General features: G+C 65.9%; 52 protein-coding genes (2 of these 52 cut by a window edge). 41 read left to right on the plus strand and 11 right to left on the minus strand.

Annotation, left to right across the window (positions count from 1 at the left end; all coding sequences use genetic code 11):
* From gspD to ACQR03_RS23725, 12 genes are all read left to right on the plus strand, one after another.
* On the plus strand, positions 1–1,670 hold the 3' portion of the coding sequence (gene gspD, locus ACQR03_RS23670) for a type II secretion system secretin GspD (protein ID WP_434841941.1). The gene continues 688 nt to the left of window position 1, outside the view; 1,670 of the gene's 2,358 nt are visible here — the last part of the coding sequence; its start codon lies beyond the left edge, outside the window; its stop codon occupies positions 1,668–1,670.
* On the plus strand, positions 1,667–2,194 hold the full coding sequence (locus tag ACQR03_RS23675; protein WP_316202517.1) for a tetratricopeptide repeat protein: 528 nt from the start codon (positions 1,667–1,669) through the stop codon (positions 2,192–2,194). The genes gspD and ACQR03_RS23675 overlap by 4 nt, the downstream gene beginning before the upstream one ends.
* A gap of 113 nt (positions 2,195–2,307) precedes the next feature.
* Complete coding sequence (locus ACQR03_RS23680; protein WP_316202518.1) at positions 2,308–3,984, plus strand: GspE/PulE family protein; 1,677 nt, start codon at positions 2,308–2,310, stop codon at positions 3,982–3,984.
* A gap of 4 nt (positions 3,985–3,988) precedes the next feature.
* Positions 3,989–5,203 carry a type II secretion system F family protein gene (locus ACQR03_RS23685; protein ID WP_315752021.1) on the plus strand — a complete coding sequence of 405 codons (1,215 nt, stop codon included), beginning with the start codon at positions 3,989–3,991 and terminating at the stop codon, positions 5,201–5,203.
* An 18-nt stretch (positions 5,204–5,221) separates the two neighbouring features.
* A complete protein-coding gene (gene gspG / locus ACQR03_RS23690) occupies positions 5,222–5,701 on the plus strand; it encodes a type II secretion system major pseudopilin GspG (RefSeq protein ID WP_315715586.1) in 480 nt (159 codons plus the stop codon).
* 2 nt (positions 5,702–5,703) lie between these two features.
* Positions 5,704–6,177 (plus strand): prepilin-type N-terminal cleavage/methylation domain-containing protein, encoded by a 474-nt coding sequence (locus tag ACQR03_RS23695; protein ID WP_316186015.1) that lies wholly within the window; start codon positions 5,704–5,706, stop codon positions 6,175–6,177.
* Positions 6,146–6,559, plus strand: a complete 414-nt coding sequence (locus ACQR03_RS23700; RefSeq protein ID WP_315752020.1) for a type IV pilus modification PilV family protein — start codon at positions 6,146–6,148, stop codon at positions 6,557–6,559. Before ACQR03_RS23695 ends, ACQR03_RS23700 begins: the two co-directional genes overlap by 32 nt.
* Positions 6,559–7,260: a PulJ/GspJ family protein gene (locus ACQR03_RS23705; RefSeq protein WP_316202519.1), complete on the plus strand. Its 702-nt coding sequence runs from the start codon at positions 6,559–6,561 to the stop codon at positions 7,258–7,260. Before ACQR03_RS23700 ends, ACQR03_RS23705 begins: the two co-directional genes overlap by 1 nt.
* Before the next feature lie 2 nt (positions 7,261–7,262).
* Entirely contained in the window at positions 7,263–8,204 is a 942-nt protein-coding gene (locus ACQR03_RS23710; protein WP_316172183.1) for a general secretion pathway protein GspK, read from the plus strand.
* The gene (locus ACQR03_RS23715) at positions 8,201–9,304 is read left to right on the plus strand and encodes a PilN domain-containing protein (RefSeq protein ID WP_316202520.1); all 1,104 of its coding nucleotides are present in this window, start codon (positions 8,201–8,203) and stop codon (positions 9,302–9,304) included. The genes ACQR03_RS23710 and ACQR03_RS23715 overlap by 4 nt, the downstream gene beginning before the upstream one ends.
* Positions 9,301–9,858, plus strand: coding sequence for a type II secretion system protein GspM (gspM, locus tag ACQR03_RS23720; RefSeq protein ID WP_315715591.1), 558 nt, complete (start codon positions 9,301–9,303; stop codon positions 9,856–9,858). Before ACQR03_RS23715 ends, gspM begins: the two co-directional genes overlap by 4 nt.
* Positions 9,859–9,905: 47 nt before the next feature.
* Positions 9,906–10,541 (plus strand): hypothetical protein, encoded by a 636-nt coding sequence (locus ACQR03_RS23725; protein ID WP_315715592.1) that lies wholly within the window; start codon positions 9,906–9,908, stop codon positions 10,539–10,541.
* An 86-nt stretch (positions 10,542–10,627) separates the two neighbouring features.
* Here ACQR03_RS23725 and ACQR03_RS23730 read toward each other — a convergent pair whose 3' ends face one another.
* On the minus strand, positions 10,628–10,930 hold the full coding sequence (locus ACQR03_RS23730; RefSeq protein ID WP_315715593.1) for a hypothetical protein: 303 nt from the start codon (positions 10,928–10,930) through the stop codon (positions 10,628–10,630).
* Between the two features lie 574 nt (positions 10,931–11,504).
* On the opposite strand from ACQR03_RS23730, the gene ACQR03_RS23735 reads away from it, so the two are divergent.
* The 10 genes from ACQR03_RS23735 (at position 11,505) to ACQR03_RS23780 (ending at position 23,937) form a co-directional block, all read left to right on the plus strand.
* A complete protein-coding gene (locus ACQR03_RS23735; protein WP_315715804.1) occupies positions 11,505–13,499 on the plus strand; it encodes a multicopper oxidase domain-containing protein in 1,995 nt (664 codons plus the stop codon).
* Between the two features lie 628 nt (positions 13,500–14,127).
* Positions 14,128–14,586, plus strand: coding sequence for an FMN-binding protein (locus tag ACQR03_RS23740; protein WP_315752014.1), 459 nt, complete (start codon positions 14,128–14,130; stop codon positions 14,584–14,586).
* On the plus strand, positions 14,567–15,457 hold the full coding sequence (locus ACQR03_RS23745; protein WP_316186020.1) for an FAD:protein FMN transferase: 891 nt from the start codon (positions 14,567–14,569) through the stop codon (positions 15,455–15,457). Before ACQR03_RS23740 ends, ACQR03_RS23745 begins: the two co-directional genes overlap by 20 nt.
* Complete coding sequence (locus ACQR03_RS23750; protein WP_315828123.1) at positions 15,447–15,977, plus strand: hypothetical protein; 531 nt, start codon at positions 15,447–15,449, stop codon at positions 15,975–15,977. Before ACQR03_RS23745 ends, ACQR03_RS23750 begins: the two co-directional genes overlap by 11 nt.
* A 128-nt stretch (positions 15,978–16,105) precedes the next feature.
* Positions 16,106–16,324 carry a helix-turn-helix domain-containing protein gene (locus tag ACQR03_RS23755; protein ID WP_316174716.1) on the plus strand — a complete coding sequence of 73 codons (219 nt, stop codon included), beginning with the start codon at positions 16,106–16,108 and terminating at the stop codon, positions 16,322–16,324.
* An 896-nt stretch (positions 16,325–17,220) separates the two neighbouring features.
* Complete coding sequence (locus tag ACQR03_RS23760; RefSeq protein ID WP_315715597.1) at positions 17,221–18,543, plus strand: dicarboxylate/amino acid:cation symporter; 1,323 nt, start codon at positions 17,221–17,223, stop codon at positions 18,541–18,543.
* 300 nt (positions 18,544–18,843) lie between these two features.
* On the plus strand, positions 18,844–20,166 hold the full coding sequence (locus tag ACQR03_RS23765; RefSeq protein WP_315715806.1) for an NAD(P)/FAD-dependent oxidoreductase: 1,323 nt from the start codon (positions 18,844–18,846) through the stop codon (positions 20,164–20,166).
* A gap of 155 nt (positions 20,167–20,321) precedes the next feature.
* Positions 20,322–22,124 (plus strand): sensor histidine kinase, encoded by a 1,803-nt coding sequence (locus ACQR03_RS23770; RefSeq protein ID WP_434841942.1) that lies wholly within the window; start codon positions 20,322–20,324, stop codon positions 22,122–22,124.
* 12 nt (positions 22,125–22,136) lie between these two features.
* Positions 22,137–23,513, plus strand: coding sequence for a sigma-54-dependent transcriptional regulator (locus ACQR03_RS23775; RefSeq protein WP_316202521.1), 1,377 nt, complete (start codon positions 22,137–22,139; stop codon positions 23,511–23,513).
* 187 nt (positions 23,514–23,700) lie between these two features.
* A complete protein-coding gene (locus ACQR03_RS23780; protein WP_316170665.1) occupies positions 23,701–23,937 on the plus strand; it encodes a hypothetical protein in 237 nt (78 codons plus the stop codon).
* 18 nt (positions 23,938–23,955) lie between these two features.
* Here ACQR03_RS23780 and ACQR03_RS23785 read toward each other — a convergent pair whose 3' ends face one another.
* Entirely contained in the window at positions 23,956–24,306 is a 351-nt protein-coding gene (locus tag ACQR03_RS23785; protein WP_315715601.1) for a RidA family protein, read from the minus strand.
* 287 nt (positions 24,307–24,593) lie between these two features.
* On the opposite strand from ACQR03_RS23785, the gene ACQR03_RS23790 reads away from it, so the two are divergent.
* The 6 genes from ACQR03_RS23790 (at position 24,594) to ACQR03_RS23815 (ending at position 30,861) form a co-directional block, all read left to right on the plus strand.
* A complete protein-coding gene (locus ACQR03_RS23790; protein WP_316170664.1) occupies positions 24,594–25,571 on the plus strand; it encodes an ABC transporter substrate-binding protein in 978 nt (325 codons plus the stop codon).
* Between the two features lie 23 nt (positions 25,572–25,594).
* The gene (ilvD, locus tag ACQR03_RS23795) at positions 25,595–27,301 is read left to right on the plus strand and encodes a dihydroxy-acid dehydratase (protein ID WP_316164296.1); all 1,707 of its coding nucleotides are present in this window, start codon (positions 25,595–25,597) and stop codon (positions 27,299–27,301) included.
* Between the two features lie 105 nt (positions 27,302–27,406).
* Positions 27,407–28,252, plus strand: a complete 846-nt coding sequence (locus ACQR03_RS23800) for an ABC transporter ATP-binding protein (RefSeq protein ID WP_315715604.1) — start codon at positions 27,407–27,409, stop codon at positions 28,250–28,252.
* Positions 28,249–29,025 (plus strand): ABC transporter permease, encoded by a 777-nt coding sequence (locus tag ACQR03_RS23805; RefSeq protein WP_315715605.1) that lies wholly within the window; start codon positions 28,249–28,251, stop codon positions 29,023–29,025. Before ACQR03_RS23800 ends, ACQR03_RS23805 begins: the two co-directional genes overlap by 4 nt.
* Complete coding sequence (locus tag ACQR03_RS23810) at positions 29,022–29,783, plus strand: ABC transporter permease (protein WP_315752008.1); 762 nt, start codon at positions 29,022–29,024, stop codon at positions 29,781–29,783. Before ACQR03_RS23805 ends, ACQR03_RS23810 begins: the two co-directional genes overlap by 4 nt.
* 31 nt (positions 29,784–29,814) lie before the next feature.
* Positions 29,815–30,861, plus strand: a complete 1,047-nt coding sequence (locus ACQR03_RS23815; protein WP_434841943.1) for a peptidase M29 — start codon at positions 29,815–29,817, stop codon at positions 30,859–30,861.
* 1,105 nt (positions 30,862–31,966) lie between these two features.
* Here the strand turns inward: ACQR03_RS23815 and ACQR03_RS23820 are convergent.
* Genes ACQR03_RS23820 through ACQR03_RS23840 form a run of 5 tightly spaced genes read right to left on the minus strand, consistent with a single transcriptional unit; the run spans position 31,967 to position 37,694 of the window.
* Positions 31,967–32,953 (minus strand): 3-hydroxybutyryl-CoA dehydrogenase, encoded by a 987-nt coding sequence (locus ACQR03_RS23820; protein WP_316186873.1) that lies wholly within the window; start codon positions 32,951–32,953, stop codon positions 31,967–31,969.
* Positions 32,950–34,044: an NAD/NADP-dependent octopine/nopaline dehydrogenase family protein gene (locus ACQR03_RS23825; RefSeq protein WP_316164298.1), complete on the minus strand. Its 1,095-nt coding sequence runs from the start codon at positions 34,042–34,044 to the stop codon at positions 32,950–32,952. Before ACQR03_RS23825 ends, ACQR03_RS23820 begins: the two co-directional genes overlap by 4 nt.
* A 19-nt stretch (positions 34,045–34,063) precedes the next feature.
* The gene (locus tag ACQR03_RS23830; protein ID WP_434841944.1) at positions 34,064–35,578 is read right to left on the minus strand and encodes a class I adenylate-forming enzyme family protein; all 1,515 of its coding nucleotides are present in this window, start codon (positions 35,576–35,578) and stop codon (positions 34,064–34,066) included.
* A gap of 2 nt (positions 35,579–35,580) precedes the next feature.
* On the minus strand, positions 35,581–36,867 hold the full coding sequence (locus ACQR03_RS23835; protein ID WP_316193351.1) for an acyl-CoA dehydrogenase family protein: 1,287 nt from the start codon (positions 36,865–36,867) through the stop codon (positions 35,581–35,583).
* Positions 36,867–37,694, minus strand: coding sequence for an alpha/beta fold hydrolase (locus ACQR03_RS23840; RefSeq protein ID WP_316174704.1), 828 nt, complete (start codon positions 37,692–37,694; stop codon positions 36,867–36,869). Before ACQR03_RS23840 ends, ACQR03_RS23835 begins: the two co-directional genes overlap by 1 nt.
* A 170-nt stretch (positions 37,695–37,864) precedes the next feature.
* Here ACQR03_RS23840 and ACQR03_RS23845 point away from each other — a divergent pair, with 170 nt between their 5' ends.
* The 4 genes from ACQR03_RS23845 to ACQR03_RS23860 all read left to right on the plus strand — a co-directional run bounded on the left by ACQR03_RS23845 (position 37,865) and on the right by ACQR03_RS23860 (position 43,248).
* Complete coding sequence (locus ACQR03_RS23845; protein WP_315715613.1) at positions 37,865–38,626, plus strand: SDR family NAD(P)-dependent oxidoreductase; 762 nt, start codon at positions 37,865–37,867, stop codon at positions 38,624–38,626.
* A gap of 48 nt (positions 38,627–38,674) precedes the next feature.
* Complete coding sequence (locus ACQR03_RS23850; protein ID WP_315715614.1) at positions 38,675–39,511, plus strand: enoyl-CoA hydratase family protein; 837 nt, start codon at positions 38,675–38,677, stop codon at positions 39,509–39,511.
* Between the two features lie 87 nt (positions 39,512–39,598).
* Complete coding sequence (locus tag ACQR03_RS23855; RefSeq protein ID WP_434841945.1) at positions 39,599–41,947, plus strand: bifunctional salicylyl-CoA 5-hydroxylase/oxidoreductase; 2,349 nt, start codon at positions 39,599–39,601, stop codon at positions 41,945–41,947.
* A 53-nt stretch (positions 41,948–42,000) separates the two neighbouring features.
* The gene (locus ACQR03_RS23860; RefSeq protein WP_434841946.1) at positions 42,001–43,248 is read left to right on the plus strand and encodes a flavin-dependent oxidoreductase; all 1,248 of its coding nucleotides are present in this window, start codon (positions 42,001–42,003) and stop codon (positions 43,246–43,248) included.
* A 118-nt stretch (positions 43,249–43,366) separates the two neighbouring features.
* On the opposite strand, the gene ACQR03_RS23865 is transcribed toward ACQR03_RS23860, so the two are convergent.
* Positions 43,367–43,825, minus strand: coding sequence for a cupin domain-containing protein (locus ACQR03_RS23865; protein ID WP_315751999.1), 459 nt, complete (start codon positions 43,823–43,825; stop codon positions 43,367–43,369).
* A 20-nt stretch (positions 43,826–43,845) separates the two neighbouring features.
* Complete coding sequence (locus ACQR03_RS23870) at positions 43,846–45,030, minus strand: ABC transporter substrate-binding protein (protein WP_434841947.1); 1,185 nt, start codon at positions 45,028–45,030, stop codon at positions 43,846–43,848.
* Positions 45,031–45,336: 306 nt separating this feature from the next.
* Between ACQR03_RS23870 and ACQR03_RS23875 the strand changes: the two genes are divergently transcribed.
* From ACQR03_RS23875 to ACQR03_RS23890, 4 genes are all read left to right on the plus strand, one after another.
* Positions 45,337–45,831 (plus strand): MarR family winged helix-turn-helix transcriptional regulator, encoded by a 495-nt coding sequence (locus ACQR03_RS23875; RefSeq protein WP_315751998.1) that lies wholly within the window; start codon positions 45,337–45,339, stop codon positions 45,829–45,831.
* A 165-nt stretch (positions 45,832–45,996) separates the two neighbouring features.
* A complete protein-coding gene (locus ACQR03_RS23880) occupies positions 45,997–47,688 on the plus strand; it encodes a benzoate-CoA ligase family protein (RefSeq protein WP_316193347.1) in 1,692 nt (563 codons plus the stop codon).
* Between the two features lie 21 nt (positions 47,689–47,709).
* Positions 47,710–48,156, plus strand: a complete 447-nt coding sequence (locus ACQR03_RS23885; protein WP_315715621.1) for a RidA family protein — start codon at positions 47,710–47,712, stop codon at positions 48,154–48,156.
* Positions 48,157–48,857: 701 nt separating this feature from the next.
* Complete coding sequence (locus ACQR03_RS23890) at positions 48,858–49,133, plus strand: hypothetical protein (protein WP_315715622.1); 276 nt, start codon at positions 48,858–48,860, stop codon at positions 49,131–49,133.
* 302 nt (positions 49,134–49,435) lie between these two features.
* Here ACQR03_RS23890 and ACQR03_RS23895 read toward each other — a convergent pair whose 3' ends face one another.
* Together ACQR03_RS23895 and ACQR03_RS23900 are read right to left on the minus strand one after the other, a co-directional pair.
* On the minus strand, positions 49,436–50,809 hold the full coding sequence (locus ACQR03_RS23895) for a vWA domain-containing protein (RefSeq protein WP_434841948.1): 1,374 nt from the start codon (positions 50,807–50,809) through the stop codon (positions 49,436–49,438).
* A gap of 7 nt (positions 50,810–50,816) precedes the next feature.
* Entirely contained in the window at positions 50,817–51,776 is a 960-nt protein-coding gene (locus tag ACQR03_RS23900; RefSeq protein WP_315715624.1) for an AAA family ATPase, read from the minus strand.
* 276 nt (positions 51,777–52,052) lie between these two features.
* On the opposite strand from ACQR03_RS23900, the gene ACQR03_RS23905 reads away from it, so the two are divergent.
* The 5 genes from ACQR03_RS23905 to ligK all read left to right on the plus strand — a co-directional run.
* A complete protein-coding gene (locus ACQR03_RS23905; protein WP_315752142.1) occupies positions 52,053–52,466 on the plus strand; it encodes a TspO/MBR family protein in 414 nt (137 codons plus the stop codon).
* 246 nt (positions 52,467–52,712) lie between these two features.
* Positions 52,713–53,612 carry a LysR family transcriptional regulator gene (locus tag ACQR03_RS23910; RefSeq protein WP_315751993.1) on the plus strand — a complete coding sequence of 300 codons (900 nt, stop codon included), beginning with the start codon at positions 52,713–52,715 and terminating at the stop codon, positions 53,610–53,612.
* Between the two features lie 444 nt (positions 53,613–54,056).
* Positions 54,057–55,433 (plus strand): MFS transporter, encoded by a 1,377-nt coding sequence (locus tag ACQR03_RS23915; protein ID WP_316193343.1) that lies wholly within the window; start codon positions 54,057–54,059, stop codon positions 55,431–55,433.
* Between the two features lie 48 nt (positions 55,434–55,481).
* On the plus strand, positions 55,482–56,507 hold the full coding sequence (locus tag ACQR03_RS23920) for an amidohydrolase family protein (protein ID WP_316193342.1): 1,026 nt from the start codon (positions 55,482–55,484) through the stop codon (positions 56,505–56,507).
* Between the two features lie 17 nt (positions 56,508–56,524).
* Positions 56,525–57,088: the 5' portion of a 4-carboxy-4-hydroxy-2-oxoadipate aldolase/oxaloacetate decarboxylase gene (ligK, locus tag ACQR03_RS23925; RefSeq protein ID WP_011925385.1), read on the plus strand. 132 nt of this gene lie beyond the right edge of the window; the window shows 564 of its 696 coding nt (coding positions 1–564); its start codon is at positions 56,525–56,527; its stop codon lies beyond the right edge, outside the window.

The raw sequence follows: 57,088 nt of genomic DNA on the forward strand, positions 1-57,088 counted from the left end.
TGAAGCTGCTCGACAGCTTTGCGCTCAAGCCCGGCACGGTGCGCGCCGATCCCGGCCGCAACCTGCTGCTGATCCAGGGGACGGGCGCCGAGCGCCGCACCGCGATCGATGCCGCGCTGAGCTTCGATGCGGACTGGATGCGCGGACAGTCGGTCGGGATCTTTCCCATCGTCAATGGCAATCCCGAGCCGATCGTCGCCGAGCTCGAGAAGATCATGGACACCGGCGACAGCGGGCTCGGCCAGAACATGGTCAAGTTCCAGACTGTCAGCCGGATGAACGCGGTCATGGTCATCAGCCGCAAGCCGGCGCTGCTGCATACGGCGGAGACCTGGATCAAGCGGCTCGATGCCGGCAACACGCTGCGCAACAGCGTCCATGTCTACCGTGTCAAGTATGGCGAGGCGCGCCAGATGGCGCGGGTGCTGAACGACATGTTCACCGGAAACGCGGGCAGCGCGGCCGAGGGATCGTCGACTGACCTCGCTCCCGGGTCCGGAGCATCGTCGAGCTCGAGCAGCGAACGGCTCTCGGCCGCCGGCGCGACGGCTCAGTCGGGCGGCTTCGCGAGCCAGCAGCAGGGCAACGCCGGCCTGGTCGCCAACCGCGGCTTCGGCGGGGCGCCGCCGCCGACCCAGGCGGGACTCGATGCGGGATCGGAATCGCGCGCATCGGGTTCGGGCGGCAAGCCGCTCATGGAGGGCGTGCGGATCACCCCCGACGTCGTCAACAACACGCTTCTCATCTATGCCGACAGGGAAAACTACCGGCTGATCGAAGCTACCCTGCGTCAGTGCGATCGTCCGCAGCTGCAGGTCGCGATCGACGCGACGATCGCCGAAGTCACGCTCAACGATTCGCTGAACTACGGCGTGCAGGCCTATCTCACCAGCAAGAACCTCGGCCTGAGGCCGGACCAGGGCTCAGTGCTCAACACCACCTCGACATCGGCGCCGGCAACGGTCGCCTCGGCCGCGGGAACGATCACCAACGCCTTTCTCAGCCGCGCTTTTCCCGGGTTCAATTTCCTGGTCGGGTCGGAATCCCAGCCGAGCGCGATCCTCAGCGCGCTGCATACGGTCACCGACGTCAAGGTGCTGTCCAACCCATCGCTGGTGGTGATCGACAACCAGGCGGCGACATTGCAGGTCGGCGACCAGGTGCCGGTCTCGACCGGCAGCGCCACGGTGCTGACGACCAACAACACGGTCGTCAACACGATCGACTACCGCAACACCGGAATCATCCTGCGCGTCGCACCGCGGGTCAACGAGAACGGCAACGTCCGGCTGGAGATCGAGCAGGAGATCAGCAACGTCTCGCCGCAGACCGTCAACAGCCTCACGCCGACTGTCGCCCAGCGCAAGGTGAAGAGCTCGGTGGCAGTTGCCAGCGGCCAGACCGTGCTGCTGGCCGGTCTCATCAGCGAAACCCATCAGGGCACCCGCAGCGGCGTGCCGGGGATCGACCAGATCCCGGGCCTCGGCGACCTCTTCAGCAACAACGACCGCAGCCGCGGGCGGACCGAGCTGATCATCTTCATTCGCCCCCAGATCATCCGCGACGGGACCGACGCCCATTACGTCGCCGAGGAGCTGCGCTCCAAGCTGCGCGGCACGATCAGGCCTGTCTCGACAAGTGCGCTTCAGACTCCGCGGGTCAATCGATGATGCGGCATGCGACAACGGCCTTCGCTGTTCTGGCGCTCGCCTTCGGCATCGTCGCGGCCGACGCGCGGCCGCGCGGCGACGCATGGGCCGCGCTGGCGCGCGGCGAGTATGTCAGGGCGGCCGCAGCGTTGGCGCCGATGGCGCAGAGTGGACATCCGCCCGCCATGACCGCGCTCGGCTACATGTATGAAAACGGGTTCGGCGTCCCGCAGTCCTACGAGGCGGCGGTCGAGCTCTATATCGGAGCCGCCGAGCGCGGCGACCCGACGGCGCAGCACCTCTTGGGTCTGAGCTACGACAAGGGGCATGGCGTCTGCCAGGACCTCGTGCTGGCCTACAAATGGCTCAACCTTGCAGCGGCCGCAGCGCCCAATCGTCTGCGCGAACCTTATTTGCGAATCCGGGACGCCATCGCGTTCAAGATGTCGCCCGATCAGATCGCCGACGGCCAACGGCTCGCGCTCGAATGGCGGCCGACGCAGCCCGGCGGAGTTCGCGCGACCGCATCGAGTTCGGGTTTGTAGTTGTTCTAATCAGCTGACCGCAGAAGGGTCATCTTTGGTATCGAGAACGAACTGTTCGACAATCCAGACCTCGACAATGAGGTGATCGACAACGATCCGTCACGGGACGCGCCATGAGCTCGACTCCTCCTCTACGATTGGCCGACGATCTGCAGGATCGCCGGGGGGCGGTCCGGCTCGCCGCTGGACGGGTCGGCGCTGCGGCGCAGGACAGCGCGGGGATGGGATCATCGACGGCGACCAATCCCGCAGGTCCCGAGTCCGCCGACGACATCGCGCGGCAGCTCGGATTGACTCGGATCGCGCTGTCCGATTTGCTGGCGTCCAGACCGCTCACAGAACATTTTTCACGGCGCTTCCTGCGGGAGACGATGGTCTTCCCGTTCCAATCCGCCGGGCACGGACCATGCCTTGCGGTGGCGGATCCCCGCGACACCGCAGCGCTACGCGCCGCGGAGCTGGTGTTCGGCAGGGCGGTCGAGCTGGTGGTCGCCTCCGCCGAGGATGTTGCCACCGCGCTGAACCGGCTCGCGGGCGAGGACGAGCTACCGGCGCGCAACGAAACGGCTGAGCCGCAGCTGCGCGACGACGACATCGAGGGCTTGCGCGACCTCGCCACCGGAGCGCCTGTGGTACGCGCGGTCAACGATCTGTTCGAGCGGGCGGTGGAGTTGCGCGCCAGCGACATCCATGTCGAGGCGATGCGGAGCGGGCTGTCGGTCCGGATGCGTGTCGACGGCCTGCTGAAGCCGCTCCCTGAGCCGTTCGGCGTGCTGCCCCAAGCCGTCATCTCGCGCATCAAGATCGTCGCCGGGTTGAACATCGCGGAACGGCGCCTGCCTCAGGATGGCGCTGCGCGGCTTCGCATCGGCCGCATCGAGTTGGACGTGCGCGTCGCCGTGATGCCGACGCAATATGGCGAGTCGGCGGTGATCCGGCTGCTGCCCAAGGACCGTGGTCTGCTCGCGATCGAGAAGCTCGGCTTTTCTCCCCACGACGATCGATCGCTGCGCCGCCTGCTGGCGCTGCCGCACGGCATGATCGTGATCTGCGGGCCGACCGGCAGCGGCAAGACCACCACGCTCGCGACCGCGCTGTCGATCCTCAACGAGCCCACGCGCAAGATCCTCACCATCGAGGACCCGGTCGAATATGAGATCCCGGGCATCAACCAGTCGCAGGTCAAGCCGTCGATCGGGCTGACCTTCGCCTCTGCCCTGCGGTCCTTCGTGCGGCAGGATCCGGATGTCATCATGGTCGGCGAGGTGCGCGACGGCGAAACCGCCCATGTCGCTGTTCATGCGGCGCTGACCGGCCATCTCGTGCTGACCACGCTGCATACCGAGAACGCGGCGGCCGCCGTGCCGCGTTTGCTCGATCTCGGGGTCGAGGACTTTCTGTTGCGCTCGACGCTGCGCGCGGTGATCGCGCAGCGGCTGGTGCGCCGGCTGTGCGAGCGCTGCAGGTCGAAGCGGATGCTGAGCGCCGACGATCTCTGCGCGGACCCGCGCTACGCCGCGGTGGGCTTCGACGTCGGCGAGACGGTCTACGAGCCGGCTGGCTGCGAGCGCTGCGGCGGCACCGGCTATCGCGGCCGGCTCGGCATCTTCGAGGTTCTGGAGCTGAATCCGGAGATCCGGTCACTGATCCAGGGCACGACCGATGCGGCCGTGATCGACCGCAGCGCCATTCTGAACGGCATGACCACGATGCTCGACGATGGTGTCGCGAAGTGCCGGGCCGGCGCCACGTCGGTCGCGGAAATCCTGCGCGTCACAACGTTACGGTGAGCCGGTGAGCAGATTCCGCTATCGTGCACTGACCGAGAACGGCGACGTCGTGCACGGCACGATCTCGGCTGCCACGGCCAAGGAGGTGATCGACCGGATCGAGTATCTGCGGCTGCTGCCGATCGAGACCGTCGAGGAAAAGGCCACGAGCGTCCTCGCCCGCGACACTCTCGCGCTGTTCGGCGGTCCGACCCCTGGCGATGTCACGACCTTCACGCGTGATCTGGCGCTGTTGTTGAAGGCCGGAGCCCGGCTCGAGGATTCGCTCGAGCTTCTCGCTGGCGATGCCGATATCGGTCGGCTGCGTCCGATCGTCAGCCGGTTGCGATCCAGCGTCCTGGCTGGAGAAAGTTTCGCCGAAGCGCTGACGCATCATGCCTTGCAGTTTCCCGCGATGTACGTCGCGCTGGTGCGGGTCGGGGAGGTCTCGGGCACCCTCGATCATGTGCTCGATGTGCTCGGCGCCGAGCGGGCGCGCGCGGAGGCGATGCGTCGCAAGCTCAGCGACGCGATGCAGTACCCGCTGTTCGTCCTGATCGCCGCGCTTCTGGTGATGCTGTTCTTCTTCATCGTCGTGCTGCCGCAGTTCTCGGCGGTGCTGCGCGATTTCGGCGCCAGGTCCGACGCCGCCATCAACACGTTTCTCGACATCTCCGATTTCGTGCGCGGCAATGGCGCGGCGATCGCGCTGTCGGCGAGCGCGCTGATTGCTGCGGCTCTCCTCCTCCTTGGCCGCGCAAGCGTGCGCGCTGCCGTGATCGCGCGGGTCTGCCGGCTTCCGGGCCTCGCAACCGTGTTCAGGTCGTATCGCACGAGCGTATTCTGCCGCAATCTCGCGATCCTGCTCGGCAGCGGGCTGACCTTGACGGCGACGCTGCGCATCCTGGTCGACATCATGGCGGCCACCGGCAGCGCCGCGGCGTGGAACGCCGCGGCCGACCGCGTTCGTCACGGCGGCAAGCTGTCGGAAGCGCTGGCAGCGACGAACATTCTGCCGGCCATGGCCACGCGGATGATCCGGATCGGCGAGGAGACCGGGCAGCTTTCGGTCCTCGCCGGCCGCATCGCCGAGTTCTACGAGGCGAAGCTGCAGCGCGGCCTCGATCGCATCGTGGGCATCGTCGGTCCGGCCGCGATCATTCTCATCAGCACCGTCGTGGGCGGTCTCATCGTCTCGGTGATGACCGCGCTGCTGTCGGTGACGCAACTCGTCGGGTAGAACAAGATGGATCATCGCATGAAACAGTCAGGGATCAGCTGTACCGCGCGGCGGACCAACATTGCGCGCGACGACCCTCAGAGCGGCTTCACGCTCGTCGAGATGCTGGTCGTCATCGCCATCATCGGAATGATCATGGGTCTGATCGGACCGCGTGTGCTGTCATCCCTGAACGAATCCCGGGTCAAGACGGCCCGGATTCAAATTCAGAGTTTTTCGAGCGCGCTCGATCTGTTCTATCTCGACACCGGGCGCTATCCGACCTCGTCGGAAGGTCTGACCGCGCTGGTCCGGCCTGCCTCGACCATCGCAGGCTGGGCGGGTCCGTATCTCAAGGGAGGAAATGTCCCGAGCGATCCCTGGAATCACGCCTACGTCTACCGGTCGCCCGGACAGCATGTGCCCTATGAAATCGTGTCGTACGGATCGGACGGGCAGGAGGGCGGCGTGGATCTCGCCGCCGACATATCTTCGTCGATCACGATGGGTGCCAAATAACGATGGTTGGCCGTGACGGCTGCGAGGCCGGCTTCACTCTGATCGAGATGGTCTGTGTGCTCGCGATCGTCGCGCTGCTGGCGTCCGTCGCGGTCCCCGCCGTCTCGCGGCAGACCTCGCGGCCGCAACTCGAGGCCTATGCGATCGAGGCTGCTGCGCTGCTGAAGGCCGATCGCAACGCCGCGATCAGGCGAGGCTTGGAGGTCGTGACTCGCATCGACGCGCAGGCGCGCTCGCTCAGCTCGGGCGCGAATGGGCAGGTCGTTCGCTTGCCGACGGACGTGCGGGTCGAGACGGTGCTGCCGCGTCGTTGCGACGATCGGCCCGCAATCCAGACCATCAGCTTCTTCGGATCGGGCATGTCGTGCGGCGGCGTCATCACGCTCACCCATCTCGATGCGGGCTACCAAATTCGCGTCAACTGGCTGACAGGAGGGATCGAGATTGTCCCGAGCACTGGTCTGTCGAACCGCTAGGCCGACGGCAGGATTTGCCCTGATCGAGACATTGGTCGCGCTCGCGATCATGGCGGTGTCGCTCGTCGCCATCGGCGCGCTCATGGGGTCCTCGGCGCGCGGCAGCAGGAAGCTGGAGCAGCACGTCGCTCTGGTACAGGCGGCCTATAACGCGCTGTGGCTGGCCTTTCCGTCCCGCCTGCGGCCGGCATCGCCGACCCAGTCAGGGGAGTCGACGGCACATCTCTGGCGCGCGCAGGCGGAGCCATTCGCCATCGATGGCGGCGCACCGGACAGCGCGTCGGCGTGGATCCCAATGAAGATCGTGCTCCAGGTGCGATCGCCATCGGGCGCGACCATGGAGCTGGAAACCATCCGGCTGTTTCGAAGGCGGGCCGAGTGATGGCGACGCGGAGCAACGATACTCAAGCTGGCTTCACCCTCGTGGAAGTCCTCGTCGCCATGGTCTTGATGGGGCTGCTGATCTCCGCGCTGCTCGCGATCACATCGCAATGGCTGCCGAACTGGGATCGCGGCCTGTATAGCATCCAGCGCAGCGAATCCATCAGCATGGCGCTCGATCGCATCGGCGCCGATATCGCGGCCTCCGAATTCATCAAGCCGGATGGGCAGGCCAAGTCGGTTCTGTTCGACGGATCGGAGACGTCGATCACGCTCGTCCGAACGGCGCTCGGACCGCATCGGGGCCGGGGACTGGACGTGGTCCGCATCACCGAAGGCGGCGGCGATGGCGCGGCGTTGACCCGCACCCGCGCGGCATTCGCGCCCGGCAGTCCGTCCGCCCGGGATTTCGGTGATCCGGTGGTGCTGCTGAAGGCGCCGTACCGGGTGTCGTTTGCCTATGCGGGGACAGACCGGATCTGGAGTCCATCGTGGCAGAATGCAGAAAGGCTGCCTGCGGCCGTGCGGGTGACGGTGCACGACGGAAGCCGCGCAAGCGCACCGTCGCTGTCACGGATCGCCGTCATTCGTGTTTCGGCGCCGCCCGACAGCGTCTGCCGGCCCGCGGACCCCACCTGCGACAGACACGCTCTCTCGGCCGATGCAACGGTCGGGCGCGCCTCCACAGCATCGAAGCAATGATGATGTGGCGACAGAAGCACCCGCGAGATCCGGATCCCGATGATCGGGAAGGCGGCTTCGTACTCATTGCGGTGCTGTGGCTCCTGGTCTCGCTGGCTGGACTGGCAGGAGCCTTGTCCGTCTATCTCGTCAGCACCTCTCAACGCCTGTCGCTCGATGATGCTCGCCTGCGATCGGCGGCGCTGGCCTCGGCAGGCCTCGAGCTTGCGGCCTACAGATTGTCCGCGTCGCCGAAGCCGCAGCGCCCCGCCGCCGGCGCGTTTTCATTCCGGCTCGATCATGCGCAGGTTTCGGTCACGTTCCGGTCGGAAGCCGCCCGAATCGATCTCAACCAGGCATCCAGGCAGATGCTGGCCAACCTGTTCGAGGTTCTCGGCGCGCGCGCGGACAAGGCCGGCGAGTATGCCGAGCGGATCGTCGGCTGGCGAACGCCGCCGGCTGACAACGTTGCGGACGCGGAGCGCGATCTCTACCGCACGGCCGGCGCGGACTACATGCCTCGTTCCGCGCCGTTCGCAAACGTCGAGGAGCTTCGGCTGGTGCTCAACCTGCCGCCGCCGCTGGTCGACAGAGCCATGTCCTTCGTCACCGTCTTCAGCGGCCGGCGCGAGATCGACGCGCTGGAGGCCGCCCCCGAGGTGGTGGCCGCGCTTCCCGGGATGACCCAGGAGCAGTTGAAGAGCTTCCTCGATCAGCGGGCCGGCCTGCGCCGCGACGTCAGGTCGCTCAACGCGGCGCTGGGGCCGGCGCGCGCCGGAGCGACCTTGGAGGTCGCCGATGCCGTCCGCGTGTGGGTCACGATCGGCTTTGACGGCGGTCGCAGGGCCGCAACGGAAGCGGTCATCCTGCTGGGCGATGGTGAGGATCCTTACCGCGTCCTGGCGTGGCGCGATGATGTCAACACTCCGGGGATGCTTCGGCCAACAGGAAAGGCGCCGAGATGACGATGTCGACGCGCGTGCGCCGCGAACTGGCGGCCTGGATCGGCTCCGTCGCCGAAGCCGTGGTGGCCGCGATAGGCCGGCTCACCATCAAGCCGTCTGTCCGGCTGATCGAGATTGAACGGAACGTCTTCATCATGCGGATGCTCGCGCGACCCGGGCGATCCGTCCCGCCCGATTGTCGCATTCTCCTGCCGGACGGCGACGCGAGCCTGCCCGCGCCTCCGGAGAGCTGGAAGGCGGCCGTTCACGGCAGCCGGATCGAAGTCGTGCTGAGGCCGGACCGTTTTCTCTGGCGGCCGCTGGATCTGCCCAAGCGCGCCGTCGAGTTTCTCGATGCCATGGTCCGCTCGCAGCTCGACCGGTTGACGCCGTGGTCGGCGCATGAGGCCGTGTTCGGCAGGACTGCGCCGGTCGAGATATCGAGTGAGCGCATCCAAACAACCGTGATCGCCGCGCCAAGGCCGAAGCTGGAATCTCTCATTCGCCTCGCCGAGTCCTGGCGGGCTGGATCGATCATCCTGTTTGCTGCGCCTGAGACGGCGCCGATGCCGGTCGACGACCGGCTCACCGCAACCAATGCAACGAGGTTGACCGAGCAGCGCCTGGGGGGATCGCTCGACGTCGGCCGTGTCAGTCGGGTCCTGGCCGCTCTGTTGATCGTCGCCGCAATCTCAGCGGCGCTGTCTTTCGCGGCGGGGAGCCTGCTGGGCGAGAGGCTGGACGAGCAGCAAGGCCAGCTCACGCGGAGGATATCCGAGCGGCGCGCAGCGCTGCGCCTCGATCTGCAGGGCACCGACAACGCCGCGCTGCGAGGCCTGATGCGACGCAAGCAGGAAAGCCCCGCGGCGGTCGTGCTGATGGAGGCGCTGTCCCGGATACTGCCCGACAACACGTATGTGACCGAGCTGCGGATCGAGAAAGACAGACTGCAAATCGTCGGAATGACCCAGGATGCGCCGGCACTGGTCAAATTGATCGAGCAGTCGGCGCACTTCACGCGCGCGACCTTCTTCGCGCCGACCACGCGTTCGGCTGACGATCCCGGACAACGGTTCCATATCGAAGCGGGCATCAAGCCCCATTTTGGACTTGGCACATGAGCGTCGCAAAGCTCGTCACGGACAATTCCGCATCGCCCTCGATCGCCGCCGCCGCCTATGCGGGACTGCTGATCGTGCTGATCTCGGTCACGGTGCTGTCGATCAAGAGCATGATCGATCAGCGCAGCGAAGTGATCTCGCTCGCCGATACACTCCACCTGTTCGACGCCCACAGCATGGCGGCCGCGCGTCAGGACGGCAACGGCGATGCCGGCATGACGGGATCGGCCTTTCTCGAAGGACCGACGGTGACCGTGGCAGGAGCAGCGCTGCTGCAGCGCCTCGGCGACGTGGTGACGCGTCACGGCGGCAGCGTGTCGTCGTCGCAGCTCGATGTGCAGGGCCCCCGCGCCAAGGACGGTCATATCAGCGGGAGCGCGAGCTTCGAGGCCGGTCAGTCCGATCTGCAGCCGATCCTCTACGATCTGGAGGCCGGCATGCCCTGTCTGTTCGTCGACGAACTGGTCGTCGAGGGGAACGCGCCCGCGGCGGCATCCGGCGGAAAACTACGCGTGCTGATGACGGTCTCCGGACAATGGCAGGGCCCGCAATGAGCAGTCGCGCCAAGCTTTGCATGATCAGCTGTTGCAGCGTTCTGGCGGTGGCGTCGGCGTTCGGCATCGCCCATTCGACCGGTCTGGACGTCTCGGGAGCGGTCTCCGCCGAACAGCCGAGCGGACCGGCGCAAGCCTCGTCCATCGCGCAGCGAACGCCATCGCGAACCGGCAACCCATTATGGGGCATTCCGCTCGAGCAATTGTCGGCGACGCGCGAGCGCCCGCTATTTTCGCCGTCTCGCCGCCCTCCGCCGACGGAGGCTCCGCTGCCGGCCGTCGTGGAGGCTCCGGTGGTGCAGGAGCCGCCCGCACCGGAACGGCCGCAACTCGCGCTCGTCGGCACCGTCGTGAACGGGGACCGCGGCCTTGCGGTGTTCGTCGATACGAGCAGCAAGACGCCGTTGCGGATCAGAACCGGCGCGGACTATCAGGGGTGGACGCTGCGTCTCGTCGAGGCGAGATCGGTCACGCTGCAACGGGGCGAGGACGTCACCGTTCTCACGCTGCTGCCGGCGCAGGCGCCGGCCCAGCCGACGAATTCAGCTAGCGAAAGCTTTGCCCAGATGCCGTCAACCCCCACGGCGCCTCCGCTGGCTCAAGCAGGGCCGCCCTTTCTGTCGCCCGAGTCGAGGCTGCTCCGGATGCATCAACGCCAACGCTCGGGACGCCGTCAATTGTAAGGATGGATCCGATCTGGATCGAAGCGTGACGATAGGCGCCGGCAGGCCGCACCGACAAAAGCGATGCGGCTCTCGGTCGATGGCGCTCAGCGCTTGCACAATCCGCTCGTCAGCACCCATCCCTTGTCCGTGAGAGCCGCGGAGACGATGTCGAAATACAGGCGCTTGTCGGGGTCGTCCTCCGATACGAAAGAGACCTGGCACAGGAAACGCCCGCCCACGTCGCCCTTGTCGCAGGTCGCCTCGACGATCTTGAGGCCCTTGTCGTGGCGGACGCCGGATGACGGCGCCTCCTGCTCATAGGCCTTCTGGATGATCTCGGTGGTCGGTGCTCCACAGGCCATGCCGGTTACGTTGCAGGCCCATGCGAGAACAACAGCAAGCAGCATCGTTCGGTCTCCTCGGAGCGGGGCACTCACAAACATGTCCAGCAGCGTTCGCGTCCGACACGATCTCATGAGCTTCATGGCGAGCTACGAGAGCTGGTTGTCGTTTTTGTGTCGCTGCTGTCCGCCACGCGCACAACGCAGGCGTCTGGACGTGTAGTTAGATCGATTCTTAAACGCCGGTCGGCAATTCTCACAAAGCGAAAGAAAACGTCACAAAGGAGCCACCCGACATGGCGACGAAGGCCGAGGGGACGATGCGGCAGATCGGCTGATGAGTTCGGACTGCTCATTCGAATTCCGCATCCCGGGGACGGCGATCGTTCCTACCGGTGTATCTCGAGCCAGATGGGGATCAGGCATGTTAGTTGGGCGTGTGCGCAAGCCAACTCTGCGATTACTGACGTCGGCGGCCGCGATGTTGGCCGGTTTGACCGTTGCGGGTCCTGCGGCGCAGGCCCACGATCTGGCCGAGCCGACGGTGTTCAGGAGTTGGCATGGCGTGCTCGATCTGCTGATGATCGCGCGCCCCAAGCCGATCTCGACGATCACCTATGAGCCCCCTGGGGGCTCGCCGATGAACCCGACCGGCTGGGTCTACGAGATCTGTCGGCGGCCGGCCTCAGGCGACAAATGTCCTGCCGGCGCCGCGGTGGCGGATTATGGTGGCGTGCGACTGGCGCTGCAGAAGGGGGATACGCTGAAGATCAGGCTGGTGAACCAGCTGCCGCAGCTCGACCCGGCCAAGGTGAATCACAACTCCGATCCCGGCCAGGCCAATTTGTTTCGCAATCCGACCAACCTGCATACCCATGGGCTGATCGTCGAGCCGCGCGCGCCGACGCTGACCGACCAGACGTTCGGGGACTACGTCTTCGTTCAGATCTTCAACTCGGCCAACGGCATGCCGGTGCCGCAGACCACCCATCAGCACGGCTCCAACAAGATGGACTCCGCGGATTACCGCATCGAGATTCCGCGCAACCACCCGTCGGGCCAGTTCTGGTTTCACCCGCACATTCATGGCATTTCGCTCAACCAGGTCTCGCAAGGCCTGGCGGGCATCATCTCGGTCGGCGAGGTCTCGGACTATGCGCATGGCGATGCCAGGCATTCGCCGTTTCCGGACGCGAGCGTGCGCCATCTGATCCTGAAGGATCTTCAGGTCGCGCCCGGCGGCCCGGTGCAGTTCGACAGCGGTCCGGTGGACGTCCAGCCCGGCGAGGTGATCAACCAGCAGGATCCGGGCTTCTGCGCCCAGTTTCCGGCAGACAGCTCCGAAGTGCGTGAGGGGGCGTGCCCGGGCGTCGATCTGTCGGCCGATGGCGGCTCCAACTTCTCCGGCGGCAAATGGTTCTTCACGGTCAACGGCCAGACGTTCCCGAAGATCAAGGTCACCGATCCCGATGGCGAGGTCTGGCGGCTCACCAATGCGTCCGGCAGCCTGTCCTACAATCTTCAGCTGACCGATGACGAGACGCAGAAGCCGATGGTCATGCAGCTGATCTCGGTCGACGGCGTGAGCGTGAACCTGCCGCAGGATACGACGATGGACACCATGGTTCGTCTCGGCGGCGCCCGCTTCAGGGTCGTTCCCTGTCCGCCGTCGCCAACGTCGGGCTTTCATTCGAAGCCGGTCTGCGTCACCCAGATGGTCATGATGCCGAGCTCGCGCACCGAGGTGTTCGTCACCTATCGCGATCCCGCGACAGGTGCCATCGCCAGCCTTGGGCGGTCCGCCTCCGCGACCTTCAAGATGGCCGGATTGACGATGGGTAGCGGCGATCAGTGGCCGGCGGTCGATCTCGCCAAGGTGCACTTCCACCAGCGCGGTTGGCGCAATCACATCGCCTACGCCATGGACATCAGGGGAGACGCCTTGGCGACCATGCAGCCGTCGGGCATCCTCGATGCCAAGGTGCCGTACGCGAACGCCGCGCCGCTGCGTGCCGGCTGCCGTCCGCTGCCGGCGGGGCATCGCCGCCGGATCTTCTTCGGCATCGCCGACCTGACCGACGACGGCACCTTCGGTCTCGGCTATGAGGAGGTCGATCAGAACGGCAACCCGGTGCCCGGCACCCAGCTCCCGGTGAGCCAGTTCGACCCGTCGCAGAACATCGTCTGTCTGCCGCTCGCGCCGGGACAGCGCCCCGTCCACGAGACCTGGGAGCTGGTGCAGCTGTCGACGGAAAATCACAACTTCCACATTCACCAGACGCGCTTCCGGACCGTCAACAGCAAGGCGGGAGAGAACACGCCGCTGTCGGTATCGCTGAACAGGAGCATCGGCGGGGGTATGCTGCAGGACAACGTCCCGCTCGGCGTCGCGACTCCGAACGTCCCGGAAGTAATGGAATCCCAGAGCGGGGTCTGCAGCATCGAGCAGTGGCGGAACGGGCAGTGCACGTCGAAGCCCGTGGTGGTTGATATCCCGTTCTCACAGGTCGGCGAGTTCGTCTATCACTGCCATATTCTCGAACATGAGGACGGAGGCATGATGGCGAAGATCAAGGTCGTGCCCTCGCCCTATGGCGGCAATCCATGGGAGGCAATGAACCAGATGCCGTGGTAGTTGCGGCAGCGGTCTTCTGCCATGTCGTTCACGAGGTCGGCGCCACATCTGCGGCGCCGACCTTCGTTTGTGCGCAGCGATGCTCTTGCGCGGCCGCCTTACCGCCGCGAAGGACGATCGCCTGCCAAACGCGACGCGCTTTCCAGCTCCTGTTCGAAGATGGGATTACGCATTTTGAATCGATCTAAACGGCTGCAAACGTCTTTGCATGACTTTGAAATGTCAGGCTCGCGTGCCGCAAGCTGCGCGAGCGCGGTCCCCGCGATGTGGCGATCTGCAGCAACATTGTTATTCCCCAGCCGCTCCGGCAAATCGCCAACATCGACGCGGCAATTCGCCGCAATCGAAACACTACTCTCTCGACTGACATTCGGAGCCATTTGCAGCGCGCGTGGTTGCGAACGTCGCAAGGACGGAGGCAGACCCGCGAACGGGTAGGGCTGTTTCCGAGGCAAAGTGTGATCGATCGCTCGGGTTCATCGTCGCACTGAACTGGATGGTTCGGAGCGTCGCTGCTGCGGCTTAGACGGCTTCGCAGGAGAGGTTGACAGCGATCGATGCCCTGAGAAGACGAAAATGCGTTCGGCGAGGGAGGGCGTACCATGGAAACAAAGTTGAGGTGGACGAGATGAGCGATTGGTTGAAATGGACGGCGCCCGCCGTGGCCGTCATGTCGATCGCCGCACCGGCCCATGCCATTCAGTACATGAGCGTCGAAGAGGCGCAGAAGGCCGCTTTTCCGGGAGCCAGCTTTTCCGAAGTCCAGCCGGGCCGGGTCTGGAAGTCGAGCAATGGCGGCTACTTCTATTACGATCACGTCGTTGGCAAGCACCTCCTGATCGACTACACGGTTGCCGTCGGACCCGACGGGCGGGTGCGTCGCGTCGACATTCTGAACTATCGCGAATCCTATGGCGGCGAGGTGCACGATGCCAGCTGGCTCGGTCAGTTCGTCGGCAAGAGCAGTCAGAACGAGCTTCGCATCAACTCCGACATTCGCAACATCTCGGGCGCTACGCTGTCCTCGACCCATTTGACCGAGGGCGTTAAGAAGGTGCTGTCGTATCATGCCAGCCACTTCCGCTAGCCTTCGACGAGCACGGGCTCTGCTCGGGACATTCGTCGAGATCGACGTCACGGATGCACGCCGCTGCGATGCGGAGAATGCCGTTGAAGCGGCGTTTTCCGCGGTGACCGACGTGCATCGGCTGATGAGTTTCCACGATCCCGACAGCGACGTGTCGCGGCTGAACCGCGCGGCATCGAGCGGCGTCGTGAAGGTGCATTCCTGGACCTACGCCGTGCTGAAGATGGCGCTCGATGTGACCCATCACTCCGACGGCGCCTTCGACGTTGCCGTCGCCGGCGCGGGAAGGCCGTCTGTGGGCTCGACGGCGCAAGCGGATGTCCCGCAGTCGACTGCGATCGAGTTGCTCGCCGACGACCGCGTCCGTTTCCGCGATTCCGCCGTCAAGATCGATCTCGGCGGCATCGCCAAGGGGTTCGCCGTGGACCGCGCGATCGCGGCGTTGCAGAGCCGCGGCGTGCGCTCCGCAATGGTCAATGCAGGTGGGGACCTCGCCGCCTTCGGGCCCGATGCCCGCATCGTCCACATTCGCGACCCGCGTTTCCCGGACAGGCTTTTGTGCCAGGTCGAAGTCAGCAATGGGGCGCTCGCGTCGTCGGCGCGCCGCTTCGACCCGTTTCGATCGACGGAAACAATGGATACAGCGGTCGTCACGCCTTCGACCCGGCTGCCCACAGGGGCGGCCCACGGCGCCACCGTGAGCGCGCCAACCTGCATGGTTGCCGACGCGCTGACCAAGGTCGTCATGGTCGCCGGCGAGCAGTCCGCGGCGTCATTGGCGCGCTTCCAGGCGAGCGCCATGTTGATTGCGGCGAACGGCGACATTCATACGACACCGGACTGGCAAGGAGTTCACCAGCATGCGGCTTAAAGGCTTGTTTCGGTTCGCCCTCTACGGAATTCTCGGGCTCTTGTTCGCCAGCGGCGCGCTGTGGATCTATGCCGACCAGATGAAGACCCGCACGGAGCTGGACAGCGAGATGTGGCAGCAGGCCGCCGCATACCTGCTGAGCATGCATGGCGGAACTGCAATGGTGACGCTGATGCTGCTTGGGGCGCTCGGTCCCATGCACGTCCAGCGCGCGTGGCGTGCCGGGAAGAATCGAGCGACCGGTATCGTCAGCCTCGCGATGTATGGTCTGCTCATCGCGACGGCGTTCGGGCTCTACTACGTCGGATCCGAAGCGCTTCGGCCCTGGATCAGCACGGTCCACATTGCGTTCGGGCTCGGCGTTCCGGCTGTCATCACCGCCCACATCATCGTCGGCCGCTCGAGCGTTGTCGCCACGGCTCAGTCCGTGCGGCCACAACGTGCGACCTCTCCGACCCTGGTTCCTGCCGATGCGCCTGCCGATGCCGATCTGGTCAACGTCATGAGCAAGGTAGGTTGACCGCATCCGGCGTTCGGCTGGCCGAGCAGGTCTCCATCCCGGCAACGATTTCCTTGCTCGCAGTTGGCCAACCGCCGCATGGAGGAATTTTCCGAGCCGGCGATCGTTGCCCATGAAATGGCTGTTTGATGACTCCCGATCAATCTCGGGCAGCTCGTGGTCTGCTCGACTGGTCTCAGGCTGAATTGGCTGCTCGATCCAATTTGAGTGAGAGTACCATTCGCGATTGCGAAAAAGGCCGCCGGATCCCGTCAATCAACAATTTGGCGGCCGTCAGGCGCGCCCTGGAGGCGGGAGGCGTGCAATTCATCGACGGCGACCAGCCCGGTGTTCGATTGGCGCGCTGATAGTTAACTCCGATCGCTCAGATTCCAAAGTCGCCCTGGGCTCGCTAGCCGCCCATGGAATTGGCCATCATCTACTCTGCAGCCGCGGCAACTTCTGGCGAAGCCAATAGCCGAGTTCAACACTCGGATGGGACCGGCGCCGCGGACGCCTCTTGTTTGCGATCAAGGCGCGAGAATAGCCAATGATGGCTCATTGGTCATTCGCCCTGTTCTTGACGCTTGCCCTGACGCGCCCGCAACCCGGGAAGTGGTTCGAGACCGATTTGGCAGTCCGTAGGCCGGCTCGCGTTCCGAATAGCGATGTAACCTATTGGAATTCCCAGGGTCGGTTTCTCTCTGTGTTTCAGAATGCGCGTTGATTTGTATAGCGGACCGCGCAACTTTTGATTCCGCCATTCGGAGGTTCGATCCCTCCCGCCCCAGCCAGGTCGAGCGCGACAGGCAGGGCTGGATATTGCCGGTGGGAACCATGTCGCCGGCGCGTCCGATGTTTCGGGCGCCTGCGACGGCAAATTTCCGGAAGTCCAGACATGTCGAGGGCTGTGGCTTGGTCGCGCGCCGCGTGATGGTTCACAAATCGTAGCAAACTGAAGGACATGCAGGCGCCTCATGCGGCGCCGCTCCGCTGGCACGATTGCTGCTTACTGAGCCGCCAAACGAGCGCCAGCTCCAGAACAACAGATGCGAGGGGACGTCCGGATGCCAGCCCACAGCTCATTCCTGACCTGAGACCCGGCGACAGGCGATCCCGCCTGTGCGAGCTTCTCGGGTCCGCCCCCGGCGCGGCCCGCGTCCAGACGCATGACGTTGCCCCGGCACGCAATGGAGCCGGCGCGGAAGCGGGTCATAGGCAGACCAGAGAGATAGACCGAGTGAGATCAGGGAGAGAAGATTCGATGTCTGCAACCACCACAGCGGCCGCGGCGCCGCAGAAACCGTTCTACCGGGTCCTCTATGTGCAGGTCCTGTTCGCGATCGTGCTCGGTGTCATCGTCGGCTGGCTCTGGCCCGAGCTCGGCAGGAACGAATGGATCAAGGCGCTGGGCGACGGCTTCGTCAAGCTGATCAAGATGGTGATCGCGCCGGTCATCTTCTGCACCGTCGTGTCGGGCATCGCGCATGTCTCCGAGGTGAAGAAGGTCGGCCGCGTCGCCGTCAAGGCGCTGATCTATTTCGAGATCGTCTCGACCTTCGCGCTCGCGCTCGGGCTCATCGTCGGCAATTTCATTCAGCCCGGGGCAGGCTTCCAGGGCCAGAGCAGCAACGCCGCCGCCGTCGCCAACTACGCCAAGCAGGCGAGCGAGATGAAGTCGGTCGACTTCGTGCTCCACATCATCCCGGACACGGTGGTGGGAGCGTTCGCGCAGGGCGAGATCCTGCAGGTGCTGCTGTTCTCGATTTTGTTCGGCATTTCGCTGATGACGCTCGGTGAGCGCGGCCATACGATGCGCGCGTTCATCGACGACGCCGCGCACGCGATCTTCGGCGTCATCGCCCTCGTGGTGAAGGCCGCTCCGATCGGCGCCTTCGGCGCCATGGCCTTCACCATCGGCCGCTACGGGCCGCAGGCGCTCGGCAACCTCGCCGGCCTGATCGCGACCTTCTATCTCACCGCGCTCACTTTCGTCGTGGTCGTGCTCGGCATCATCGCCCGCATTGCCGGGTTCTCGATCTTCAAGTTCCTCAAATACATCAAGGACGAGCTGCTGATCGTGCTCGGCACCTCGTCGTCCGAGAGCGCGCTGCCGCAGATGATGGAGAAGCTTGAACGCCTCGGCTGCTCCAAGCCGGTCGTCGGCCTGGTGGTTCCGACCGGCTACTCGTTCAATCTCGACGGCACCAACATCTACATGACGCTGGCGACGCTGTTCATTGCGCAGGCGATGAACGTTCACCTGTCCTTCGGTGAGCAGATCACGATCCTGCTGGTCGCGATGCTGACCTCGAAGGGCGCCTCGGGCATCACCGGCGCCGGCTTCATCACCCTGGCCGGAACGCTGGCGGCCGTGCGGCCGGAGCTCGTTCCCGGCATGGCGATCGTGCTCGGCATCGACAAGTTCATGAGCGAGTGCCGCGCACTGACCAATCTGTGCGGCAACGGCGTCGCCTGCGTGATCGTGGCGTGGTGGGAAGGCGAGCTCGATCGCGACAAGCTGCGCATCGCGCTCGATCGCGATATCGACCCGGCCGACGTCGAAGTCGCGGTCACGACGGGATAGGCCTGCGGTCGTGGGGGCGCTGCCGTCGCATTCCAGCGCCGGTGGCGCCGGCCGCGGCCATGCCCAATCGCGATGCCGCCAACATCTCGGATAATCTGCTAAGGTAGCGGCGGGCAGGGGCTCGCCGTGGAGGCATCCCGCCTGGTGCCGCAAGGTCGGCATGGTCTGACCATTGCGACGATACGGCGTATCGTGAACATGGTCGCGCTGGCTGGGGCGGCGGTGCCGGAGGGACGACGTCACCGGCGTGACATCGGAGTCATGCCGTCGCGCCGCGGTCACCCTTGGAGAGGTTCGATGATGGCCGTTGCGCAGCCTGGTGTCCCTCGCATCGTGATCGTCGGCGGCGGCGCCGGCGGCTTGGAGCTCGCGACCCGGCTCGGAGACAGATACGGCCGCAGGGGCAAGCTCGACGTCACCCTGGTCGAGCGCAACCGCACCCATGTCTGGAAGCCGAAGCTGCACGAGATCGCCGCGGGCAGCATGGACCTCTCGGCCCATGAGGTCGACTATCTCGCCCAGGCCTATTGGCACGGCTTCCACTACCGCATCGGCGACATGATCGGCCTCGACCGCGACAAGCGCGAGGTGCTGGTGGCGCCCTATCTCGATGCGGAGGGGCGCGAGGTCACGCCGCGGCGGACCATCCCCTATGACGTGCTCGTCATCGCCATCGGCAGCCAGAACAATGATTTCGGCACGCCCGGCGTGGTCGACCATGCGATCAAGCTGGAATCGCAGCACGACGCCCGGCGCTTCCACGAGCGCATGGTCAACGCCTGCATCCGCGTCCATTCGCAGTCCTCGCCGATCGCGCCGCACCAGCTCAAGGTCGCGATCATCGGCGCCGGCGCGACCGGCGTCGAATTGGCCGCCGAGCTGCATCGCACGACGCGCGAGGTGGTGGCCTATGGTCTCGACCAGGTCGACGCCGAGAAGGACATCAGGATCACGCTGATCGAAGCCGCGGGCCGGGTGCTGCCGGCTTTGCCTGAGCGGGTCTCGCGCGAGACCGAGAAGCTGCTCGCAAAGCTCGGCGTCGAGGTGCTCGTCGGCGCCAAGGTCGCCGAGGTCGGGCCCGACAAGGTGAGCCTCGCCGACGGCCGCGTCATCCCGGCCGAGCTGATCGTCTGGGCCGCGGGCGTCAAGGCGCCCGACTTCCTGAAGGACATCGCGGGGCTGGAAACCAACCGCATCAACCAGCTCGTGGTCAGGCAGACCCTGCAGACCACGCGCGACGAGCGCGTCTTCGCCATTGGCGACTGCTCGGCCTGCTCCTGGGGCGAGCGCGGCAACGTGCCGCCGCGGGCGCAGGCCGCGCATCAGCAGGCCTCGCACCTCTACAAGCAGATTCCGCGCTTCGTCAGGGGCGAGCCGCTGGCGGACTACCGCTATCACGATTTCGGCTCCCTGGTGTCGCTTGGCGAGTTCAGCACGGTCGGCTCGATGATGGGCGCGCTGGTCGGCGGCAATCTGGTGTTCGAAGGCCTGTTCGCGCGGATGATGTATCTGTCGCTCTACAAGATGCACGAATACGCGCTGCACGGGCTCGCCAAGGTCACGCTGGACACGCTGGCGCGCCTGATCACCCGCCGCACCGAGCCGCACGTCAAGCTGCACTGACGGGCGCGCCGAGGGCGCCGGCACGGCCGATTTTGTTGTCGCCTATTGCCCGGCAAGACCTTAGACTTGCAGCACAATTACGGATACGGCAGGCCCGGCCCGGTACATGGGTCCGGGGCGTGATGGGCCTGGACATGATGGGCCTGGAAAAGGGAATGACGGACCTTCCATTCCGGATCGGCCTCGAGGGACATCCCGACGTCACCGCGGTGGTCCGCAGGCGCGCGGGCTTGGTCGTTCGCGGAGTGATGGCGGCTGCGCTGGTCGGCGTCGCGGCATGGCTCGGCTATGCCATTGCCTTTTCCCGCGGGCTCGATCAGCGGCACGCCGCGGCCCAGCAGCGGCTGGCGGTCGAGGCCGCGCAGCTCGACGGCTACCTCTCGCGCTTCGAATATCTGCCCTCGCTGCTGGAGACCTCGCCCGATGTCTTCCGGCTGCTCGGCACGCCGGACGATCGCGCGCTGCAGCAGAGCGTCAGCCTGCATCTGAAGTCGATCAATCTGCTGGCCGGCGCCGACAACCTCTATGTCCTCACCGTCGCCGGTGATGCGATCGCCGCCGCCGACTTCGATCAGCCGGGAACGCCGGTCGGCAGCAACCTGTCCTACCGGCCCTATATGCGCCAGGCGCTGGCGACCGGCCGCGGCGCGTTCTTCGGCATCGGCATCACCAGCGCGCGCGCCGGCTATTACCTGTCCTATGCCGTCAAGCAACAGGGACGGACGATCGGCGTCGCCGTCGTCAAGGTCAATCTCGATGCCTTCGAGCGCGAATGGCGCAACCGCGGCGCCGACATGCTTCTGGTCGACGCCCGCGGCGTCACCATTCTCGCCTCGCGCGAGGAATGGCGATTCCGCCCGTTGACGCCGCTCTCGGTGGATGCGCTCGAGGAAATCGCGACGTCGAAGCCCTATGGCAGCTCCAGCCTCGCGCCGCTCGGCTGGACCTTCATGGAGAGGACCGATCGCGGCGGCCAGGTCGCGACCGAGCGCGGCGCGGTCTACAGCGTCGACGAGCGTCCGCTCAACGGGCGGCAATGGCAGCTGCTGCTGCTCGACGACGAGACGCCGATCCGGCGGACGGCCTTGATCATCGGCACGCTCTCGGGTCTCGCCAGCATCGTGGCGCTGCTGGCGCTCGGCCTGCTGGCGCAGCGACGCCGCGAGATCCGGCAGCGGCTGGCGAGCCAGGCCGCGCTGCAGGCCGCCAATGATCGGCTCGAAATGCGGGTGCAGGAGCGCACCGCCGAATTGCGCGCCGCGCAGGACGAGCTCGTCCATGCCGGCAAGCTTGCCGTGCTCGGCCAGATGTCGGCCGGCATGGTGCACGAGATCAACCAGCCCTTGGCGGCGCTGCAGACTGCTTCCGACAATGCCGTGCAATTCGTCGATCGCGGCATGATTGGGGAGGCCCGCGGCAATCTCATCCGCATCGGCGAGATGGTCCGCCGTCTCGCGCGCCTGACCGGTCAGTTGCGCGTTTTCGCCTACAAATCGAACGCGCCGCTCGATGCCGTCGCGGTCGAGCAGGCCCTGTCCGAGACGTTCAAGATCCTCGGCGCGCGGGTGAAGGACGGCCATGTCGACGTCACCATCGATCTCGCGCCCGAGCTTCGTGTCAGGGCCGATCAGATCCGGCTCGAGCAACTGCTCTGCAACATCATCGCCAACGCGCTCGATGCCGTCGAGGGCGCCGCGCGGAAGTCCATCCACATCCGCGCCGTGCGTGAGGAGGGGCAGTGCCGCATCGCCATCGCCAACAGCGGCCCGGCGATCGCCGCCGATGTCCTGCCGCGCCTGTTCGAGCCCTTCGTCACGACCAAGCCGGCTGGCAAGGGTCTCGGACTTGGGCTCGTCATCGCCAATCACATCGCGCGGTCGTTCGGCGGCGAGCTGCGGGCGCGCAATCTTGAGCCGTCCGGCGCCGAGTTCATCGTGCTGTTGCCGCTTGCCGATTGAAGAGGTTCCCACATGACTCCTGAGCAACCGGTCGGCGTGATCTATGTCGAGGACGACGAGGATGTCCGCATCGGCGCCGTCCAGGCGCTGCAGCTCGCCGGGCTCCCGGTCACGCCGTTCGCCTCCGCCGAAGCCGCGGGCGCGATCGTTCGCGCCGACATGCCGTTCGTGGTGGTCTCCGACGTGCGGCTGCGCGGCAAGAGCGGCACCGAGTGGCTGTCCGAGCTGCACCGGCTCGATCCGGACCTGCCGGTCATCCTGGTCACCGGTCATGGCGACATCTCGATGGCCGTGGAAGCGATGCGCAACGGCGCCTATGACTTCATCGAGAAGCCGTGCTCGTCGGAGCAGCTCGTCTCCGTCGTACGCCGCGCCCTCGACAAGCGTCGCCTGACGCTCGAAGTCCGCACCTTGCGCTCGGCGCTCGCCGACCGCCAGGGCATCGAGGCGAGCCTGCTCGGGCGCTCGCCGCAGATCCAGGAGGTGCGCCGCCTCGTCGCCAATCTGGCCTCGACCAATGTCGACGTGACGATCTATGGCGAGACCGGCACCGGCAAGGACGTCGTCGCCCGTTGCCTGCACGCTCACAGCGCCCGGCGCGGCGGCAACTATGTCGCGGTGAATTGCGGCGGCCTGCCGGAATCACTGGTTGAGAGCGAATTGTTCGGCCACGAGGCCGGCGCCTTCACCGGCGCGACCAAGCAGCGGATCGGCAAGATCGAATATGCCCATGGCGGCACGCTGTTCCTCGACGAAATCGAGAGCATGCCGCTCAGCGTGCAGGTGAAGCTGCTGCGGGCGTTGCAGGACCGCTCGGTCGAGCGCGTCGGCTCCAACAAGCCCGTGGCGGTGGACTGCCGCGTGGTGGCGGCCAGCAAGGCCAATCTGCTCGAGCTCAGCGAGCAGAAGCTGTTCCGTGCCGATCTGTATTATCGTCTCGGCGTCGCCTTCATCGAGCTGCCTCCGTTGCGCGAACGCCGCGAGGATATCCCGATCCTGTTCGAGCACTTCACCCTCGAGGCCGCCAAGCGGTTCGAGCGCGACGCGCCGATCGTGAACGAGCAGACCATGTCGCTGCTGCTCGGCTACTCATGGCCGGGCAACGTGCGCGAGTTGCGCAACGTCGCCGACCGCTTCGTGCTCGGTGTGCTCGACCGCAAGGTCCTCGACCGCTCGGGCGCCGCAGCCTCGGAGCTGTCGCTGCCACGGCAGTTGGAGAACATCGAGCGCTCGATCATCGAGGATGCGTTGCGCCGCAAGCTCGGCGACGTGCCGGCGACCGCGGCGCTGCTGAGCATTCCGAAGCAGACGCTTTACGACAAGATCAAGCGGCTCGCCGTGAAGGTCGATGGCATCCGCGAGGGCGCGCCGCTGCGGCCGCAGTCCTGACCGTGGCTGCATCGCCAGCGCTCGTCCGCATCATCATCGCGTCGACGCCGACCACCACTGCGCTCATCTGATGTTGCGACGCGCGACTTATGCTCCTCGCGGACAGGGGCGTCCTGTGGCGGCAGGAAGGCATCTGTTCCATGCCGGCGATCAGGAACGAATGCTGGAGAAGGCTTGTTGAAGGATCATGACAGGCCGAGACACCCGCGACCTGCGCTCCGGCGCCTACGACCCCGTCAGCAAGGACGGTCTGCCGCAGCCGCAACAGGTCAAGGACAAAACGACGCCCCACCAGCAGGAGCAGTGGGGCGCCGACGTGCGGGCCGAGCCGTTGCCCGGCACCGAGCCGGTGCTTCCGGAAGGGCTCAGGCGCGAGCGGCGTGATCCGCTCAATCGCAACACTGGTCGCCGCGACACCGACTAGTGCGCGGCGACCCAGCGCCTACTTCGCCGCGATCACCATGATCTCGACGGTGTATTGCGGCGCGGCAAGCCCGGCCTCTACGGTGGCGCGAGCCGGGGTGTTGCCGGCCGAGACCCAGCCGTCCCACACGGCGTTCATTTCGCCGAATGTCTTGATGTCGGTGAGGTAGATCGTCGCCGACAACAGCTTCGACTTGTCGGTGCCGGCCTTGGCGAGATGGCCGTCGATGATCGAGAGAATCTCCTCGGTCTGCTTGGTAACGCTTTCACCGGCCGTCTTCTGCGCGACGACGCCGGCGAGATAGACGGTATTGCCATGAACGACGACCTGGCTCATGCGCGGGCCAATTTCGAAACGCTGGATCGACATCGAAGAACTCCTCAAAAGGTCAATTCGGGGCTTCTCCCTAGCGCGTGCGACGCGGCAACGCCAGTCGGCCGAACGGCCACTCTCGCCACCTTGGGGCGTGCGACCTTGCGTTGTCGACAGCGCCGCGGCACACGGAACGCGGCACTTCACGATGATCCGCCCTTGTCGCGCTGCAAGGCGGGCTTGCCCATGGGGCAGGCAAAGGCGGGCGTTTTCCGCGCTTGCACAGATATTTGAGACATGAAACATTCTCCGCGAGGTTGCTTTTTGAATGGCGGAGGGGCGTGATGCGGAAACGATCGATGCTGGCGGCACTCGCGGCGATGGCTTTGGTGACGAGCGCGGGGCCGACATTCGCACAGCAGACGATCCGCGTCGGCTGGACCATCCCGGCGGAAGAATCCAAATACTGGATGATGAAGCGGCCCACCGAATTTCCGGATCTCGGCAAGACCTACAACATCGAGTGGACCCAGTTCCAGGGAACGGCACCGATGACGCAGGCGCTGGCCGCCGGCGCGCTCGACTGCGCCACGCAGGCGCCGCTGTCGCTGGCGAACGGCGTGGTCGGCGGCGGCCTCAAGGCCTACATCGTCGCCCAGCACGTCTATGAGAAGCCGGGCGGTTTCTCGGTCTACTGGGCGGTCAAGGACGATTCCCCGATCAAGACCATCGCCGACCTGAAGGGCAAGACGGTCGGCATTTCCGTGATCGGTGGCGGCACGCAAGGGCCGTTCAACATGCTGCTGAAGCAGGCCGGGCTCGATCCCGCCAAGGACATCAAGCTGGTCGAGGTCGGCTTCGCGGTGTCGGAGGATGCGCTGCGCCAGGGCCGCGTCGACGCCGTCAACATGAATCAACCCTTTGCAGCGCGCGCCGAGGCCAAGGGCGGCACCCGCAAGCTGTTCTCGCTGTCCGAGGCGATGCCGAACATCGTGCACATCCTCGAGGCCTGCCGCGCCGACTTCGTCGACAAGAACCCGGAGCTGGTGAAGGCCTATGTCCGCGACATCACGACGGGCATGAAGAAGGCGCTCGCCAATCGCGACGAGACCTTGAAGGTGGTGTCGGAGGTCATGAAGGCGCCGGTTGCCGTCATCGACACCTATCTGCTGAAGGACAATGATTTCGGCCGCGATCCGGTCGCCGCGCCGAACTTCCCGGCGATCCAGAAGATGCTCGACATCTACGCCGAGACCGGCATGCTGCCGAAGCTCGACGTCGCCCAGTTCAAGCATCCGACGATCGTCGCGCCGATCCAGTAGGCGGCCGGCGCGGAGCCTTGTCGATGAGGAAGCTGCGATCGCGCGTGACGGTGGAGGGGCTCGATCGCGCCCCGCACCGCGCCTTCATGCGCGCGATGGGGCTGGATGATGCCGACATCGCCAAGCCGATGATCGGCGTCGTCAGCCAGAAGGGCGAGCAGACGCCCTGCAACATGACGCACGACTTCCAGGTCGATGCGGCCAAGACGGGCATCTCGGAGGCCGGCGGCACGCCGCGCGAGTTCGCCACCGTCTCGGTCTCCGACGGCATCAGCATGAACCACGAGGGAATGAAGTTCTCTCTGTTCTCGCGCGAGCTGATTGCCGACTCCATCGAGGCCGTCGTCCATGGCCTCGCCTATGACGCGCTGATCGGCTTCGGCGGCTGCGACAAGACCTTGCCCGGCGTCATGATGGGCATGGTCCGCTGCAACGTGCCGTCGATCTTCATCTATGGCGGCAGCGCGCTGCCCGGCAACTACCAGGGCCGGACGCTCACGGTGCTCGATTCTTACGAGGCCGTCGGCAGCTACATGACCGGCGAGATCGATGCACGGACGCTCGAAGGCATCGAGCGGACCTGCCTCCCGACGATCGGCGCCTGCGCCGGGCAGTTCACCGCCAACACCATGGGCATGCTGTCGGAGGCGATGGGCCTGTCGATGCCCAACGTCTCGATGATTCCCGGCGTCTATGCCGAGCGAGCGCACGTCGCGCGTCAGGCCGGACGCCTGATCATGCAGATGCTCGCGCGCGGCGGGCCGCTGCCGCGCGACATCGTCACCCGCAAGGCGCTGGAGAACGGGGCGGCCATTGTCGCGGCCACCGGCGGCTCCACCAACGCCGCGCTGCATCTGCCGGCGATCGCCAATGAGGCCGGCATCCGTTTCACGCTCGACGATGTCGGCGAGGTCTTCGCGAGCACGCCGCTGATCGGCAATCTCAGGCCGGGCGGCAAGTACACGGCGAAGGACGTCTACGACATCGGCGGCGCCGCCGTTGTGATCCGCGCGCTGATCGAGAGCGGCCACATCGACGGCTCCTGCATCACGGTCACCGGCCGCACGCTGGCCGAGGAATATGGCGCGGCCAATGCGCCGGACGGCGAGATCGTGTTCAGCCCGGCCAGGCCGATCATGGCGGATGGCGGCGTCGCTGTCCTCAAGGGCAACCTCGCGCCCGACGGCGCCGTCATCAAGGTTGCCGGCCTCAAGAACCTGGTGTTCGAGGGCCGCGCGCGGGTGTTCGAGGACGAGGAGGCCTGCGTCGCCGCGGTGCGCGCACGCAACTATCAGGCCGGCGAGGTGCTGATCATCCGCAACGAGGGTCCGGTCGGCGGTCCTGGGATGCGCGAGATGCTCGGCGTCACGGCGCTGATCTATGGCCAGGGCATGGGCGAGAAGGTCGCGCTGATCACCGACGGCCGCTTCTCCGGCGCCACCCGCGGCATGTGCATCGGCTATGTCTCGCCGGAAGCCTTCGTCGGCGGTCCGCTGGCGCTGGTGCAAGACGGCGATCCGATCCGCATCGATGCGAAGGCGCGCACGCTCGACGTGCTGCTCGATGAGTCCGAGCTCGCGGTGCGTCGCAGCGCGTGGTCGCAGCGGCCGCCGCGGCACAGGGCAGGGGCACTGGCGAAATACGCGAAACTCGTTGGGCAGGCACCGCTCGGCGCCGTGACTCACGAAGGGCCGGCCGAATGGCCCTGGTTCGATCAGGACCGGGAATGATCCGCGCGTGGCGACGATTGGCAGGTTTCTTGCTAATCTGCGGCAGTCTGTCTTGCCTGATTTCACGGAGCGTTTGAGCGTGCTGCATCGGAAAGAGAAGCCGACATGGACGTGACCCCGATCCGCCCCGGCCAGCTCGCGGGCACTCCGCTCGGCCGTCGCGCGGCCACGCCGATCATCGAGATCGATCACGTGTCGCAGGTGTTCAAGACCTCGTCGCGCCGCGACCACACCGCGCTGTCGGACATTTCGCTGACGGTCGGCGAGGGCGCCTTCGTCTCGATCCTCGGTCCCTCCGGCTGCGGCAAGTCGACCTTGCTCTACATCGTCGGTGGCTTCGTCAGCCCGACCAGCGGCACCGCGAAAATGAAGGGCAAGCCGATCACCGGTCCCGGCACCGATCGCGGCCCGGTGTTCCAGGAGTTCGCGCTGTTTCCCTGGAAGAGCGTGCTCGGCAACGTCATGTATGGTCCGCTGCAGCAGGGCAAGAAGCCGGCGAAGGCCGAGGCGCTCGCGCGGACTTTGCTCGCCATGGTCGGACTTACCGGCTTCGAGAAATTCTATCCCAAGGAGCTCTCCGGCGGCATGAAGCAGCGCGTCGCGCTGGCCCGCACGCTGGCCTACGGGCCGGAGGTGCTGCTGATGGACGAGCCGTTCGGCGCGCTCGACGCGCATACGCGCACGCGGCTGCAGAACGACCTGCTCGACATCTGGGAGCGCGACCGTAAGACGGTCCTGTTCGTGACCCACTCGGTCGAGGAAGCCGTGTTCCTGTCCGACAAGGTCGTCATGATGTCGCGCTCGCCCGGCCGAATCCGCGAGGTGATCGACATCGATCTGCCCCGGCCGCGCCGCCGCGAGGAACTGCTGCTGGACCCGCGCTATCAGAAATACATCGTCGACATCGAGCGCATGTTCGACGATTCCGGTGACAACGAGCTGCCGTCATGAATGGTCTGTCGAAGCCGCTCGCGCCGATTCTGGCCTGCTGCGGCCTGCTGCTGGCTTGGCAGCTCGCCTCGCTCGGGCTCAAGAACGACAGCTTCCCGACCGCGCTGGAATCGCTGCGCGCGATCCCGCCGATCCTCACCGACAAGGAATCCCTGATCAACATCATGGCCTCGCTGCGGCGGATGGCGATCGGCTTCGCGCTCGCGCTTGCGTTCTCGATTCCGCTCGGGTTGCTGATGGGGCGCAGCCGGTCGACCGCCGCCTTCTTCAATCCGCTGCTGATGCTGATCTACCCGGTGCCGAAGGCGGCGCTGATGCCGATCATCATGCTGTGGCTCGGCGTCGGCGACATCTCCAAGACGCTGGTGATCTTCCTCGGCGTCAGCCTTCCGGTGATCTACCACAGCTTCGAGGGCGCCAAGGCGGTCGAGGAGAAGATGCTGTGGTCGGGCGCGGCGATGGGGCTCTCGGCCGGCGAGCGCCTGCTGCGCATCGTCCTGCCCGCAGCCTTGCCGGAGATCCTGACCGGCTGCCGTACCGGCCTGGTGCTGGCGCTGATCACGATGGTCACCAGCGAGATGATCGCGCGGCAGTCCGGCGCCGGCAACATCCTGTTCAACGCGCTCGACATGGGCCAGTACGACACGGTGTTCGCGATGATCATCATCATCGGCGCCATGGGCATCTGCCTCGATGCGGCGTTCGAGGTCGTCAGGCGCTGGCTGGTGCGCTGGTCCGAGCCGCAGTTCGACATGCCGCTGAGCTTCTCATGACGCGCACCTCCAACGACATCCTGCTGGGCGCCGCGCCGATCGTGCTGGTCCTGCTGCTGTGGCAGGGGCTGGTGTCGTTCGGCTACGCGCCGCCGACCCTGCTGCCGCCGCCGGGACAGGTGTTCCAGCGCATGGGCCAGCAACTCACCAGCGTCACCTTCCAGCAGGACATCGTGGCGACGCTGTTCCGGCTGTTCGCGGGCTTTGCGATCGCCGTGGTGCTCGGTGTTTCCCTGGGAATTGCCGCCGCGGTGAGCCCGCCTGTCAACGCCGCCGTCAAGCCGATCGTGCGCGTGCTGGCGCCGCTGCCGAAGGTCGCGCTCTATCCGGCCTTCCTGCTGCTGCTCGGCTTCGGCCACGAATCCAAGATCATGCTGGTGGCGGCGGATGCGCTGTTTCCGATCCTGCTGTCGAGCTATTACGGCGCCGCCACGGTCGAGCAGAAGCTGATCTGGTCGGCGCTCGCCGCCGGGACGCCGCCGCGCGACGTCCTGTGGAAGGTGGTGCTGCCGGCCGCGATGCCCTCGATCCTGACCGGTTGCCGCATCGGCCTCGTGATCTCCTGCATCGTCGTGTTCCTGGCCGAGATGATCACCTCGACCGACGGGCTCGGTCACGTGCTGGTGACCGCCGCGCGCACCTTCCAGGCCGTCGACATGTTCGTGCCGCTGATCACGATCTCGCTGCTGGGCCTCATTCTCAACGCCCTGCTGCAAGGCCTGCGCGCTTATCTGCTGCGCGGCTTCCCCTCGGTCTGATAACAACACAACGACAATCGGGAGAACGACCATGCTGGCGGATCGCATCGAGGCGAAATGGATCGACGCATTCTGTGAGATCTTCGAGCGCTGCGCCGTGAAGGCGGGCGACACCGCTGCGATCCTGTCGGAGACGCAGTCCCGGGCGCTGAACGTCCACATCGCCGAGCTGGCGTTGCTGCGGATGGGCGCGCGGCCGTTCCATGTCGTGGTGCCGACCCCGCGCAACAAGCATCCCGTTCCCGTCCGTTCGACCGGCGCGTCGGAGGCGATCGGCAAGCTCGCGCCGGTGGTCTCAGCGCTTCAGCAGGCCGGCTTCGTCGTCGACTGTACCATCGAAGGCCTGATGCATGCGGTGGAGACGCCGGAGATCCTGAAGGCCGGCGCGCGCATCCTGGTGATCTCCAACGAGCATCCCGAGGCGCTCGAGCGCATGGTGCCGGACTCGGCGCTCGAAAAGCGGGTGCGCGCCGCCGCCAAGATGCTGCGCGGAACCAAGCGGATGCGCGTGACGTCGAAGGCCGGCACCGACCTCGACGTGATCATGGAGGGCGCCTCCACCGTCGGCGTCTGGGGCTGGACCGATCGTCCGGGCACCCTGGCGCACTGGCCGGGTGGCATCGTCGTCAGCTTCCCCAAGAGCAAATCGGTCAACGGCACCATCGTGATGGCGCCCGGAGACATCAACCTCACCTTCAAGCGTTATCTGAGTTCGCCTGTCACGATGACCCTGCGCGACGACTACGTGACCGATCTGGCAGGCGAGGGCGCCGACGCAGCGATGATGCGATCTTATCTCGCGTCCTGGGGCGACCGCGAGGCATACGCCGTGTCGCATGTCGGCTGGGGCATGAACCCCGGCGCGCGCTACGAGGCGCTGGCCATGTACGACCAGCGCGACACCAACGGCACCGAGCTGCGCGCCGTCCCCGGCAACTTCCTGTTCTCCACCGGCGCCAACGAATTTGCCGGCCGCTACACGGCGGGTCATTTCGACCTGCCGATGATGGGCACCACGATCGAGCTGGACGGTGTGGCCGTGATCAAGGAGGGCGTGCTGCAGGATGTGTTCGGGTAGAGTCCTGCGCATTCTACTGGCGAGCTGCCGCCGCGGCGGTAGTGCGCTCCCCTCCCCCTTGCGGGGAGGGGGCGGGGGTGGGGGTCCCCATACGCTGAACTTCGTTGTGGGCACAACTGCTCGTACCCAAACCTCCACTGTGAGACGCGTGGGGCCGCAACACGCCATCGGTTGATCGATGCAGGGCTCTTGTGCTCGTCACTCCAAGCACAACTCGTGGACCCCCACCCCCAACCCCTCCTTGCAAGGGGGAGGGGGCGCACCGTCCTCACGGGGCGGGCCGGCCCAAATGACAAGCGCCGAGACAGAATCATCCCGCTATTCTGTTAAAAATAATCTTCTTGCTATTTTTCGGAAATCATGGTTCTCTCTCTGCATCCCGCCTCACTGCGGAGGGGCGTTGCGCGCGATCGTCACGACACGCGAGGTGGGGATGCGATGGCCGCGAGAGATCGCAGCGTCTTCTCATGAGGGCGCGGACGAACGATCGCTCGCGGACGTGAAGTCGCAGCGTCCTGATACCCCGATGCTGGTATCAAGTCGCGTCGGCCTGAGTGCCGCGCGGTGATGGTGGCCAACAAGCCCGGCGCACCAGGGAGACTGCGTATAAGCGTTAGACCCATCGCGCAGGGAATGCCGGCGTGTTCGGCTTTGCCTGTGGTACCTGCCGCCTGCATTTTTTTTCGCAGGCGGGCCATGGGTGAGGCCTTCACCCGGCATTCCCTGCGCCCTCTGCATGATTCGCGAGGGACCCATTCGATGCATGACTCGGGCGAGATGCGCCGCGAGAACGACCAGTTATGTCGTAGCTGTTTATTTGGCCCGCTGTTTGAGCCGTGAACCCACCCCACCCACCGCCGTCGGCGTTCGCCGGGACGACGTCGGAGTTCGTTGATGTCGTTGCGGTCAACATTCGCGAGAGGCGAAGATCACCGCAGCCGTAGGGTGGGCAAAGCGGCCACCCGCAGGGCGGTTGCGTGCCCACCGTAGATCCACGCAATCGGCGCGACTGGTGGGCACGGCGCGCGAGAGATCGTCACGATCCGGCGACGGCGTGGCGCGCCTTTGCCCACCTCACGGCTCCGTTGCTGCCGCGTGCTCCGCCTCAATCCACCACCGGCGGCCGGGCGAGCTTGAAATGCCGCAGCATCTCGACCAGCGCGCCGAGCCGCTGCTCGCGATAGGCCGCAACGTCCATCCCGGAATAATCGAGGAAGCCGGCGCCGGTGCGCAGGCCGATGCGGCCCTCGGCCATGTTGCGCTCGATCACCTCGGGTGCGCGGTAGCGGTCGCTGCCCAGCGCGCCTTCGAGGTAGCGGCTGGCGTAGTAGAGAATGTCACCGCCACCCCAGTCGATGAATTCGAGCAGGCCGAGCACCGCGTAGCGGAAGCCGAAGCCGTAGCGGATCGCCTTGTCGATCTCCTCGGCGCTGGCGACGCCTTCGTCGACCATGCGCGCCGCCTCGTTCATGGCGAGCGCCTGGATGCGCGGCACGATGAAGCCCGGCGTCGCCGCGCAGACCACCGGCACCTTGCCGATGTCTTCCAGTAGCGCCTTCAGCCCCGCGGTGACATCGGGATCGGTCGCCTTGCCCGGCGAGATCTCGACCAGCGGAATCAGATAGGCTGGATTGAGCCAGTGCGCATTCAGGAAGCGCTCAGGACGCTCCACCGCACCAGAGAGATCGTCGACCAGGATCGTCGATGTCGTCGAGGCGATGATGACGTCGGGCGCGACCGCGCGCGACGCCGCAGCCAGCACTTCGCGCTTGAGGTCGACGATCTCCGGCACGCCTTCGAACACCAGCGTGGTCTGTGCGAGGACATCGCCGCTCGAGCCGGCCGGCGCGACGGCGATCTTGTCCATCAGCTTGTTGGCGTCAGCGGCCTGCAGCATCCCGAGCCGCGCCAAGGTCGCGAATGTCGCGCCGACCTCGCCGAGCGCATCGCGCTGCAGGCTGGCGAACTCTTCCGCCGTGCGCGGCTTGATGTCGATCATCGTCACGGGATGGCCGGCATAGGCGAAGGCAACGGCAATGCCGCGGCCCATGCGGCCGGCACCGAGGCAGGCAATATGACCGCGCGCGCTCATACCGCAAATCCCTCGCTTAACAGCGCCTGTAGCGCGGCTCGGTCGAGGCCGCCCAAGCCGAGGCTTTCGAGCGTACGTCCCGTCGCCATGAAGTCCTCGCCGCAGATCGCGCCGCCGATGGCCAGGAAGGCGCGGGCGAGCGGCGTCGGCGTGCCGGTCAGCTCGGCGGCCGAGATCAGGAACGACAGGCCGAGCCTGAGATCCTCGCGCATGTAGCGGTGCTCAGTCAGCACGAGCTGCTCGCGCCAATCGCCGGAATCGGTCAACCGGTCGTGCGAGCCGCGACCATACATCCAGATCTCGCCCTCCTTGGCGTAGTGATGCGCCAGCGGAAAATGCGGCGCGCCGTAGCCGAGCGCCTCGCGCACCGCGATCCGCTCCGCATCGAGCGCGTCGGTGACGCGGCGGATAGAGGGCTGCGTGCCTTCCTTGTGAATGTCCCAGCGCTCGAAATGCTCGATGGGGCCGGCATTCATCACGATCAGCGGCGGATGGATGATGCAGCCGGCATTCATCAGCGCACCCGACAGCGCATCGCCGCATGGCTCGGTCACGCCGGGGAAGGCGCGGCCGATCACCGCGAGCGCGTGCTCCGCCGTCTTGAGAGGAAACACGCCGACCGGGAGCCGCTTGGCCCGGATGGTGATGGCAACCTCGAACGGGCCGTGCTTGCGCGTCAGCCAGGGCAGGGTGCCGGTCTCGGCGTAGCTGACGCTGGCTTCATTGCCGGCCTCGCGCGCCGCCGCTGCGAAGATCATGGTGCCGAAGGTCGCCGGGGGCAGGAACACGACCTGCCCATCGGCGAGATGCGGCGCCAGCAGGCGGGCGATGTCGGCTTGCGCGAAGGCCGGCGCCGGGCAGAGGATCAGCTCGGCACCGCTGATAGCCTCGCCGATGTCGGTCGTGACCAGCGCGAGCCGCGCCTCATGCCGGCCATTGACGTCCTTGACGACGATCGTCGAGCCCGCCGCGCGATGCTGCGCGACAGCGTCCGCATCGCGGCGCCACAGCCGGACCTCGTGACCTCCCAGCGCGAAATCGCCTGCCGCCGCAAAGGAGCCGTTGCCGCCGCCGAGCACTGCAATTTTCAAGAGCGCGTCTCCGTCTCGCTTATTTGGGGCCGTCGATCTGGCGCAGCAGATGGTGCTGCACCTTGCCGAGCGCGGTGCGCGGCAGGTCGTCGACGAAAACGATGTCGCGCGGCACCTTGAAGCGCGCGAGCTGCGACTGCAGATGCGCGCGCAGGGTCTCGGCGTCCAGCGCGCAGCCCTGGCGCCTGACGACGAACGCCACCGGCACCTCGTCCCAGCGCGGATCGGGCCGGCCGATCACGCCGCAATCGACGACGTCGGAATGCTCGCGGAGCACGCGCTCGATCTCGGCTGGGTAGACGTTCTCTCCGCCCGAGATGATCATGTTGTTCTTGCGCTCGAGCACGAAGAAGTGCCCCTCGGCATCGCGCTGGGCGATGTCGCCGGTGCGGTACCAGCCGTCATGGATCGCCTGTTGCGTGGCTTTGGCGTTGCCCCAATATTCGAAGAACAAATTGGGCCCGCGCACGGCGATCTCGCCCGCTTTGCCCGCCGGAAGCTCGTCGCCGTCTTTGTCGATGATCTTGGCCTCGCAGCACAGCCCGGGCAGGCCGGTCGAGCCTGCGCGCGAGAGGTCGCCGCCGAGCCGTGTGTAGACCGCGATCGGACAGGTCTCGGTCGAGCCATAGACCTGCAGCACCGGCACGCCGCGCGCCGTGATACGCTCGATCAGCGCTGGCGGCACGATGCTCGATCCGGTCGCAACAGCTCTCAGCGAGGACAGGTCCGTCGCGTTCCAATCGGGATGCTCGGTGACGGCCTGGATGGTTGCCGGCACCAGCACGGTCAATGTCGGCCGGTCGTTGACGATCGCTGCCAGCGTCGAATCCGGCGTGAAGCGGGCGTGCAGCGTGACGGTGGCGCCGTGATGCAGGGCCGGCGTGGTCTGGATGTTGAGGCCGCCGACATGGAACAGCGGCAGCACCGTCAGTACGTGATCATCGGAGGTCAGGCCATGCATGTGCTGGCTCATCACCCCGTTCCACAGCAGCGCCTCCTGCCGCAGCACCGCGCCCTTCGGCCGGCCCGTGGTGCCCGAGGTGTAGACGATCAGCAGCGGGCAGGAGAGATCGATGTGCGGGTTGCGGTCGTCGCCATGACCGCGCGCCAGCAGTTCATCGAGCGTCAGTCCGTCGGCCGGGGCAAAGTCGATGCCGACCGGCGCTGTCTCCGGGTGGCTCTCGGCCAGCGCCGGCAGCACCGGCGCGAACGCCTGCTCCAGCACCAGCACCTTGGCGGCAGCATCCGAGAGAATGAAGACCTGCTCGGCCACTGCAAGCCGCCAGTTCAACGGCACCAGGATCGCGCCGAGCCGCGCACAGGCATAGAGCAGGACCAGATAGTCCGGCCGGTTGAGGCTCAGAATCGCGACGCGGTCGCCACGTCCGACGCTGAACTCCGACTTGAGCGCGCGCGCCATCAGCGCGATGCGCTCGCTGAAATCGGCATAACTCTGCGTTACGCCATCGAAATGGATCGCCGGCTTGTCCGGCGTGAACGCCGCATTGCGCTCGATCAGGCTGCAGAGGTCCACGCTCAGTCGTCCGTCTCGCCGGGCTCGTACAGTGCCTCGCGGCCGATGCGGTCGAGGCACAATTCCGCGGTCCAGGGCAACATCAGGGAGCCGCAACGGCTGTCGCGATAGATGCGCTCCAGCGGCAGCGTCTTCAGCATCGATTGTCCGCCGCAGGTGCGGATGGCGAGCGCCGCCAGGTCATTGGCCCCCTCCATCACCGAGTACTGCGCCGCATAGGCGCGCAGCACCTGCTCCTTCGTCGGATTGGCGCGTGCCTCAGTGACGGCCTGGAACCAGATGCCTTTGATCTGTTCCAGCTTGATCTGCATCTGCGCGACCGCGATCTGCTTGGTCGGGTACATCCGCCGCTTGACCGGCGGCATGCCCGGCACCTCGCCGCGCAGATATTTGACGGTGAAGTCATACGCGGCCTGCGCCAGCCCCATATAGGTCGGCGACAGCGTCATGAACATGTGCGGCCAGCGCATCGCTGCCTGGAAGTAGACGCCGCGCGGCATCAAGGCGGCGTCCTCCGCAACGAAGACATCCTTGAACAGCAGTGTGCGTGACACCGTGCCGCGCATGCCCAGCGGATCCCAGTCACCGACGACAGAGACGCCCTCCGTTTTCGCCGGCACAGCGAGATAGAGCGTGTTGCGGCGGGACGCCTTCTCACCCTCGCTGACTTCGGTGCATAGCACTCCATAATAATCTGCGTGTCCGGCAAGCGAGGCGAAGATCTTCTTGCCGTTGATCAGCCAGCCGCCCTTGACCGGCTTGGCCTCGGTGCCGAACGCGACGCCGCCCGCTGCCGCCGCGCCGCCCTCCGAGAACGGCTGCGAATAGATCGCGCCGTCGTCGACGATGCGCTTGTAGTGGATCGCGCGCCGCCGCTCGTGCTCGGCGCGGACGTCCTCGTCCATGTCGAGATCGTCGGCGAGCGGTCCGGACCACAGGGTCGAGCAGACGTGCATGTTCCAGGTCAGCGCGGTGGCGCCGCAATAGCGGCCGATCTCGGCGGCGGTGAGTGCATAGGTCTGGTAGCCCGCACCGAGGCCGCCGAGAGCCTTGGGAACGGAGATGCCGAGCAGGCCCGCGCGATGCAGGTCCTTGTAGTTCTCAGTCGGAAAGCTCGCCTCGCGATCCCAGGTCGCGGCGCGGCCCGCCAGCACGCTCTGCCCGAGTTCCCGGGCCCGTGCGATGATGTCGGCCTGCTCGGCCGTGAGCCGATATGCCGCCGGATCGAACATCGGAGCATCGAGGGCTTCGCCGGAGGCTGTCGCCGTCTTCTGGACCGGGATCGTCATCATCTCTCCGCTGTCGCTGGTGTTGCACGTGCCGTCAGGAACGTATCGAGTGCGGCGTTGAAATCGCCGGGCCGTTCGAGATTGACGAGATGACCGGCGCCCTGAAGTTCGACGTAGTCGGACGAAGGAATGAAGCTCGCCATCTTCTCCATCATCGGCGCCGGCGCGTTGCGATCCTTCGAGCCCGAGAGCACCAGCGCCGGCACCTTGATGTCCTTCAAGGCTTGTCGCCGGTCGAAACCGAGCAGGGCCAGCATGCTGGCGCGATAGCTTGCCTCGGGTACGCCGGCCATGCAGGAGGTTGCAATTTCAAGGCCGCGCGGATCGGGATCGTCGCCGACCAACTCCTTGACCAGGTCCGGCGCCAGCGACGCCATCGTCGCGCCCCGATCGAGCGGGCCGAGGCGCGCCTCGATGAACGATTTCTGCCAGTCCCCGTCGGCCTTGCCGAAGGCCGGGCTGGTCTGAGCCAACACCACGGCTGCCGCGGCCTGCGGATGCGTCGTCAGCCATTCCTGTACGATCATTCCGCCGATGGAATGACCAACGAGGATCGGCTGCTTGGCGCCGATCTGGATCAGGAAATCTTGAAGCGCAGCGGCGAGCGTGGTGATGCTGACCATGTCGAGCCGTGCGGATCGGCCATAGCCCGGCATGTCCCAGGCCACCGCATGGCAGCGCTCGCCGAAATAATCGAGCTGACCACGCCATGCGCGCGCGGCACCACCGATGCCGTGCAGGAACACAACGCTCTGTTGCTCGGGCGTCCCCGATGCCTCGTAGCCGAAGCGGCCGTCCTTCGTGGTAAAGATTTGCGACGCAGGCACGCAGACCTCCGAGATATGCCCGAGGCCGCTACGTTGCTCGCTCCGGGCCCTTGAACGCTAGTCGCGGTAACCGAGGTGTCAAGCCGCTTCCGGCGTGTTGTTGCAAAAATTTGAAGTTTAAAATAACTTCCCCGTCGAGACCTGCCAACGAAATCAGAGGAGGCGCACGCATGTCCGGACTTCCGCAAGCCGCGCATGCGATGGTGACGGGGGGCGGGCGCGGCATCGGCCGCGAAATCGCGCGCGCCTTGAAGCTTGCGGGCGCAACCGTGACGATCGTCGGTCGCAACGGCGCAACGCTCGATGAGGCGGTCGCGGCCGGATGCGCGGATCACGCCGCAATCGCCGATGTTGCCGATCCGGCGGCGCTCAATGCCGCAGCCGCAAGCGCCGCCGCGCGTCGGCCGATCGACATCCTGATTGCCAATGCGGGAAGCGCAGAATCGGCGCCGTTCCTGAAATCCGACACCGCGCTGTTCCACCGCATGATGGACATCAACTTCATGGGCGTCGTCCACGCCGTGCAGGCGGTGCTGCCGGCGATGAAGGGCAGGCCCTATGGCAGGATTGTCGCCGTGGCGTCGACCGCGGGTCTCAAGGGCTATCCCTATGTCAGCGCGTACACCGCGGCCAAGCATGCGGTCGTCGGCCTCACGCGATCGCTGGCGCTGGAGCTGGCCGCGACGCGCGTCACGGTCAATGCCGTGTGTCCCGGCTTTACCGATACCGATCTTGTCGCGGAAAGCGTCGACAACATCATGAAAAAGACCGGCCGCAGCCGGGAGCAAGCGATCGCCGAACTTGCCAAGCACAATCCGCAGGGGCGTCTCATCACGCCGCAGGAGGTTGCCGACACCGTGCTGTGGCTGTGCGGCAGCGGTGCCGGTGCGATCACAGGGCAGGCGATCGCGGTTGCCGGCGGCGAAGTGTGAGCCGCAGCGCCCTGGCCTAACGAAGACAGTTGAACAGAGGGAGCTTACATGTCGAGACCGGCCAATCCCGTCACCGTGCCGCTGGCGGACTACAAGCCCAGCCATTTCCTGCTTGCGGTCAAGGATCGCGTCGCGACCGTGACGTTGAACCGGCCCGAGCGCAAGAACCCGCTGACCTTCGAGAGTTATCGCGAGCTGACCGACTTCTTCCGGGCCTGCGCGTTCGACGATGACGTCAAGGCGATCGTCGTGGCCGGTGCAGGCGGCAATTTCTCGTCCGGCGGCGACGTTTTCGAGATCATCGGTCCGCTGGTGAAGATGGACACTAAGGGCCTGACCGCGTTCACCCGCATGACCGGCGATCTGGTCAAGGCGATGCGCGCCTGTCCTCAGCCGGTCGTGGCTGCCGTGGAGGGCATCTGCGCCGGTGCGGGCGCGATCGTCGCGATGGCCTCGGATATCCGGCTCGCCACGACCGGTGCCAAGGTCGCCTTCCTGTTCAACAAGGTCGGCCTTGCCGGCTGCGACATGGGCGCCTGTGCGATCCTGCCGCGCATCATCGGCCAGTCGCGCGCCTCGGAGCTGCTCTACACCGGCCGCTTCATGAGCGCGGACGAAGGCGAGCGCTGGGGCTTCTTCAGCCGTATCGTTGCGCCGGCCGAAGTGCTGACCCAGGCGGTGACGCTGGCGACCGAGATCGCGAACGGTCCAACCTTCGCCAACACCATGACCAAGCGCATGCTGGCCATGGAATGGGCGATGTCGGTGGAGGAGGCGATCGAGGCGGAGGCAGTTGCCCAGGCCTTGTGCATGACAACAGAGGATTTCAATCGCGCTTTCGAAGCCTTCGCCGCCAAGTCCAAACCGGTCTTCCAGGGGAATTGAGCTGCTGCGGGAACCGAAGGGACTTGCCAGGAGATATTTTAGGTCTAAAATAATTTTCATTGGCTCGGCTCTCCAGTGGAGGCGCTCATGAAGATCGCGATCATCGGCGGCGGACCTGCCGGTCTCTATGCGGCGATATTGCTCAAGAAGCAGCGGCCCAGCGCCGACATCGCGGTCTACGAGCGCAACCGCGCCGACGATACGTTCGGCTTCGGCGTGGTGTTCTCCGACGCCACGCTCGACAATTTCGAGAAGCACGATCTGCCGAGCTACCAGCGGATCACCCAGGAGTTCGCCTACTGGGATGATATTGCCGTGCATTTCCGCGGCACGGTCCACCGGGTCGGCGGCAATGGTTTCTGCGGCTGCTCGCGCCGCACGCTGCTGCGAATCCTGCAGGAGCGAGCGCGCGAGCTGGGTGTGACCCTGCAGTTCGAGGTCGACCTCGAGGACGAGTCGCAATTCGCTGATGCGGATCTCCTGATCCTGTCTGACGGCATCAACAGTCGTTTCCGTCAGAAGTACGTCGATCACTTCCAGTCGGAGGTGGATCTGCGCGCCAACAAGTTCGCGTGGATGGGCTCGACCAAGCCGCTCGATGCCTTCACCTTCATCTTCCAGGAGACCGAGTGGGGTCCGTTCATCGCGCACGCCTACCAATACGAGGCGGGGCACTCGACCTGGATCTTCGAGACGGATCCGGAGACTTTTGAGCGGGCCGGCCTGACCGGGCTCGACGAGCGGCAGTCCGCCGACCGCATGAAGGAGATCTTCGGCTGGTTCCTCGGCGATCATCCGCTGCAGATCAACCGCTCGATGTGGCGCAATTTCCCGATGATCCGCAACAAGCGCTGGGTCAAGGACAACATGGTGCTGCTCGGTGACGCCAAGTCGACTGCGCATTTCTCGATCGGCTCGGGCACCAAGCTTGCGATGGAGGACGCGATCGCGCTGGCTGACGCCATGCAGCGCGCGCCCAACATTCCGGCGGCGCTCGATCTTTACGAGCATGGCCGGCGCGAGGAGGTCGAGAAGACCCAGCACGCCGCCGACGTGTCGCTGGTCTGGTTCGAGCACGTCGACCGCTTCTGGGATTTCGATCCGGTTCAGTTCGCGTTCGGCGTGATGACGCGCTCGAAAGCGATCACCTACGACAATCTCACTCTGCGCGCGCCGGACTTCGTGGCCGAGGTCGACAAGGCCTTCGCGCGCCAGGTGCGATCCAAGGGTTTTGACGTCGATGTCGACAAGCCGGTCGCGCCGATGTTCCAGCCGCTCAAGCTGCGCGAGATGACGCTCGCCAACCGCGCCGTGCTGTCGCCGATGTGCATGTACTCGGCCGAGGAGGGCGTGCCCGGCGATTTCCACCTCGTGCATTATGGCTCGCGGGCGATCGGCGGCGCTGGCCTGCTGTTCACCGAGATGACCTGCGTCAGCCGCGATGCGCGTATCACGCCTGGCTGCGCCGGCCTTTGGAACGATGCGCAGCAAGCGGCGTGGAAGCGCATCGTCGATTTCGTTCATGCGAACTCGCGGGCGAAGTTCGCGCTGCAGCTCGGCCACGCCGGCCGCAAGGGCGCGACCAAGTTGATGTGGGACGGTATGGACCGTCCGCTGGAGCAGGGCGGCTGGGACATCGTGTCGGCGTCGCCGCTGCCGTACTTCCCGGACAGCCGGGTGCCGCGCGAGCTCGACCGCGCGGCGATGGATGCAATCAAGGCCGACTTCGTCGCTGCGGCCGAGCGTGGCAACCGCTGCGGATTCGACATGCTCGAACTGCACTGCGCCCACGGCTATTTGCTCGCCAGCTTCATCTCGCCGTTGACCAACAAGCGGACCGACGACTATGGCGGCTCGCTGGAGAACAGGCTGCGCTTCCCGCTGGAAGTGTTCGCGGCGATGCGCGCGGCGTGGCCGGCGCACAAGCCGATGTCGGTGCGCATCTCCGCCACCGACTGGGCCGACGGCGGCGTCACCGGTGACGACGCGGTGCTGATCGCCCGCGCGTTCGGCGAGGCCGGCGTCGATCTCGTCGATGTCTCGACCGGCCAGACCGTTTGCGAGGCCAAGCCGATCTACGGCCGCATGTTCCAGACGCCGTTCTCCGATCAGGTCCGCAATGAGGCTGATGTCGCGACCATGTGCGTCGGTAACATCACCTCGGCCGACCAGGTCAACACCATCCTGGCCGCCGGCCGCGCCGATCTCGTCGCGCTCGGCCGTCCGCATCTGGTCGACCCCTCCTTCACGATGAAGGCCGCGGCCTGGTACGGCGCCGACATGTTCTGTCCGCCGCAATATCTGCCGGGCAAGGAGCAGATCTTCCGCAACAGCGTCCGCGACCGGCAGGATTTCGAGGAGCTGAAGATTAAGGCTAAGCCGAAAACACGGGCCGAGCTGAAGGCCGAGGCTGCGAAGCCGCTTGCGGCGGAGTAAGGCTCCGTGCCACGCTGCTGCCCGGTACGAGAAGTGCGAGTGGAGTAGAGGCGATGAAGGCGATCATCGTTGGCGGCGGTATCGGCGGATTGACCACGGCCCTGATGCTGCGGGCGCGCGGCATCGACTGTGAGCTGTTCGAGCAGGCGGATGCAATCCGCGAGCTCGGTGTCGGCATCAACACCCTGCCGCACGCGATCCGGGAGCTCGCCCAGCTCGGGCTGCTCGACCGGCTCGACGAAGTCGCCATCCGGACCTATGAGCTGTTCTACTTGACTCGGCGCGGCCAGGAGGTCTGGCACGAGACCCGCGGGCTCGACGCCGGCCACGACGTGCCGCAATTCTCGATTCACCGCGGCCGTCTGCAGAGCGTGATCCATCAGGCGGTGATGCAGCGGCTCGGGCCTGAGAAGGTCCACACCGGCTGCCGGCTCGGCTCGTTCACCCAGGACGAGGGCGGTGTGACCGCCTATTTCTTCGATCGCACCGGCGCTCATGTTCACACCGTCCGCGGGGACGTCCTGATCGGCGCCGACGGCATTCATTCCAAGGTCCGGCAGACGCTGTTCCCCAATGAGGGCGCGCCGTGCTGGAACGGCCTGATGCTGTGGCGCGGCGCCACCGACTGGCCGGTGTTCCTGACCGGGCGGTCGATGATCATCGCCGGCGGCCTGAACGCCAAGGCGGTGATCTATCCGATCGCCGAGGGCTCGAGCCCCGCGACCCGCCTCACCAACTGGGCCGTGCTGGTGCGCATCGGCGATGCCAACACCGCGCCGCCGCGGCGTGAGGACTGGTCGCGGCTCGGCAAGACGGATGAGCTGATGCCGCATGTCAACGGCTTCTCCATTCCCCAGGTCGACTTCGCCGCGATGGTGCGGGCGACGCCGGAGTTCTGGGAATATCCCTGCTGCGACCGCGATCCGCTGCCGTACTGGTCGAGCGGCCGCGTCACCTTGTTGGGCGATGCCGCGCATCCGATGTACCCGGTCGGCTCCAATGGCGCCTCGCAGGCCATTCTCGATGCCCGCGCGCTCGCCGATGCCTTGGCCCGCTCCGAGCATCCGCGCCAGGCGCTGATGGCCTATGAGCAGAAGCGGCTGCCGATGACCGCCGAGATCGTCGCGTCGAACCGCCGCGGCGGCCCCGAGGGCGTCATCGATGCCGTCGAGCAGCTCGCGCCGCAAGGCTTCACGGACATCAACACCATCCTCAACTACGAGGCCCGAGAGGGTATCGTGCGCGGTTATGCGAGCCGGGCCGGCTTTGCCGCGCGGATGGTAACGCGGCAGGCGTCGTAGCAACGATCTGAGACTGCCCGAACGGCTGCCCCTCACCCCAGCCCTCTCCCCGTGAGGACGAGGAGAGGGAGCGCGCTGCGTTCTGCGCGACAGTTCGAAAACAATCGCCAGATCCGGCTCACGCCCCCGGAGGCGGGGGCAGGAAGTGGATGTTGTGCTCGGCGGCGAGCTTCACCACGTCGTCCGGGTTCTGCTCGCGCATGTTGTGGATCGCCCAGAACAGCTCGTAGAGCCGCCGCGTCGGCGACACCCAGAACAGCGTCTTTGCCGTCTGCTGCGACTTGTTGAAGATGCCGTGCGGCTTGCCCATCGGCAGCCGCACCGTGTCGCCGGCGGTGGCGTATTCCTCGGCGCCATCCAGGAAGAAGTCGAGCCGTCCTTCGAGGATGTAGAGATACTCGTCCTGGTCGGGGTGGATGTGCGGCGGCACGAAGGTGCCGACCGGGAACGTCGCGTGCCAGGAGAAGCTGTGCTCGGTGCGGTTCTTCGGCACATAGACCTGGCCGAGAATGTTCCAGGAGATGCCCTGGATGCCCTCATTGGCCCGGGTGATGCCGGCGATTTCCGGATGGTTCATGTCGTTTTCGCTCCCTGCTGTTACTTGGCCGCGCAATCCTTGGCGTAGCGGTCGGCGTAGTTTTCGAACACCTTCTGTACGATCTCGGTCTGGAACTTGCCATCCGGCCGCTTGGCGACCTTGGTCAGATAGAAGTCCTGGATCGGATAGCCGTTGGTGTTGAACTTGAAGTTACCGCGCAGCGAGGCAAAATCGGCCTTCTTCAGCGCCGCGGCCACTGCATCCTTGTTGCTGAGGTTGCCGCCGACCGCCTTCACGGCGCTGTCGATCAGCAGCGCAGCGTCATAGGCCTGCATCGCGTAGGTGCCGGGCACGCTGTTGTAGGCGGCCTCGTAGCCGGCGACGAACTTCTTGCTCTGCGGATTGTCGAAATTGGGCGCCCAGTTGGCGCCGCCGAACATTCCGACCGCGGCATCCTGCTGCGCAGGGAGCGTGGATTCGTCGACCGTGAAGGCCGAGAGCACCGGAATGGTGTCGGCAAGGCCGGCCTGCTTGAACTGCTTGACGAGGTTCACGCCCATGCCACCCGGCATGAAGGTGAACACGGCGTCCGGCTTCTGCGAGGAGATCTTGGACAGCTCGGGCTGGAAGTCGAGCGTGTTGAGCGGAACGTAGGACTCTTCGACGATCTCGCCCTTGTAGTCGAGCTTGAAGCCGGCGACGGAATCGCGGCCGGCTTGATAGTTCGGAACCAGCAGATACATCTTCTTGTAGCCGCGGTCCTGCGCGACCTTGCCGAGAACGGCATGCACCTGGTCGTTCTGGTACGAGGTCACGTAGAAGTAGGGGCTGCATTCCTTGCCGGCGTAGCTGGACGGACCGGCATTCGGGCTGATCAGGAAGGTCTTGTTCTCGGTGACCGGCCGGTGGATCGCCTGCAGCATGTTGGAGAAGATCGGACCGACGACGAAGTCGACCTTGTCACGCTCGAGCAGGCCCTTGACCTTGGTGATCGCGGCATCCGGCTTCAGCTCGTCGTCGGCGACGACCACCTCGACGTCCTTGCCGCCCATCTTGCCGCCGAGGTCCTTGATGGCAAGGTTGAAGCCGTCGCGGACCTGGCCGCCGAGCGCGGCGGCGGGGCCGGAGAGGGTGACGATGACGCCGATCTTGATTTTGTCGTCGGCCAGCGCCGGCTGGGCGAGCAGGCTCGCGGCAATGCCAAGACCGACGCCGAGACCGGCCAGCTTCGAACTTATTTTCATGACAACTCCCCCGGGATGCGGAAATTCAGGTTTATGTTTTTTTGCACCTGACCAAACGATGGGCCAGACCGCAGCTTGGTCACAAGCCTAGTCTGATGACGCCCTCAGCTGCAAGCGAGCTGCTCGCGGAAGGGGCAGTTTCGGCACGCATGCAAGCGCCGCGCCAATTGCTTGAAGGTTAAAGGAATTGCCTCCTCATCGTCCTGCGCAAAATGACGGTACATTTTTCCTTGCTCCCAGGAGGTCCTGAAGGTCAAACTCACGAGCCTCGCCAGACGAGGCTGAACGTGCCCAAGTGATTCCGTCATGACGCTTGATTCCGAGACCAAGGCCGTCGAGCTGCCCGAGGACCATGCCGAGGAGCTGCGGCTGTGGCTGCGCCTGCTCACCTGTACGACCCTGATCGAAGGCGAGATCCGCAGCCGGCTGCGCGAGCGTTTCGACGTGACCCTGCCGCGTTTCGACCTGATGGCGCAGCTCGACAAGGCGCCTGATGGCATGACCCTGTCCGACGTCTCCAAGCGCATGATGGTCTCGAACGGCAACGTCACCGGACTGGTCGAGCGCCTCGTCGAATCCGGCCATCTGGATCGCCGCACCTCCGACACCGACCGCCGCGTCCAGGTGATCCGGCTGACCAAGCTCGGCCGCGCCGAATTCCGCAAGATGGCGGCCGAGCACGAGACCTGGATCGCGGACATCTTCGGCGATCTCACGGAGAAGGACGTGCGCGAGTTGATGCGGCTGCTCGCCAAGACCAAGGGATCGGCGCAGAAGGCCGTGCAGCGCCGGCAGGATTGAAGCGGGCCTGACAGGACGTCGCAGGCCACGCTGCCACGCGCGGCAGGCGCTCAAACAATTTGCGGGCAGTGCACAATCTTCGGCTCTTGCGCCTAGATGTTTTAAGTCTAAAATGTTTAGGACTGAAACGTGCCGGGCGTCCTTCCCTTCAGACAGGAGCGTGTGATGGCCACTGCCGCCAAGGTTCAGCAGCCGGAGAGCGCCAGCGCGCATGCGCATAGCGCCCACGTCGACACCTTCGCCCAGGACAATCTGCCGCCGCGTGAGCTGTGGCCAGACTTCGTCTTCAGCCGGCCCGAATTCCAGTATCCGCCGCGGCTGAACTGCGTGACGCATTTCGTCGATCGCTGGGTCAAGGAGGGGCGGGGCGATGCGCCATGCATCATCAGCGCTGACATCAGCTACACGTATCGCGAGCTGCAGGCACTGGTGAACAGGATCGCCAACGTCCTGGTCGGCAAGCTCGGTCTCGTGCCCGGCGGCCGCGTGCTGCTCCGCTCCGCAAACAATCCGATGATGGTTGCCACCTATCTGGCCGTCATCAAGGCCGGCGGCATCGTGGTCGCCACCATGCCGCTGCTGCGCGCCAAGGAGCTGTCCTATCCGATCCAGAAGGCGCAGATCGCGCTGGCCTTGTGCGACGGCAAGCTGGCCGACGAGATGGAAAAGACCCGCCCGATCGCGCCGGCGCTGAAGCAGGTGGTCTATTGGGGCAACGGCCAGCCCAACGCGCTGGAGGCGCTGATCGCCGATGCCAGCCCGGAGTTCACCGCGGTCGATACCGCCTCCGACGATCTCTGCCTGATCGCCTTCACCTCCGGCACGACCGGCGATCCCAAGGGCACCATGCATTTCCACCGCGACATGCTCGCGGTGTGCGACGGCTACGCCCGCAACGTGCTGCGCGCCAGCCAGAGCGACCGCTTCATCGGCACCGCACCGCTCGCCTTCACCTTCGGTTTCGGCGGCGTGCTGTTTCCGATGCACATCGGGGCATCCTACGTCGTGCTGGAAAAGACCTCGCCGGACGATCTGCTCGCGGCCATCGAGCGCTACAAGGCCACCATCTGCTTCACGGCGCCGACCGCCTATCGGGCCATGCTGAGCAAGCTCGATGGGCGCGACATCTCCTCGCTGCGCAAATGCGTCTCCGCCGGTGAGACCCTGCCGAAGCCGACCTTCGACGCCTGGCTGAAGGCGACCGGGCTGAAGCTGATGGACGGCATCGGCTCGACCGAGATGCTGCATATCTTCATCAGTGCCGTCGAGGACGAGATCCGTCCCGGCGCCACCGGCAAGCCGGTGCCGGGCTACGAGGCCAAGATCGTCGACGACGAGGGCCACGACGTGCCGCCGGGCACGATGGGGCGGCTCGCGGTGCGGGGTCCCACCGGCTGCCGCTATCTCGCCGACGAGCGTCAGCGCAAATACGTCCAGAACGGCTGGAATGTCACCGGCGACACCTATGTGATGGATGAGGACGGCTACTTCTGGTATCAGTCGCGCTCTGACGACATGATCGTCTCGTCCGGCTACAACATCGCCGGCACCGACGTCGAGGCGGCGCTGTTGACGCATGCGGCGGTCGCCGAATGCGGCGTCGTCGGTGCTCCCGACGACGCGCGCGGAATGGTCGTGAAGGCGTATGTCGTGCTGGCGCCGGGGGTGGAAGGCACGCCGGCGCTGGTGGCCGAGCTGCAGGAGCATGTCAAACGCGAGATCGCGCCGTACAAATATCCGCGCGCGATCGAGTTCGTGACGCAACTGCCCAAGACCGAGACCGGCAAGCTGAAGCGGTTCGCCCTGCGGCAGATCGCGCAGGCTGCCGCTACGCCGTCGCCCGGCGCGGCCTCGTAGGAGAGACAAGGAGAGACGTTCGTGAGCACGACCAAGGCGCCCACGCTGGCCGTGGTGAAGCAGGATGAGGCCGAGGGCATGCGCGTTCTGCAGCCGAGCGGCTGGCCGATGCCAAAGGGCTACGCCAACGGCATCAGTGCCGAGGGGCGCATCGTCGTCACCGGCGGCGTGATCGGTTGGGACGCGAGCGAGACGCTCGCCGATGGCTTTGTGACGCAGGTCCGGCAGGCGCTGGAAAACATCGCCGCGATCCTGGCTGAAGGCAATGCGCGTCCGGAGCACCTGGTGCGGCTGACCTGGTACGTCGTCGACATGGATGAGTATCTCGGCAATTTGAGGGAGCTTGGGAAGATCTATCGCGAGATCTTTGGCAGTCATTATCCCGCGATGGCCCTGGTGCAGGTCGTCAGGCTGGTCGAGAAGGCCGCGCGGGTGGAGATCGAGGCGACTGCGGTGGTGCCGCGCTGAGGGCGCGTGCTGCCGGCAGGGGCTGGTCTTTGATCGGTCGAACTTGGAACGTGACATCGCGTTCTCGCGGCTGGTCGGCCCGAGCTTTGCTGGTCGATCACCCCCGGCGAAAATCGAGGGCGCAGGGAAGGCCGGGTGTCCACCACACCCGCGGCCCCCGTGCGACAGAAAATGCACGGGGCAGGAACCACAGGTGGGCCGAACATGCCGGCCTTCCCTGCGCGATGTTTGACGGCTTATACGTGGTCTCCCTGGTGCGCCGGGCTTGTTGGCCACCATAGTCAGCGCGATGCACTGAGCATCGTCGCGAACGTGATACCAGCGTCGGGGTATCAGGACATCACGACTTCACCGTACGCCACGACATCACTCGTCCGCGCAACAAGCGCATGATGCAACGGCGTCCACCGCGGCCTGCCCCACGTATCGTGACGACGCGTACGCCCCTCTTCGCCTGGGCAGGTTGGGCGCAAGCATCGTCGTGATTTGCCCGACGGCACAAGGCCAGCGCGCTGCGACATGGTAACGCGACGGGCAGTCACACAAGACATCACAGTTCGCAGGCATGTCGCTTCGTTAGTGGAACAATTGTGGTCGTCTGATGATCCTGTCGCCGAATGAACGACTTGGGATCGCCATGTCGCAGACATCAACCTGTTCGAGCGTGACGGCGCAGTGGCGGGTGAGAGCAGGGGGCGGACTTGGACTGGAAACTCTTCGTGACGACGGCGCTGGCCGCCGGCATCGGCGCCGCGGCCGGCGCGCTGGCATTGGCGACGGCCGGGGGCGGCGGCATCGAGCATCAGGCCGACGCCAAGATGCTGGAGATCGGCGTCGCCATCCTGCGCGAGCCGGCGCGGGTGGATGACGATCCGATGCGGTCATGGGCCGTGCGGGTGGTCGAGAAGAAGTCGGGTGTGACTTTTACAGATCAGCAGCGCGCGGCGTTGCTGAAGCGCGCCGCGGGGGGACGGTAGCTCCGCTCCCGGTGCGTAGGGTGGGCAAAGGCGCGCTCTGATCGCGATTGTTTTTTGGCACTGTCTGATCGCGCCGTGCCCGCCGTTGTTCGCGGACGGTCCGCCGGTGGGCACGCGATCGTGCGGCTTACTCCGCACGACGGCTTTGTCCACCCTACGAACTTATGGCGCCATTGCGAGGAGCGCAGCGACGAAGCAATCCAGAGTCGCGCACTAGGCCCTGGATTGCTTCCGCCTTCGCCCGAGAGGGCTTCGGCGGACACGTCGCTGCGCTCGCAATGACGCGTGGGGAGAGCGGAGTGCTACTGATACGCCGAGACGATGTCGCTCACACCGCGTTCCAATTGCTGAGCTGTCGCGCAGGGGCGCACGACGTTGCAGAAGGTCTGGTAGCGCGGCATCTCTGAATCGCCCCAGCCCCAGGTCATACGGCCCTCGGGATTGAGCCAGACCACGCGCTTGGCGCGTTCGGAGATGGCTTTGAGGATGTCGGCGCGTGGGTCGAGCTTGTTGCTGCGGGCATCACCCAGAATGATCACGGTGGTCTGCGGCGTCACCGCGGCCATGAACTGCTTCTCGAAATCGACCAGCGAGGAGCCGTAGTCGGACGAGCCGAAGCCGACCTTGTGCATGATCTCGGCCATGGCCTCCTCGGCCGGCTTCTGCTCAAGGATCTCGCTGACCTCGATCAGGTGGCCGGAGAACGCGAACGAGCGAACATCGCTGACGACGTCGTGCAGGCTGTGGATCAGCAGCAGGAAGAAATCCGAGACGCGGGCGACGGAGCCCGAGACGTCGCACAGCGCGACGATCTTCGGGCGGTCGCGGTGCCGGCGCTTCCACGCGGTGAGGAAAGGCACGCTGCCCCAGGCCGCGTTGCGGCGGAGCGTGCGGCGGACGTCGAGATGGCCGCGGCGCTGGCGCTTGCGCGGCTTCGCATAGCGCTCGCGCAGGCGGCGCGCGATCTGCCGGATCAGCGCCCGCATCTCCGCGACCTGGCGCGGCTCGATCCGCGACAGCTGCGCGTTGCGCAGGATCTCGTGGCGCAGGTTCTCGGTCTCCTCGCGGCCGTACAGCGCGAGCGCCTGCGCGACCGCATCGCGCACGGTGTCGCGCAGGCCGTCGAGCCCGGCCTGCAGCCGCTCCGCCAACGCCGGATTGGTCTCGGTGAGCCTATCGAGATCGTCGCGCAGCCGCTGGATCCCCATCGTCTCCAGCATGCGGCTGGAGAACAGGCCGCGCTGGGTGAAGTAGCGGATCTCCGACAGCCCGACGGCGCTGGACGCGTTGGCGATCGCGGCCGAGATGTCAGCCGTGTTCTGCGCCAGCAGCATCTGGGCAAGAGCGCCGAGCTCCGCGTCCGCCTCACCGCCGATCGGCCCTCCGGATGGCGGGGCCGACTGGGCCTCATTCGACGCCGCGTCCTGCTGCGTCTCGTCATTCGCCTCGGCCTGCGCCGGATCGACATGGGCGAAGAACAGGTCGAAGCAGGCGCCGAGCGCCTTCTTCTCGTCCTCGCTCTTGGCGAGCGTCAGCAGCAGGCTGTCGCGCAGCACCGTGCGATCGGCGAGACCGACGCTCGCCACAGCGCGCATCGCGTCGATGCTCTCGGCCGGCGACACGTGCACGCCGGCGCCGCGCGCCGCCCGAAAGAACCGATGCAGGTTCTCCTGCATGAGAGCCTCACCCGAAGATGTTCTGGCGCTGCGCCTTGGCGACGAAGGTCGTCACCTGCGGCAGCGCCACCTCGATGTCGGACTCGTATTTCAAGAGAACGTTGAGCGTATCCTTCACCACGTCATGGCCGAGCTCGGCCGCCTGCAGCAGCACCAGCACGCGCGCCCAGTCGATGGTCTCGCTGACCGACGGCTGCTTCTTCAGGTCGAGCGTTCTGACGTCGTGGATGAAGGCCACGAGCTGCCGGCGCAGATTCTGCGAGATGCCGGGCACGCGGCTCTCGACGATGCGCTCTTCCAGCCGCTGCTCGGGGAAGCCGATGTGCAGATGCAGGCAGCGCCGCTTCAGGGCGTCGCCGAGATTGCGCTCGGAGTTGGAGGTCAGGATCACGGTCGGCGGCTTGGCGGCGGCGATGCTGCCGAGCTCGGGGATCGTGACCTGGAAGTCCGAAAGGATCTCCAGCAGCAGCGACTCGAACTCGGCGTCGGACTTGTCGATCTCGTCGATCAGCAGCACGCAGCCGTTGGGCTCGAGCAGCGCCTGCAGCAGCGGCCGCGGCTCGACGAACTCCTTGGAGAAGAACACGTCGCCGAAATCGTGCAGCTGGCCGAGCGCGGCATGCAAGGTCTGAGCGCCGCCGAGCACCTCGCCGAGCTTGTCCTTCAGGATCTGGGTGTAGAGCAGCTGCTTGGCGTATTTCCACTCGTAGAGCGCCTTGGCCTCGTCGAGCCCCTCATAACATTGCAGCCGGATCATCTTGAGGCCGCGCCAGGCGGCGATCGCCTTGGCAAGCTCGGTCTTGCCGACGCCGGCTGGGCCCTCGACCAGGATCGGCTTGTCGATCGCCTGCGACAGGTAGACGGCGGTGGCGATCTGGCGGCTGGCGATATAGCCCTGGGCGGCGAGGCCGGCCTCGACGGCCGCGATCGAGGCGATGGCTGAAGAGGGGGCCGGGGAATCAGCCACTGACGAAACTCCGTTTCCTGGTATCAGGACCCGGCGCAGATGTGATCGGCGTTCCGGCCCCTGGACGTTGGTGGTCAGGCGAAAACCCTGACTTTTCCTCGCATTGTGTTATGTCCTGGCTACGCGTCCCGGGCAGCCCTGTCCAGTGCGCGCGTGGGTGCCTCGGCCGCATGGCTGCCGGTCGCCAGCGGACCGGACCGAGAACCTCCTCCTGCAAATCACGCCGAGCGGAATATGAACCGATCCATCCTGCATCTCCTCGTCCTGCTGGTTCTCGTGGTCGGAGGCGGCTGGATCATCGGCGCCTCCAACATGCCCGGCGCCTGGTACGGCTCGCTCAACAAGCCTTGGTTCACCCCGCCCGGCTGGCTGTTTCCGATCGCCTGGACGGTGCTCTACGTCATGATCGCGGTCGCCGGCTGGCGCACCTATGAGCGGGTCGAAAGCGGTGCGGTGATGCAGGTGTGGTGGGGACAGCTAGTGCTGAACTTCGCCTGGTCGCCGGTGTTCTTCACCGCGCATCTGATGTGGGTCGCGTTCGCGATCATCGCCAGCATGTTCGTGCTGATCGTGACCTTCATCGTGATGCAATGGCGCGAGGACCGGATCGCGGCGCTGCTGCTCGTGCCCTATGCCTGTTGGGTCGCGTTCGCGTCGGCGCTGAATTTCTCGGTGAACGTGCTGAATTGAGATGAGGCGGCTGATGGGGCGACGCTGTCAACAATCGGGTGTGCTGCCGCCGCATCCTCCGCTGTGGTCCCTGCGAACGCAGGGACCCATACCGCGGACGGCCGATTGTCGGAAAAGACTCCGAGTTGCCTTTCGTGCTCAACAATCAGGGCCGGTGGTTATGGGTCCCTGCGTTCGCAGGGACGACAGTCGGGGGTGGGGCGGGCAGCGCGGCAGACTGACGCTTGATGGTCGAGGCGTTCACCCATGAACCTCAAGCAGCTCGAATATTTCGTGCAGGTCGCCGAGCTCGGATCGTTCAGCAAGGCCGCGTCCGTGCTCGACGTCGCGCAGCCGGCGCTGTCGCGGCAGGTGCGGGCGCTGGAATCGGAGTTGAAGCAGCAGCTGTTCGCGCGCAACGGGCGGGGCGTGGCGCTGACCGAGGCCGGCAAGCGGCTGCTCGACCACAGCGTCGGCGTGCTGCAGCTGGTGGCGCATGCGCGCGAAGATCTCGGCGCCAGCCGCGATGCGCCGGTCGGCCGCGTCACCATCGGTCTGCCACCGAGCATCGCGCGGCAATTGACGCTGCCGCTGATCGATCGCTTCCGCAAGGAGTATCCGGCGGCGCGACTGGCCGTCGTCGAGGGGCTGTCGACGCATGTGGTGGAGTGGGTCACCACCGGACGCATCGACGTCGGCATGGTCTACAATCCGGAAGCCCAGCCCGGCATCGAGATCACGCCGGTGCTGCAGGAGCCGTTGGCGCTGGTGAGCCACGCGCCCAAGGGCAAGCGCCGCGTCACCGCGCCGCTGCCGATGGCCGAGCTGTCCCGCTACCAGCTGATCATGCCGGAGCGGGTGCACGCGATGCGGCGCCTGCTGGAGACGCAGGCGGCGCTCGCCGGCATCAAGCTCGACATCGCCTGGGAGGTGTCGAGCGTGCCCTCGATCATCGATCTCGTCTGCGCCGGCTACGGCCACGCCGTGCTGACCCCGAGTGGCGTCGCCGCCTCGGGCCGCGCCAGCGAGCTCGCCATCCGCCCACTGACCGAGCCCGCCCCGACCAGCGTGCTGTGCTTCGTCACCTCGGCACACAAGCGCCCGACGCCGCTGGTGCAGCAGACGATCAAGCTGGCGACCGCGCTGATCCGGAAGCTACCGCGGTGAATCGCGGGTGATCTCGGCTCGGGCAGTGCCACCCTCCCCTGGAGGGGGAGGGTCGCTCGCGCGCGAAGCGGGCGAGCGGGGTGGGGTGATCTCTCCCCGCGCGCCGGTGCCAGAGGAGAGATCACCCCACCCCGCCTCACGGCTTGCTTCGCTCCCCGTGAGCCGACCCTCCCCCTCCAGGGGAGGGTGGAGCCCGCGGTGTCTGAGCCGTGCGAAAGCCAACAGCGGAGTTGTTCAGACCCATTCTAAAATCAGCATGGCTCCTCTGATATCTTATACCGTTTCGGAATAGCTGATAGAAGCCTCCGGGCGCTGGCGCGGGCCGGCGCGCTCGGTCACATACCCGGTCAAGCCTCCGAAGCGCAGGGCCGATCCCGTCAGGGAACGCGCGCCTGCGGACGTCGGTCAAGGCGCAAGAACAGCACCCCAAGGAAAGCAGAAGCGATGCCAACGACCGCCCGCGTCGACGTCCAGGCCTTTCTCGACGACCACAAGTTCTCCGGCTTCCAGTGGCTGATCTTCGCGCTCGGCTTCGTCATCGTGCTGCTCGACGGCTTCGACACCGCGGCGATCGGCTTCATCGCGCCGTCGCTCCTGAAGGAGTGGGGCATCGAGAAATCGGCGCTGGGACCGGTGCTGAGTGCGGCGCTGTTCGGTCTTGCCGGCGGGGCGCTGTTCGCGGGGCCGATCGCCGATCGTCTCGGCCGCAAGCTGGTGCTGGTCGGCTCCGTGCTGATCTTCGGCATCGCCTGTCTGGCCTCGGCGTTCGCGAGCAACCTCACCGAGCTTACCGTGCTCCGCTGCGTCACCGGCATCGGCCTCGGTGCCGCCATGCCGAATGCCGTGACCCTGCTCAGCGAGTACTGTCCGGGCCGGCTGCGCGCGACCATGACCAACCTGATGTTCTGCGGCTTTCCGCTCGGCGCGGCCTGCGGCGGCTTCCTCGCGGCGTGGATGATCCCGCAATGGGGCTGGCGCAGCGTGCTGGTGCTCGGCGGTGTCACCCCGCTGGTGCTGACCGTGCTGCTGATCGCGATCCTGCCGGAGTCGGTGCACTACCTGCTGTCGCGCGGCGCCACTGTCGAGCGTGTGCGCAAGGTGATGCGCCGGATATCGGCTGCAGCCTCCGATGTCGGCCAGTTCGTGATGCTGGAGCCGGAGCATGCCGAGACCACGCGCCGCGTCAACGCGACCGGCATCGGCATGGTGCTGTCGCCGGTGCTGCGCATCGGCTCGCTGATGCTGTGGGTCACCTATTTCATGGGGCTCGTGATCTTCTATTCGCTGATCAACTGGATGCCGATCCTGTTCAAGGATGTCGGCCTCAATCCGCAGACCGCGACGCTGATCTCGGCGCTGTTCCCGCTCGGCGGCGTCGGTGCGGTGTTCTTCGGCATGCTGATGGACCGCTTCAACGCCAACCGCATCGTCGCGGTCGGCTACGCCCTGACCGCGGTGACGATCTTCCTGATCGGGCAGGCGGTCGGCAACATGGGCTTCCTGGTGGTGATCGTGTTCGCCGCCGGCGTCGTCATGAACACGGCGCAGTCGTCGCTGCCGGCGCTGGCCGCCTCCTTCTATCCGACCCAGGGCCGGGCCACCGGCGTGGCCTGGATGATGGGCATCGGCCGCTTCGGTGGCATCGCCGGCTCATTCCTGGTCGCCGAGCTGACCGCGCGCCAACTGACCTTCAGCGAGATTTTCACCGTGATCGCGGTTCCCGGCTTGATCGCGGCGCTCGCCCTTGTGGTAAAGCAGGTCGTGGGACCGGGAGGCCGCGGCAGCGGCGAGGATGTCGGCTCCGCCGTGGTGGCGCATTGAGCGGCGCGCGCCACCGCAAGACACAGAAGCTTTGAGGGAGAGACTGACGTGATCATCGACGTGCACGGCCATTACACGACGGCCCCGAAGGCGCTGGAAGACTGGCGCAACCGGCAGATCGCGGGCATCAAGGATCCGTCCGTCATGCCGAAGGCCTCCGAGCTCAAGATCAGCGACGACGAGCTGCGCGAGAGCATCGAGAGCAACCAGCTCAAGAAGATGAAGGAGCGCGGCAGCGACCTCACCGTGTTCTCGCCGCGCGCGAGCTTCATGGCCCACCACATCGGCGACTTCCAGGTGTCCTCGACCTGGGCCGCGATCTGCAACGAGCTGTGCTACCGCGTCAGCAAGCTGTTCCCGGACAATTTCATCGGCGTTGCGATGCTGCCGCAGTCGCCGGGCGTCGACCCCAAGACCTGCATTCCCGAACTGGAGAAGTGCATCAAGGAATACGGCTTCGTCGGCATCAACCTCAACCCGGATCCCTCGGGCGGCCACTGGACCTCGCCGCCGCTGTCGGACCGGCACTGGTATCCGATCTACGAGAAGATGGTCGAGCTCGACATCCCCGCGATGATCCACGTCTCCACCAGCTGCAACGCCTGCTTCCACACCACGGGCGCGCACTACCTCAACGCCGACACCACCGCGTTCATGCAGTGCCTGACGTCGGACCTCTTCAAGGACTTCCCGACGTTGAAGTTCCTGATCCCGCATGGCGGCGGCGCGGTGCCGTATCACTGGGGCAGGTTCCGCGGCCTCGCCCAGGAACTGAAGAAGCCGCTGTTGAAGGATCATCTGCTCAACAACATCTTCTTCGACACCTGCGTCTATCACCAGCCGGGCATCGACCTGCTGACCGGCGTGATCCCGATCGACAATATCCTGTTCGCGTCGGAAATGATCGGCGCCGTCCGTGGCATCGACCCGGAGACCGGCTTCTACTACGACGACACCAAGCGCTATATCGAGGCCGCCAAGCTGACCCCCGAGCAGCGCCACCAGATCTATGAAGGCAATGCACGGCGCGTGTTCCCGCGGCTCGACGCCGCGTTGAAGGCCAAGGGCAAGTAATCTAAAGGGCAGGCGATATGAGCACCCCCATGAACAATCTCGGCATCGTCAAGACGAAGATCACCCGCGCCGACAAGGCGGCGGTGGAGAAGCTGTCGAAGTTCGGCGTCGCCACCATCCACGAGGCGATGGGCCGCGTCGGCCTGATGCAGTGCTACATGCGTCCGATCTATCCGACAGCGAAAATGTGCGGCACGGCCGTCACCGTGCTGCTGCAGCCCGGCGACAACTGGATGCTGCATGTCGCGGCCGAGCAGATCCAGCCCGGCGACGTCGTCGTCGCCGCCTGCACGGTGGAGAACACCGACGGCTTCTTCGGCGATCTGCTGGCCACCAGCTTCCGCGCCCGCGGCGCCCAGGGCCTCGTGATCGACGGCGGCGTGCGCGACGTTGCTGATCTGACTGAGATGCAGTTCCCGGTGTTCTCGCGCGCCATCTCGGCTCGCGGCACCGTCAAGGCCACGCTCGGCTCGGTCAACATCCCGATCGTCTGTGCCGGAGCCGCCGTCAATCCCGGCGACGTCATCGTCGCCGATGTCGACGGCATCGTCGTCGTCCCGGCGGCGGTTGCGCATCAGGCG

The organism is Bradyrhizobium sp. HKCCYLS3070 (genome assembly GCF_051167575.1).
GTDB lineage: Bacteria > Pseudomonadota > Alphaproteobacteria > Rhizobiales > Xanthobacteraceae > Bradyrhizobium.

Excerpts from the sequence above, each read along its gene's own strand:
- ACQR03_RS23910 (WP_315751993.1), top strand. The coding sequence starts at position 52,713 with ATGAACCTCAAGCAGCTCGAATATTTCGTGCAGGTCGCCGAGCTCGGA.
- ACQR03_RS23695 (WP_316186015.1), top strand. The coding sequence starts at position 5,704 with ATGGTTGGCCGTGACGGCTGCGAGGCCGGCTTCACTCTGATCGAGATG.
- ACQR03_RS23750 (WP_315828123.1), top strand. The coding sequence starts at position 15,447 with ATGCGGCTTAAAGGCTTGTTTCGGTTCGCCCTCTACGGAATTCTCGGG.
- ACQR03_RS23815 (WP_434841943.1), top strand. The coding sequence starts at position 29,815 with ATGCTGGCGGATCGCATCGAGGCGAAATGGATCGACGCATTCTGTGAG.
- gspM (WP_315715591.1), top strand. The coding sequence starts at position 9,301 with ATGAGCGTCGCAAAGCTCGTCACGGACAATTCCGCATCGCCCTCGATC.
- ilvD (WP_316164296.1), top strand. The coding sequence starts at position 25,595 with ATGAGGAAGCTGCGATCGCGCGTGACGGTGGAGGGGCTCGATCGCGCC.
- ACQR03_RS23790 (WP_316170664.1), top strand. The coding sequence starts at position 24,594 with ATGCGGAAACGATCGATGCTGGCGGCACTCGCGGCGATGGCTTTGGTG.
- ACQR03_RS23730 (WP_315715593.1), bottom strand. The coding sequence starts at position 10,930 with ATGCTGCTTGCTGTTGTTCTCGCATGGGCCTGCAACGTAACCGGCATG.
- ACQR03_RS23675 (WP_316202517.1), top strand. The coding sequence starts at position 1,667 with ATGATGCGGCATGCGACAACGGCCTTCGCTGTTCTGGCGCTCGCCTTC.
- ACQR03_RS23710 (WP_316172183.1), top strand. The coding sequence starts at position 7,263 with ATGTGGCGACAGAAGCACCCGCGAGATCCGGATCCCGATGATCGGGAA.
- ACQR03_RS23775 (WP_316202521.1), top strand. The coding sequence starts at position 22,137 with ATGACTCCTGAGCAACCGGTCGGCGTGATCTATGTCGAGGACGACGAG.
- ACQR03_RS23850 (WP_315715614.1), top strand. The coding sequence starts at position 38,675 with ATGTCGAGACCGGCCAATCCCGTCACCGTGCCGCTGGCGGACTACAAG.
- ACQR03_RS23785 (WP_315715601.1), bottom strand. The coding sequence starts at position 24,306 with ATGTCGATCCAGCGTTTCGAAATTGGCCCGCGCATGAGCCAGGTCGTC.
- ACQR03_RS23865 (WP_315751999.1), bottom strand. The coding sequence starts at position 43,825 with ATGAACCATCCGGAAATCGCCGGCATCACCCGGGCCAATGAGGGCATC.
- ACQR03_RS23745 (WP_316186020.1), top strand. The coding sequence starts at position 14,567 with ATGCCAGCCACTTCCGCTAGCCTTCGACGAGCACGGGCTCTGCTCGGG.
- ACQR03_RS23880 (WP_316193347.1), top strand. The coding sequence starts at position 45,997 with ATGGCCACTGCCGCCAAGGTTCAGCAGCCGGAGAGCGCCAGCGCGCAT.
- ACQR03_RS23765 (WP_315715806.1), top strand. The coding sequence starts at position 18,844 with ATGGCCGTTGCGCAGCCTGGTGTCCCTCGCATCGTGATCGTCGGCGGC.
- ACQR03_RS23680 (WP_316202518.1), top strand. The coding sequence starts at position 2,308 with ATGAGCTCGACTCCTCCTCTACGATTGGCCGACGATCTGCAGGATCGC.
- ACQR03_RS23810 (WP_315752008.1), top strand. The coding sequence starts at position 29,022 with ATGACGCGCACCTCCAACGACATCCTGCTGGGCGCCGCGCCGATCGTG.
- ACQR03_RS23895 (WP_434841948.1), bottom strand. The coding sequence starts at position 50,809 with ATGCAGGAGAACCTGCATCGGTTCTTTCGGGCGGCGCGCGGCGCCGGC.
- ACQR03_RS23705 (WP_316202519.1), top strand. The coding sequence starts at position 6,559 with ATGGCGACGCGGAGCAACGATACTCAAGCTGGCTTCACCCTCGTGGAA.
- ACQR03_RS23805 (WP_315715605.1), top strand. The coding sequence starts at position 28,249 with ATGAATGGTCTGTCGAAGCCGCTCGCGCCGATTCTGGCCTGCTGCGGC.
- ACQR03_RS23855 (WP_434841945.1), top strand. The coding sequence starts at position 39,599 with ATGAAGATCGCGATCATCGGCGGCGGACCTGCCGGTCTCTATGCGGCG.
- gspG (WP_315715586.1), top strand. The coding sequence starts at position 5,222 with ATGAAACAGTCAGGGATCAGCTGTACCGCGCGGCGGACCAACATTGCG.
- ACQR03_RS23835 (WP_316193351.1), bottom strand. The coding sequence starts at position 36,867 with ATGACGATCCCGGTCCAGAAGACGGCGACAGCCTCCGGCGAAGCCCTC.
- ACQR03_RS23770 (WP_434841942.1), top strand. The coding sequence starts at position 20,322 with ATGACGGACCTTCCATTCCGGATCGGCCTCGAGGGACATCCCGACGTC.
- ACQR03_RS23735 (WP_315715804.1), top strand. The coding sequence starts at position 11,505 with ATGAACCCGACCGGCTGGGTCTACGAGATCTGTCGGCGGCCGGCCTCA.
- ACQR03_RS23915 (WP_316193343.1), top strand. The coding sequence starts at position 54,057 with ATGCCAACGACCGCCCGCGTCGACGTCCAGGCCTTTCTCGACGACCAC.
- ACQR03_RS23760 (WP_315715597.1), top strand. The coding sequence starts at position 17,221 with ATGTCTGCAACCACCACAGCGGCCGCGGCGCCGCAGAAACCGTTCTAC.
- ACQR03_RS23715 (WP_316202520.1), top strand. The coding sequence starts at position 8,201 with ATGACGATGTCGACGCGCGTGCGCCGCGAACTGGCGGCCTGGATCGGC.
- ACQR03_RS23800 (WP_315715604.1), top strand. The coding sequence starts at position 27,407 with ATGGACGTGACCCCGATCCGCCCCGGCCAGCTCGCGGGCACTCCGCTC.
- ACQR03_RS23740 (WP_315752014.1), top strand. The coding sequence starts at position 14,128 with ATGAGCGATTGGTTGAAATGGACGGCGCCCGCCGTGGCCGTCATGTCG.
- ACQR03_RS23755 (WP_316174716.1), top strand. The coding sequence starts at position 16,106 with ATGACTCCCGATCAATCTCGGGCAGCTCGTGGTCTGCTCGACTGGTCT.
- ACQR03_RS23820 (WP_316186873.1), bottom strand. The coding sequence starts at position 32,953 with ATGAGCGCGCGCGGTCATATTGCCTGCCTCGGTGCCGGCCGCATGGGC.
- ACQR03_RS23875 (WP_315751998.1), top strand. The coding sequence starts at position 45,337 with ATGACGCTTGATTCCGAGACCAAGGCCGTCGAGCTGCCCGAGGACCAT.
- ACQR03_RS23845 (WP_315715613.1), top strand. The coding sequence starts at position 37,865 with ATGTCCGGACTTCCGCAAGCCGCGCATGCGATGGTGACGGGGGGCGGG.
- ACQR03_RS23780 (WP_316170665.1), top strand. The coding sequence starts at position 23,701 with ATGACAGGCCGAGACACCCGCGACCTGCGCTCCGGCGCCTACGACCCC.
- ACQR03_RS23870 (WP_434841947.1), bottom strand. The coding sequence starts at position 45,030 with ATGAAAATAAGTTCGAAGCTGGCCGGTCTCGGCGTCGGTCTTGGCATT.
- ACQR03_RS23860 (WP_434841946.1), top strand. The coding sequence starts at position 42,001 with ATGAAGGCGATCATCGTTGGCGGCGGTATCGGCGGATTGACCACGGCC.